At 65.3% G+C, this 55,233-nt stretch carries 53 protein-coding genes (2 of these 53 cut by a window edge); 25 read left to right on the plus strand and 28 right to left on the minus strand.

Annotated elements, in window-relative coordinates:
- A protein-coding gene (locus AC1Q5S_RS08245) for a DUF1178 family protein (RefSeq protein WP_303833431.1) crosses the window boundary here: on the plus strand, window positions 1–159 show its 3' portion. Its footprint begins 312 nt before the window's first position; the window shows 159 of its 471 coding nt (coding positions 313–471); its start codon lies beyond the left edge, outside the window; it ends in the stop codon at window positions 157–159.
- 47 nt (window positions 160–206) lie between these two features.
- Here AC1Q5S_RS08245 and AC1Q5S_RS08250 read toward each other — a convergent pair whose 3' ends face one another.
- A complete protein-coding gene (locus AC1Q5S_RS08250; RefSeq protein ID WP_492238615.1) occupies window positions 207–2,021 on the minus strand; it encodes an ABC transporter transmembrane domain-containing protein in 1,815 nt (604 codons plus the stop codon).
- Between the two features lie 258 nt (window positions 2,022–2,279).
- Here AC1Q5S_RS08250 and AC1Q5S_RS08255 point away from each other — a divergent pair, with 258 nt between their 5' ends.
- The 6 genes from AC1Q5S_RS08255 (at window position 2,280) to AC1Q5S_RS08280 (ending at window position 8,288) form a co-directional block, all read left to right on the plus strand.
- Entirely contained in the window at window positions 2,280–3,050 is a 771-nt protein-coding gene (locus AC1Q5S_RS08255; protein WP_024814489.1) for an ABC transporter ATP-binding protein, read from the plus strand.
- A gap of 1 nt (window position 3,051) precedes the next feature.
- The gene (locus AC1Q5S_RS08260) at window positions 3,052–3,777 is read left to right on the plus strand and encodes an ABC transporter ATP-binding protein (RefSeq protein WP_492238616.1); all 726 of its coding nucleotides are present in this window, start codon (window positions 3,052–3,054) and stop codon (window positions 3,775–3,777) included.
- Between the two features lie 55 nt (window positions 3,778–3,832).
- Window positions 3,833–5,029 carry an ABC transporter substrate-binding protein gene (locus tag AC1Q5S_RS08265; protein WP_422204925.1) on the plus strand — a complete coding sequence of 399 codons (1,197 nt, stop codon included), beginning with the start codon at window positions 3,833–3,835 and terminating at the stop codon, window positions 5,027–5,029.
- 129 nt (window positions 5,030–5,158) lie between these two features.
- Window positions 5,159–6,358: an ABC transporter substrate-binding protein gene (locus AC1Q5S_RS08270; RefSeq protein ID WP_422204923.1), complete on the plus strand. Its 1,200-nt coding sequence runs from the start codon at window positions 5,159–5,161 to the stop codon at window positions 6,356–6,358.
- A 37-nt stretch (window positions 6,359–6,395) separates the two neighbouring features.
- Window positions 6,396–7,280: a branched-chain amino acid ABC transporter permease gene (locus tag AC1Q5S_RS08275; protein ID WP_422204921.1), complete on the plus strand. Its 885-nt coding sequence runs from the start codon at window positions 6,396–6,398 to the stop codon at window positions 7,278–7,280.
- 12 nt (window positions 7,281–7,292) lie between these two features.
- A complete protein-coding gene (locus AC1Q5S_RS08280; RefSeq protein WP_303833426.1) occupies window positions 7,293–8,288 on the plus strand; it encodes a branched-chain amino acid ABC transporter permease in 996 nt (331 codons plus the stop codon).
- A 45-nt stretch (window positions 8,289–8,333) separates the two neighbouring features.
- On the opposite strand, the gene AC1Q5S_RS08285 is transcribed toward AC1Q5S_RS08280, so the two are convergent.
- On the minus strand, window positions 8,334–9,506 hold the full coding sequence (locus AC1Q5S_RS08285) for a lipocalin-like domain-containing protein (RefSeq protein WP_303833425.1): 1,173 nt from the start codon (window positions 9,504–9,506) through the stop codon (window positions 8,334–8,336).
- A 159-nt stretch (window positions 9,507–9,665) separates the two neighbouring features.
- A complete protein-coding gene (locus AC1Q5S_RS08290; protein WP_303833424.1) occupies window positions 9,666–12,284 on the minus strand; it encodes an FtsX-like permease family protein in 2,619 nt (872 codons plus the stop codon).
- A gap of 329 nt (window positions 12,285–12,613) precedes the next feature.
- Here AC1Q5S_RS08290 and AC1Q5S_RS08295 point away from each other — a divergent pair, with 329 nt between their 5' ends.
- Window positions 12,614–13,042 (plus strand): Hsp20/alpha crystallin family protein, encoded by a 429-nt coding sequence (locus tag AC1Q5S_RS08295; protein WP_303833423.1) that lies wholly within the window; start codon window positions 12,614–12,616, stop codon window positions 13,040–13,042.
- On the opposite strand, the gene AC1Q5S_RS08300 is transcribed toward AC1Q5S_RS08295, so the two are convergent.
- The 5 genes from AC1Q5S_RS08300 to gdhA form a co-directional block, all read right to left on the minus strand.
- A complete protein-coding gene (locus tag AC1Q5S_RS08300; RefSeq protein ID WP_303833422.1) occupies window positions 13,029–13,712 on the minus strand; it encodes an ABC transporter ATP-binding protein in 684 nt (227 codons plus the stop codon). The genes AC1Q5S_RS08295 and AC1Q5S_RS08300 overlap by 14 nt on opposite strands.
- On the minus strand, window positions 13,709–14,701 hold the full coding sequence (gene miaA, locus AC1Q5S_RS08305) for a tRNA (adenosine(37)-N6)-dimethylallyltransferase MiaA (protein ID WP_492238617.1): 993 nt from the start codon (window positions 14,699–14,701) through the stop codon (window positions 13,709–13,711). The genes AC1Q5S_RS08300 and miaA overlap by 4 nt, the downstream gene beginning before the upstream one ends.
- Window positions 14,698–15,933 carry a multidrug effflux MFS transporter gene (locus AC1Q5S_RS08310; RefSeq protein ID WP_303833420.1) on the minus strand — a complete coding sequence of 412 codons (1,236 nt, stop codon included), beginning with the start codon at window positions 15,931–15,933 and terminating at the stop codon, window positions 14,698–14,700. Before AC1Q5S_RS08310 ends, miaA begins: the two co-directional genes overlap by 4 nt.
- Window positions 15,934–16,005: 72 nt before the next feature.
- Window positions 16,006–17,139 carry a PilT/PilU family type 4a pilus ATPase gene (locus tag AC1Q5S_RS08315; RefSeq protein WP_303833419.1) on the minus strand — a complete coding sequence of 378 codons (1,134 nt, stop codon included), beginning with the start codon at window positions 17,137–17,139 and terminating at the stop codon, window positions 16,006–16,008.
- A gap of 119 nt (window positions 17,140–17,258) precedes the next feature.
- Entirely contained in the window at window positions 17,259–18,602 is a 1,344-nt protein-coding gene (gdhA, locus tag AC1Q5S_RS08320) for an NADP-specific glutamate dehydrogenase (RefSeq protein ID WP_303833418.1), read from the minus strand.
- Window positions 18,603–18,833: 231 nt separating this feature from the next.
- Between gdhA and AC1Q5S_RS08325 the strand changes: the two genes are divergently transcribed.
- Entirely contained in the window at window positions 18,834–20,006 is a 1,173-nt protein-coding gene (locus AC1Q5S_RS08325) for a glycerophosphodiester phosphodiesterase (protein WP_303833417.1), read from the plus strand.
- Between the two features lie 181 nt (window positions 20,007–20,187).
- Here the strand turns inward: AC1Q5S_RS08325 and mutL are convergent, their stop codons facing one another.
- A complete protein-coding gene (gene mutL / locus AC1Q5S_RS08330) occupies window positions 20,188–22,134 on the minus strand; it encodes a DNA mismatch repair endonuclease MutL (RefSeq protein ID WP_303833416.1) in 1,947 nt (648 codons plus the stop codon).
- A gap of 96 nt (window positions 22,135–22,230) precedes the next feature.
- Here mutL and AC1Q5S_RS08335 point away from each other — a divergent pair, with 96 nt between their 5' ends.
- Entirely contained in the window at window positions 22,231–22,878 is a 648-nt protein-coding gene (locus AC1Q5S_RS08335; RefSeq protein WP_303833415.1) for a DedA family protein, read from the plus strand.
- Between the two features lie 33 nt (window positions 22,879–22,911).
- On the opposite strand, the gene AC1Q5S_RS08340 is transcribed toward AC1Q5S_RS08335, so the two are convergent.
- The 4 genes from AC1Q5S_RS08340 to tsaE form a co-directional block, all read right to left on the minus strand.
- Window positions 22,912–23,148, minus strand: a complete 237-nt coding sequence (locus AC1Q5S_RS08340) for a YMGG-like glycine zipper-containing protein (protein ID WP_303833414.1) — start codon at window positions 23,146–23,148, stop codon at window positions 22,912–22,914.
- A gap of 190 nt (window positions 23,149–23,338) precedes the next feature.
- Window positions 23,339–23,671, minus strand: coding sequence for a cupin domain-containing protein (locus AC1Q5S_RS08345; protein ID WP_303833413.1), 333 nt, complete (start codon window positions 23,669–23,671; stop codon window positions 23,339–23,341).
- Between the two features lie 122 nt (window positions 23,672–23,793).
- On the minus strand, window positions 23,794–25,263 hold the full coding sequence (locus AC1Q5S_RS08350) for an N-acetylmuramoyl-L-alanine amidase (protein ID WP_303833411.1): 1,470 nt from the start codon (window positions 25,261–25,263) through the stop codon (window positions 23,794–23,796).
- Complete coding sequence (gene tsaE / locus AC1Q5S_RS08355) at window positions 25,260–25,787, minus strand: tRNA (adenosine(37)-N6)-threonylcarbamoyltransferase complex ATPase subunit type 1 TsaE (RefSeq protein ID WP_303833410.1); 528 nt, start codon at window positions 25,785–25,787, stop codon at window positions 25,260–25,262. Before tsaE ends, AC1Q5S_RS08350 begins: the two co-directional genes overlap by 4 nt.
- Between tsaE and queG the strand changes: the two genes are divergently transcribed.
- The gene (queG, locus tag AC1Q5S_RS08360; RefSeq protein WP_492238618.1) at window positions 25,770–26,849 is read left to right on the plus strand and encodes a tRNA epoxyqueuosine(34) reductase QueG; all 1,080 of its coding nucleotides are present in this window, start codon (window positions 25,770–25,772) and stop codon (window positions 26,847–26,849) included. The genes tsaE and queG overlap by 18 nt on opposite strands.
- A gap of 142 nt (window positions 26,850–26,991) precedes the next feature.
- Here queG and AC1Q5S_RS08365 read toward each other — a convergent pair whose 3' ends face one another.
- Window positions 26,992–27,897 carry an AEC family transporter gene (locus AC1Q5S_RS08365; protein ID WP_303833408.1) on the minus strand — a complete coding sequence of 302 codons (906 nt, stop codon included), beginning with the start codon at window positions 27,895–27,897 and terminating at the stop codon, window positions 26,992–26,994.
- 124 nt (window positions 27,898–28,021) lie between these two features.
- Here AC1Q5S_RS08365 and AC1Q5S_RS08370 point away from each other — a divergent pair, with 124 nt between their 5' ends.
- The 3 genes from AC1Q5S_RS08370 to AC1Q5S_RS08380 all read left to right on the plus strand — a co-directional run bounded on the left by AC1Q5S_RS08370 (window position 28,022) and on the right by AC1Q5S_RS08380 (window position 31,006).
- Window positions 28,022–28,984, plus strand: coding sequence for a tripartite tricarboxylate transporter substrate binding protein BugE (locus AC1Q5S_RS08370; RefSeq protein WP_492238619.1), 963 nt, complete (start codon window positions 28,022–28,024; stop codon window positions 28,982–28,984).
- 66 nt (window positions 28,985–29,050) lie between these two features.
- Window positions 29,051–29,950 (plus strand): site-specific tyrosine recombinase XerD, encoded by a 900-nt coding sequence (gene xerD, locus AC1Q5S_RS08375; protein WP_303833404.1) that lies wholly within the window; start codon window positions 29,051–29,053, stop codon window positions 29,948–29,950.
- A 69-nt stretch (window positions 29,951–30,019) separates the two neighbouring features.
- Window positions 30,020–31,006 carry a Bug family tripartite tricarboxylate transporter substrate binding protein gene (locus AC1Q5S_RS08380; RefSeq protein WP_492238620.1) on the plus strand — a complete coding sequence of 329 codons (987 nt, stop codon included), beginning with the start codon at window positions 30,020–30,022 and terminating at the stop codon, window positions 31,004–31,006.
- A 75-nt stretch (window positions 31,007–31,081) separates the two neighbouring features.
- Here AC1Q5S_RS08380 and AC1Q5S_RS08385 read toward each other — a convergent pair whose 3' ends face one another.
- Window positions 31,082–32,365, minus strand: a complete 1,284-nt coding sequence (locus AC1Q5S_RS08385; RefSeq protein WP_492238621.1) for an EAL and HDOD domain-containing protein — start codon at window positions 32,363–32,365, stop codon at window positions 31,082–31,084.
- A gap of 443 nt (window positions 32,366–32,808) precedes the next feature.
- On the minus strand, window positions 32,809–33,612 hold the full coding sequence (locus tag AC1Q5S_RS08390) for a ferritin-like domain-containing protein (protein WP_492238622.1): 804 nt from the start codon (window positions 33,610–33,612) through the stop codon (window positions 32,809–32,811).
- 84 nt (window positions 33,613–33,696) lie between these two features.
- Between AC1Q5S_RS08390 and AC1Q5S_RS08395 the strand changes: the two genes are divergently transcribed.
- Complete coding sequence (locus AC1Q5S_RS08395) at window positions 33,697–34,221, plus strand: gamma carbonic anhydrase family protein (RefSeq protein ID WP_303833397.1); 525 nt, start codon at window positions 33,697–33,699, stop codon at window positions 34,219–34,221.
- Window positions 34,222–34,257: 36 nt separating this feature from the next.
- Entirely contained in the window at window positions 34,258–35,250 is a 993-nt protein-coding gene (hslO, locus tag AC1Q5S_RS08400) for an Hsp33 family molecular chaperone HslO (protein ID WP_303833395.1), read from the plus strand.
- Here the strand turns inward: hslO and AC1Q5S_RS08405 are convergent.
- The 5 genes from AC1Q5S_RS08405 to pyrG all read right to left on the minus strand — a co-directional run bounded on the left by AC1Q5S_RS08405 (window position 35,216) and on the right by pyrG (window position 40,086).
- Window positions 35,216–35,755 carry a hypothetical protein gene (locus tag AC1Q5S_RS08405; protein WP_492238623.1) on the minus strand — a complete coding sequence of 180 codons (540 nt, stop codon included), beginning with the start codon at window positions 35,753–35,755 and terminating at the stop codon, window positions 35,216–35,218. The two genes, hslO and AC1Q5S_RS08405, sit on opposite strands and share 35 nt — an antisense overlap.
- 17 nt (window positions 35,756–35,772) lie before the next feature.
- Entirely contained in the window at window positions 35,773–36,051 is a 279-nt protein-coding gene (locus AC1Q5S_RS08410) for a septum formation initiator family protein (protein WP_303833392.1), read from the minus strand.
- A 123-nt stretch (window positions 36,052–36,174) separates the two neighbouring features.
- Window positions 36,175–37,461 carry a phosphopyruvate hydratase gene (gene eno / locus AC1Q5S_RS08415; RefSeq protein ID WP_303833391.1) on the minus strand — a complete coding sequence of 429 codons (1,287 nt, stop codon included), beginning with the start codon at window positions 37,459–37,461 and terminating at the stop codon, window positions 36,175–36,177.
- Between the two features lie 97 nt (window positions 37,462–37,558).
- Entirely contained in the window at window positions 37,559–38,416 is an 858-nt protein-coding gene (kdsA, locus tag AC1Q5S_RS08420; RefSeq protein ID WP_492238625.1) for a 3-deoxy-8-phosphooctulonate synthase, read from the minus strand.
- An 11-nt stretch (window positions 38,417–38,427) separates the two neighbouring features.
- A complete protein-coding gene (gene pyrG, locus AC1Q5S_RS08425; RefSeq protein ID WP_303833388.1) occupies window positions 38,428–40,086 on the minus strand; it encodes a CTP synthase in 1,659 nt (552 codons plus the stop codon).
- Window positions 40,087–40,177: 91 nt separating this feature from the next.
- On the opposite strand from pyrG, the gene coaBC reads away from it, so the two are divergent.
- The 3 genes from coaBC (at window position 40,178) to AC1Q5S_RS08440 (ending at window position 42,724) form a co-directional block, all read left to right on the plus strand.
- The gene (gene coaBC, locus AC1Q5S_RS08430) at window positions 40,178–41,395 is read left to right on the plus strand and encodes a bifunctional phosphopantothenoylcysteine decarboxylase/phosphopantothenate--cysteine ligase CoaBC (RefSeq protein WP_303833387.1); all 1,218 of its coding nucleotides are present in this window, start codon (window positions 40,178–40,180) and stop codon (window positions 41,393–41,395) included.
- 144 nt (window positions 41,396–41,539) lie between these two features.
- Window positions 41,540–41,986: a dUTP diphosphatase gene (gene dut, locus AC1Q5S_RS08435; RefSeq protein ID WP_303833386.1), complete on the plus strand. Its 447-nt coding sequence runs from the start codon at window positions 41,540–41,542 to the stop codon at window positions 41,984–41,986.
- A gap of 207 nt (window positions 41,987–42,193) precedes the next feature.
- Window positions 42,194–42,724 carry an outer membrane lipoprotein gene (locus AC1Q5S_RS08440; RefSeq protein WP_303833385.1) on the plus strand — a complete coding sequence of 177 codons (531 nt, stop codon included), beginning with the start codon at window positions 42,194–42,196 and terminating at the stop codon, window positions 42,722–42,724.
- Window positions 42,725–42,767: 43 nt separating this feature from the next.
- Here AC1Q5S_RS08440 and AC1Q5S_RS08445 read toward each other — a convergent pair whose 3' ends face one another.
- Window positions 42,768–43,292, minus strand: a complete 525-nt coding sequence (locus AC1Q5S_RS08445; protein WP_303833384.1) for an FKBP-type peptidyl-prolyl cis-trans isomerase — start codon at window positions 43,290–43,292, stop codon at window positions 42,768–42,770.
- A gap of 54 nt (window positions 43,293–43,346) precedes the next feature.
- On the opposite strand from AC1Q5S_RS08445, the gene AC1Q5S_RS08450 reads away from it, so the two are divergent.
- From AC1Q5S_RS08450 to AC1Q5S_RS08460, 3 genes are all read left to right on the plus strand, one after another.
- Window positions 43,347–44,486: a JmjC domain-containing protein gene (locus AC1Q5S_RS08450; RefSeq protein WP_492238627.1), complete on the plus strand. Its 1,140-nt coding sequence runs from the start codon at window positions 43,347–43,349 to the stop codon at window positions 44,484–44,486.
- The gene (locus AC1Q5S_RS08455) at window positions 44,483–45,001 is read left to right on the plus strand and encodes a hypothetical protein (protein WP_303833380.1); all 519 of its coding nucleotides are present in this window, start codon (window positions 44,483–44,485) and stop codon (window positions 44,999–45,001) included. Before AC1Q5S_RS08450 ends, AC1Q5S_RS08455 begins: the two co-directional genes overlap by 4 nt.
- A gap of 199 nt (window positions 45,002–45,200) precedes the next feature.
- Window positions 45,201–45,494, plus strand: a complete 294-nt coding sequence (locus AC1Q5S_RS08460; RefSeq protein WP_303833379.1) for a hypothetical protein — start codon at window positions 45,201–45,203, stop codon at window positions 45,492–45,494.
- A 174-nt stretch (window positions 45,495–45,668) separates the two neighbouring features.
- On the opposite strand, the gene AC1Q5S_RS08465 is transcribed toward AC1Q5S_RS08460, so the two are convergent.
- The 6 genes from AC1Q5S_RS08465 to AC1Q5S_RS08490 all read right to left on the minus strand — a co-directional run bounded on the left by AC1Q5S_RS08465 (window position 45,669) and on the right by AC1Q5S_RS08490 (window position 50,564).
- Window positions 45,669–46,457: an MBL fold metallo-hydrolase gene (locus tag AC1Q5S_RS08465; RefSeq protein WP_303833377.1), complete on the minus strand. Its 789-nt coding sequence runs from the start codon at window positions 46,455–46,457 to the stop codon at window positions 45,669–45,671.
- Window positions 46,458–46,469: 12 nt separating this feature from the next.
- Entirely contained in the window at window positions 46,470–47,561 is a 1,092-nt protein-coding gene (gene bamC / locus AC1Q5S_RS08470; RefSeq protein WP_303833375.1) for an NlpB/DapX family lipoprotein, read from the minus strand.
- A gap of 43 nt (window positions 47,562–47,604) precedes the next feature.
- Entirely contained in the window at window positions 47,605–48,501 is an 897-nt protein-coding gene (gene dapA / locus AC1Q5S_RS08475; RefSeq protein ID WP_303833373.1) for a 4-hydroxy-tetrahydrodipicolinate synthase, read from the minus strand.
- 34 nt (window positions 48,502–48,535) lie between these two features.
- On the minus strand, window positions 48,536–49,087 hold the full coding sequence (locus tag AC1Q5S_RS08480; protein ID WP_492238630.1) for a class I SAM-dependent methyltransferase: 552 nt from the start codon (window positions 49,085–49,087) through the stop codon (window positions 48,536–48,538).
- 77 nt (window positions 49,088–49,164) lie between these two features.
- Complete coding sequence (locus tag AC1Q5S_RS08485; protein ID WP_422202910.1) at window positions 49,165–49,320, minus strand: hypothetical protein; 156 nt, start codon at window positions 49,318–49,320, stop codon at window positions 49,165–49,167.
- Between the two features lie 26 nt (window positions 49,321–49,346).
- A complete protein-coding gene (locus AC1Q5S_RS08490) occupies window positions 49,347–50,564 on the minus strand; it encodes an MFS transporter (RefSeq protein WP_303833368.1) in 1,218 nt (405 codons plus the stop codon).
- A 122-nt stretch (window positions 50,565–50,686) separates the two neighbouring features.
- On the opposite strand from AC1Q5S_RS08490, the gene AC1Q5S_RS08495 reads away from it, so the two are divergent.
- The 3 genes in view from AC1Q5S_RS08495 to parC are tightly spaced (at most 27 nt apart) and all read left to right on the plus strand, a layout consistent with a single transcriptional unit that may run on beyond the window.
- Window positions 50,687–52,669, plus strand: coding sequence for a DNA topoisomerase IV subunit B (locus AC1Q5S_RS08495; protein ID WP_492238632.1), 1,983 nt, complete (start codon window positions 50,687–50,689; stop codon window positions 52,667–52,669).
- Between the two features lie 27 nt (window positions 52,670–52,696).
- Window positions 52,697–53,506: a lytic transglycosylase domain-containing protein gene (locus tag AC1Q5S_RS08500; RefSeq protein WP_492238654.1), complete on the plus strand. Its 810-nt coding sequence runs from the start codon at window positions 52,697–52,699 to the stop codon at window positions 53,504–53,506.
- A 15-nt stretch (window positions 53,507–53,521) separates the two neighbouring features.
- Window positions 53,522–55,233, plus strand: the 5' portion of a protein-coding gene (gene parC, locus AC1Q5S_RS08505; protein ID WP_492238634.1) for a DNA topoisomerase IV subunit A. Its footprint extends 643 nt past the window's final position; only the first 1,712 of its 2,355 coding nucleotides appear in the window; the start codon lies at window positions 53,522–53,524; its stop codon lies off the right edge, out of view.

A 55,233-nucleotide genomic window follows, 5' to 3' on the forward strand; every position in this document is an offset into this window, starting at 1 on the left:
CAGTTCGCGCAAGAGGCCCGGCGCATCCACCGCGGCGAGGTCGAGGAGCGGGCCATACGAGGCCAGGCTTCACACAAAGAGACATTGCAGTTGCTCGATGAGGGCATTGCGGTGCTGCCGTTGCTGTTGCCCGAAGCGGTCAAGGAAACCTTGCAATAAGGCGCTGGTTCGGGTGAATCGACATTGCCGTTGTCGATGCTGATCGATCACGCCGTGAATTGCATTGCTGCCAGGCGGGCATAGACGCCGCCCTGGGTGAGCAGCACGGCATGGGTTCCCTGTTCGACGATGCGGCCGTTTTCCAGCACCGCGATCCGGTCGGCGTTTTGCACCGTGGCCAGGCGGTGTGCAATGACCAGGGTGGTCCGCTGGCCAGTGTGCCGCTGCATCGCAGAGTCGAGGGCGGCCTGCACCATACGCTCGCTTTCCGCATCCAGTGCGCTGGTGGCTTCGTCCAGCAGCAGCAAGGGTGGATTCTTCAGCAGCGCACGTGCAATCGAGATCCGTTGGCGCTGCCCGCCGGAAAGGCGAACGCCGCGCTCTCCGAGAAAGGTGGAATACCCCTCGGGCAGTGCTTCAATGAAGTCGTGGGCAAAGGCCGCCCGTGCCGCGGCGATCACCTCATCCGTTGAAGCATCGGGGCGACCGTACCGGATATTGTCAAAGGCCGACGCCGAGAAGATCACCGCGTCCTGGGGCACCGTGCCAATGTGGGCACGCAATTCGTTGAGCCCCAGTTGCCGGATGTCCACGCCATTGACCGCAATGCGCCCAGGCGAAGCTTCGTCCGGATGCTGGTCGATGTCGTAGAAGCGCTGGAGCAACTGAAACACCGTGGTTTTCCCGGCACCGCTGGCGCCTACCAGGGCGACGGTTTCACCCGGTTCGAGGTGAAGTGTGAAGGCCTGCAGGGCCGGCTGATCGGGCCGGGAAGGGTAGTGGAAATTCACCGCTTCAAAATCCACGCTCAGTCCCCGGACTCCCGTTGGCAGTGGCTGGGGCAGCAAGGGCTCCGCGACAGGAGATTTGCTGGCGATCAGTTCCATCAAGCGCTCCGTGGCTCCTGCGGCGCGCAGCAGGTCGCCGTAGACCTCTCCCAGTACCGCCACGGCCCCCGCCAGCAAGATGACATACACCACCGTCTGCCCCAGGTGGCCCGCTGTCATGTGCCCCTCCAGCACCGCCTGCGTACCCCGGTAGAGACCCCACAGCAGCAGTCCTGCGTTGGCAATGATGATGAATGCCACGAGGAAAGCGCGCGCACGCGTTCGGCGCACGGCAGCCTGAAAGGCATTTTCGGTCGCCTCGGCGAAACGCGAGGATTCCAGCGCTTCGGCCGTGTAGCTTTGCACCACTGGCACGGCATTCAGCACCTCGGCCGCGATGGCGCTGGAGTCGGCCACGCGGTCCTGGCTGTCGCGCGAGAGGCGTCGCACGCGCCGTCCTATCCACATGCTGGGCAAGACCACCAGCACCAAGAGCAGAAGCACCACTGACATCACGTAGGGATTGGTCCACACCAGCATCACCAGTGCGCCGGCGCCCATGACGGCATTGCGCAGCCCCATCGAAAGCGACGAACCCACCACGGTCTGGACCAGGGTGGTGTCGGTCGTTAGCCGCGACAGCACCTCGCCAGTCTGCGTGGTTTCAAAGAATTGCGGGCTTTGCTGAAGCACATGGCTGTACACGGCATTGCGCAGATCCGCGGTCACCCGTTCGCCCAGCCAGCTCACCATGTAAAAGCGTGCGGCTGAAAAAATGCCCAGGGCAATGGCGACGGCAAACAGCGCCTGAAAATGCCCGCGCAACGCCATCGTCTGGTTGCCGTGGTCCGACGCCAGCAGGCCACCATCGATCAGGTTGCGCAATGCCAGGGGAAAGGCCAGCGTGGCAACGGCTGCCAGCACCAGAAAGACCAGCGAAAGGCCAATGCGGGCACGGTAGGGCCGTAGAAAAGGAAGCAGGCCCGACAGGGAGCGCGGAGCGCCCCGCGCATGCAGGGGGGAGGGTGTTGCCATCGGGCCAGTGTAGGCGGCGCTGAGGGGCGTTGCACCCGGGGTATGCATCCCTTTTGACGGGCGTGAATGGAACACGCCGTGCGCTGCGGGCCTCGCGAGACGGGGGGGGCATGCAGAACGTAGGCATTTATACATAGGCATTTGTCCCAGTATCTGCGCCCCCATGTCGGGACTTACGATGCGATGCAACATAAGAACCCACGGAGACCTTGTGGCAAGGCTCTTTTCTCAGCATCCCCATGGAGCGATCAAGGCGCAATGAGCGACGTCATTCTTGAAACCCAAAGCCTGACCAAAGAGTTCAAGGGCTTCACCGCGGTCAGCAATGTGACCCTGTCGGTGCGCCGCGGCTCCATCCACGCCCTGATCGGGCCCAATGGTGCCGGCAAGACCACCTGCTTCAACTTGCTGACCAAATTTCTGGAGCCAACCTCGGGGTTGATCCGGTTCAACGGTCAGGACATCACCCGTGAAAAGCCCGCAGAGATCGCACGCCGTGGCGTGATCCGCTCGTTCCAGATCTCGGCGGTGTTCCCGCACCTGACGCTGCTGGAAAACGTGCGCATCGGGCTGCAGCGCAAGCTGGGTACGGCCTTTCACTTCTGGCGCAGCGAGCGCAGCCTGCGCCAGCTCGATGCCCGCGCCATGGAGCTGCTCACCGAAGTGGGTCTGGAAGATCTGGCCGATGAGCTCACGGTGAATCTGCCCTATGGCCGCAAGCGCGCCCTGGAAATCGCCACCACGCTGGCCATGGAGCCCGAGCTCATGCTGCTCGACGAGCCCACGCAGGGCATGGGCCATGAGGACGTGGACCGTGTGACGCAGCTCATCAAGAAAGTGTCGGCTGGCCGGACCATCCTGATGGTCGAGCACAACATGAAGGTGGTGTCCACCATTGCCGACTGCATCACGGTGCTGCAGCGTGGCGCCGTGCTGGCCGAGGGGCCTTACGCCGAAGTATCGAACAACCCCCAAGTGATGGAAGCCTACATGGGCACGACCGACGGCCAACTGCAGGGAGCCCACTGAAATGGCGACCACTGCCTCCAATACCCCCGCGCTCGAAATCCGCCACCTCGAAGCCTGGTACGGCGAGTCGCATGTGCTGCACGGCGTGGACATCGTGGTGCAGCCCGGCGAAGTGGTGACCTTGCTCGGGCGCAATGGCGCCGGGCGCACCACCACCATGCGGGCCGTCATGGGCCTCACCGGGGCGCGCAAGGGCTCCGTGAAGATCAATGGTGTGGAGACCATCCACATGTCAACGCACCGCATCGCGCATCTGGGTGTGGGCTATTGCCCCGAAGAGCGGGGCATTTTCTCCAGCCTGTCGTGCGAAGAAAATCTGCTGCTGCCGCCCGTCCTCAAGACGGGCACGCCGGGCATGTCGATCGACGAAATTTACGCCATGTTTCCCAACCTGGCCGAACGCCGCAACAGCCAGGGCACCCGCCTGTCGGGCGGCGAGCAGCAGATGCTGGCGGTAGCACGCATTTTGCGCACCGGTGCCAAGCTGCTGCTGCTGGACGAAATCTCCGAAGGCCTGGCCCCCGTCATCGTGCAGGCGCTGGCCCGCATGATCATCACGCTGCGCGAGCGCGGTTACACCGTGGTCATGGTCGAGCAGAACTTCCGCTTTGCCGCGCCACTGGCCGACCGCTTCTATGTCATGGAGCACGGCCGCATCGTCGAGAAATTCGGTGCCAGCGAGCTGGAAGAAAAAATGCCGGTGCTCAACGACCTTCTCGGCGTCTGACCCCCGGGGTCGGGTTGCAGTCTTTCCATTGAATGCCATTTTCCGAGGACAAAGAATGAAGAAATCGTTGAAGACCCTGGTTCTGTGGCTGGGTGTCGCTGGCTTGGCAGCCTCTGCGGCGCACGCGCAAGACAAGGTCAGGATTGGGTTCATCACCGACATGTCGAGCAACTATGCCGATGTGGAGGGCAAGAATGGCGCGCTCGCCATTCAGATGGCCATCGACGACTTCGGTGGCAAGGTCAACGGCATGCCGATTGAGTTGCTCACGCTGGACCACCAGCACAAGCCTGATATTGCAGCGACCAAAGCGCGTGAATGGATCGATACCCAGGGCCTGACCATGCTGTTCGGTGGCACCAACTCGGGCGTTGGTCTGGCGTTGGCCAAGGTGGCACAAGAGAAGAAGCGCGTGTATTTCGTCAATGGCGCGGGTGCCTCGGCATTGACCAACGAGCAGTGCAGTCCCTACACCGTGCACTATGCCTACGACACCGTGGCTCTGGCCAAGGGAACCGGCGGCGCCATCGTCGAGCAGGGCGGCAAGAGCTGGTACTTCCTGACAGCCGACTATGCCTTCGGTGCGTCGCTCGAAGCCGATACGTCTAAGGTCGTCAAAGAAAAAGGCGGCACGGTCGTGGGTGGCGTGCGCCATCCGCTCAATGCGTCCGACTTCTCCTCCTTCCTGCTGCAGGCGCAAAACTCCAAAGCCCAGATCCTGGGGCTGGCCAACGCCGGCGGCGACACCATCAATGCCATCAAGGCTGCCAAGGAATTCGGCATCAACAAGACCATGAAGATGGCCGGCCTGCTGGTATTCGTGACCGATATCCATAGCCTGGGGCTGAAAAACACCGAGGGCCTGCTGCTCACCACCAGCTGGGACTGGAACCTGAACGACCAGACCCGCGCCTTTGGCCGTAAATTCTTTGCCAAGACCAAACGCATGCCCACGGACATCCAGGCGGCGGACTATTCGGCCACGATGACCTATCTCAAGGCTGTGCAGGCGGTCAAGACCGTGGACGCGGACCAGGTGATGGCAAAACTGAAATCGACGCCCATCGACGATTTCTATGCCAAGGGCCGCATCCGTGCGGATGGACGCTTTGTGCACGACATGTATCTGGTGCAGGTCAAGTCACCGGCCGAATCCAAGGAGCCTTGGGACTATTACAAGGTCGTGAAAAAGTTACCTGGCGATCAGGTTTACACCACCAAGGCGGAGAGCAAGTGCGCTCTCTGGAAGTAAACCCCGGTGGGGCTGCCGGGACCGGCGGCTCTTCGCAGGGGCGGGCCTTGATGTCTGAGGACTGAAGGTTCCGTTCAGCAAGGCGACAGCCCAGTTTTGTAGTCAAACGCAAACTCACAGGAGAGATTCATGAAAAACAAACTCAAGGCACTGGCACTGATGCTGGGCGCAGCCGGCTTGGCCACTTCGGCCGTCCAGGCGCAGGAAAAAGTCAAGATCGGTTTCATCACCGACATGTCCAGCCTGTATTCGGACGTGGAAGGCAAGGGCGGCGCAACCGCCATTCAGATGGCCATTGATGACTTCGGCGGCAAAGTGCTGGGTCAGCCGATCGAGCTGCTCACCGCCGACCACCAGAACAAGGCCGACATTGCCGCCTCCAAAGCCCGTGAGTGGATCGACACGCAAGGCGTCACCATGGTCTTCGGCGGCACCAACTCCGGTACCGCCCTGGCCACTGCCAAGGTGGCCCAGGAGAAAAAACGCGTTTACTTCAACAACGGCGCCGGCAGCTCCGCATTGACCAACGAGCAATGCACCCCCTACACCGTGCACTATGCCTACGACACCGTGGCACTGGCCAAGGGTACGGGCGGTGCAGTGGTGGACAGTGGCGGCAAGAGCTGGTTCTTTCTGACGGCTGACTACGCGTTCGGCCATTCGCTGGAAAACGACACCACGGCTGTTGTCAAGGCCAAGGGCGGCACGGTTGCAGGTGCAGTGCGCCATCCCCTGAATGCGTCCGACTTCTCCTCCTTCCTGCTGCAGGCGCAAAACTCCAAGGCCCAGATCCTGGGGCTGGCCAATGCGGGTGGTGACACCATCAATGCCATCAAGGCCGCCAAGGAATTCGGTATCAACAAGACCATGAAGACCGCCGGTCTGCTGGTTTTCCTGAGCGACATCCACAGCCTGGGTCTGAAGAACACCGAAGGCCTGCTGCACACCACGAGCTGGTACTGGAACAAGGACGACGAGTCGCGCAAGTTTGCTGACCGCTACTTTGCCAAGATGAAGCGCATGCCCACCGACGTTCAGGCCGCTGACTACTCTGCCACCACCACCTACCTGAAGGCCGTGGCAGCCGTCAAGAGCACCGATGCCGACAAGGTCATGGAATACATGAAGAAAACGCCCATCAACGACTTCTTCGCCAAAGGTGGTGTGATTCGTCCTGACGGCCGCATGGTTCATGAGATGTACCTGGTGCAGGTGAAGTCTCTGGCCGACTCCAAGAAGCCCTGGGACTACTTGAACATCATCAAGAAAATCCCGGGTGACCAGGTGTTCACCACCAAGGCCGAGAGCAAGTGCGCGCTCTGGAAATAACCCGTTAACCTGAACCTCTCCCCACCTGCCGCCTGCCATGGAAATTTTTGGTGTCTCATTGCCGGGTCTCTTGAGCCAGCTCCTTTTGGGGTTGGTCAATGGCTCGTTTTACGCAATCCTCAGCCTCGGGTTGGCCGTGATTTTCGGCCTGCTCAACGTCATCAACTTTGCGCATGGTGCGCTGTTCATGCTGGGGGCCGTGATTACCTGGATGGCCATGAACTACTTCGGCATCAACTACTGGTTGATGCTGGTGCTGGCGCCACTGGTGGTGGGGTTATTCGGGGTGGTGATCGAGCGGCTGCTGCTGCGCTGGATCTACAAGCTGGACCATCTGTATGGCCTGCTGCTCACACTGGGCCTGACGCTGCTGATCGAGGGTGTCTTTCGCTCGATCTATGGCGTCTCGGGCCTGGGCTACGACACGCCCGAGTTGCTCGAAGGCGCCACCAACCTGGGCTTCATGATCCTGCCCAACTACCGGGCCTGGGTGGTGGTGGCTTCCATCACGGTGTGCATTGCCACCTGGTACGTGATCGAGAAGACCAAGCTGGGCGCCTACCTGCGTGCCGGCACTGAAAACCCGCGCCTGGTGGAAGCGTTCGGCGTCAACGTGCCGCTGATGATCACGCTGACCTATGCCTTTGGTGCCGCGTTGGCCGCCTTTGCCGGTGTGCTGGCCGCGCCGGTGTACCAGGTGTCGCCACTGATGGGGCAGAACCTCATCATCGTGGTGTTCGCCGTGGTGGTGATCGGTGGCATGGGTTCCATCATGGGCTCCATCCTCACCGGCCTGGGTCTTGGCATCGTCGAGGGATTCACCAAGGTGTTCTATCCCGAAGCATCCTCGACCGTGGTGTTCGTCATCATGGTCATCGTTCTCCTGATTCGCCCCGCCGGCCTGTTCGGCAAAGAAAAATAAGGGGCTGCACACATGAATTCCAAGAACCTTTCCGCTGTCGGCTACGGCCTGTTGTTTGTCGGCCTGCTGGCGGCGCCGTTGCTCGGCGCCTACCCGGTGTTCGTGATGAAGCTGATGTGCTTTGCGCTGTTTGCCTCGGCCTTCAACTTGCTGCTTGGCTACACCGGCATGCTGTCCTTCGGCCATGCCGCCTTTCTGGGGGGCTCGGCCTATGTGGCGGGCCAGTCCATGAAAGTGTGGGGCTTTACCCCCGAAGTCGGCCTGCTGCTGGGCACGGCCAGCGGCGCGCTGCTGGGTCTGATCGTTGGCTTCTTCGCCATCCGCCGCGCAGGCATCTATTCCACGATGATCACGCTGGCGCTGGCGCAGATGCTGTTCTTCATCTGCCTGCAGATGCCCTTCACCGGTGGTGAGGATGGCCTGCAGGGCGTGCCACGCGGCAAGCTGTTTGGCCTGATCGATCTGCAGAACGACATGACCATGTACTACGTGGTGCTGGTGGTGGTGGCGGCGGCATTCCTGCTGATCGTGCGCACGGTGCATTCGCCCTATGGCCAGGTGCTCAAGGCGATCAAGGAGAACGAGCCACGCGCCATTTCGCTGGGCTATGACACCAACCGCTTCAAGCTGCTGGCGTTTGTGCTGTCGGCCGCGCTGTCCGGGCTGGCCGGCTCGCTCAAGACCCTGGTGCTGGGCTTTGCCACCCTGAGCGATGTGCACTGGACGGCATCGGGCCACGTCGTGCTGATGACGCTGGTCGGCGGCCTGGGCACCCTGTCCGGCCCGCTGGTGGGCTCGGCGGTGGTGGTGTTGCTGGAGAACAAGCTGGGCGAAATCGGCCATTTCCTGGCCACGCTGACCAGCGTGGAGTGGTTCAACACCCTGGGTGAATCGGTCACCATGGTGACGGGCCTGATTTTTGTGATCTGCGTGCTGTCGTTCCGCCGCGGCATCATGGGTGAAATCATTGCCTGGCTGGGCCGCCGCAAGGCCGGCAGCAAGGGCTGAGTCTCCCGGCTCCCTTTTCGTGCGGGCTTTGCGAAAGCCGCTGCGTCACAGGCGCAGCGGCTTTTTGTATCCCGTCATCTCCAGATAGCCCCGGCCGATCACCGCGCCCGCCGCATTGCGCAACTCGGACAGACCCTCCCAGTAAACCGCGCCGGTCGAACCGCTGCTGTCGAGTTCCTGGTTGTCCAGCAGCGCCCGCACGCCAAATGGGCCGGCAGGGGTATCGACCCGCCACTGCACCGGGTAGCGGGCGCCGCTGTGCGGGCTGTTCCAGTGGCGTTGCGCCACAAAGGCCACGCTGTTGTCGGCAAACACCTGGGTGGGCTGCCCGGCCGGGCGCAGTGAGCCGCCCGACCACAGCGCTGAACCATCGGCACGCCGCAGGCGAAACGCGGTGAGCGCGCTGCCATCGAAGAGGTTCATGCCGATCCAGTCCCAGCCCACGGCGTCGGGGTGCATCAGGGCGTCGCTCCATTCATGGTCCAGCCAGGCGCGGTGGGTGGCGCTGTCGGTGGTGCTGTTTTCAATGGCCATGCGCCGACCGTTCAGCACGATGGCGCCGCTCACCGCCAGCTGCGGCTGGCTGTAGTAATAGCTGGCCTGGCTGGCCTCGGGGCCTTTGCGCGACAGGCCTTGCCGGCCCTGCAGCAGCGGTGGCTGCACGCTATCGCACTGCAGGTCCAGACCAAAACCATCGCCCTCGACCCGTGCGGCATACCGGCTGCCGGTGGTGGCCGGGCCTGGCCCGGCGCCGCTCGCCTGGGTTGCAAGCGGGGCGCTGGTGGGCAGGGCAGTTCGCGCCAGCGACCAGCCGTGCAGCCTGATGGCCGTGTCGGCCTCGCTGGCCTGCGCCACGCCAAAGCCGGTACGGGCAATGCGCTGGTCGTGGTGCAGGCGCTGGCCTTGCACATCGGTCAGCGCCGCGTGGGCGAACAGCAGCTGCTTGGCTGCAAAGGCCGAATTCAGGCCCTGCGTGGCATCCACGCGCGAGCGAAAGAACGTCACCTGAAACCCCCACAGCCGGCCTGCGGCCCGCGCATGGCCCGTGAGGTACCACCATTCGGTGTGCAGGTCCGGGTGGCTGCCATGGTCACGGGGAAACTGCAGGGCCCGCATGGGCAGAGCCTGAGTGCTTGCTGCACCCGCCGCCAGGGTCAGCGCCAGCCACTGGCGGCGCGTGTACAGGGCTGTGTGGAAGGGCGCTGCGGTGAAAGTCATGGGCAAGTGCGATGGGTGTTTCAGGGCAGCGGGGCATCCAGACGCTGGTGGACGGCGGTGCGGGTTCCCCCGGTGGCTTCGATAGCCCAGTCTTGCGCAGGCATGGTGTGGATTGTGTCCCAACGACTGCACCGCATACGCGGCAACCCCGCGCTGCGGCTACCAGTCTTCCTTGACCGCCAGCACCGCATCCTGCCCCGCTGCCGCCCGGCCCGCCAGCCAGGCGGTGAGGGTGCCCGAGGCCACCACGGCGGCGCACAGGGCCAGCAAGCGGACTGCGGGAACGCGCAGCTCCATCGTCCAGTGAAAGCTCTGGGGGTTGACCACATGCACCAGCACCAAGGCCACGGCCAGGCCCAGCAGCAGGCCCACGGCCGCGCCGATGCCAGTCCACGCCGCGCCCTCGCCGGCCACCACGGCCAGGATCTGCCGGCGGGTCAGGCCCAGGTGGGTCAGCAGACCGAACTCCTTGCGCCGCGCCAGCACCTGCGCGCTGAAGCTGGCCGCCACGCCGAACAGGCCGATGCCAATGGCCACGGCCTGCAGCCAGTAGGTGACGGCGAAGCTGCGGTCGAAAATGCGCAGCGAACGCTCGCGGAGGGCCCCGGCCGAGACAAACTCCAGCCCTGCTGCACCCGCACCTTTTTCTGCGCCGGAATCGGCCAGCAGCGCACGGATCGCCTGCTGCAGCTGCGCCAGGTCGGTGCCATCGCGCGGCCACAGCGCCAGGTCGCTGGCGCGTGCGTCGCCCGTCAGGCGCAGGTAGTCGGTGCGGTCGATGGCCACGGCGCCCGACTGGCGGGCGTAGTCGCGCCAGACGCCAGCTATGAAAAACATAGTTGCTTGCGCTTTTCCATCCAGCGCCAGAGGGCTGAAAGCCTTTGAAAGTGCGGGCCACTCCATGCCGGGCTGCAGGCCATACAGGTCCACCACCGCCTCGCTGATGTAAACCCCCATCCGGCCCTCGGGCACGGGCAGCGCCGCGCCCACCAGCGGCAGCGTGCGCGCCGGGTCGCTGCCCAGCGGGCGGCTCAGCAGCGTGAGGGCGGGGCGTGCGGCGTCCAGCTGCAGCGGGCTGGCGCGCTGGGGTTGCACGCGGGCCACACCAGGCAGCTGCGCCACGGCCTGGTCGAATCCGGGCGGCAGCAGGGCCGCCTCGCCCCCCGCCGCGCTCAGGATCGAGCGCACATACAGCGGCGAGGGCAGCACCGCATCGAGCCATTCGGTGACCGATCCGCGAAAGCTGGCCACCATCACCGTCAGCGCCACGGCCAGGCTCAGGCTGGCCACCACCCCTCCCACGGCGATGGCGGCCGAGCCGCGCATGCGGCGCGCGCGCTCCAGGGGCAGCACCAGCAACAGGTGGCCGGCCACCCACGGGCGCAGGCGCTGCAGCAGCCAGGCCATGCCCCAGGGCAGCAGCGCAATGCCGCCCACCAGCAGCAGGCCAATGGCGATGTAGGCGGCCAATGGAATGCCATGAATGGGTGGAGCGCTTGCCAGTAAAGCGCCTAAAGCTACCAAAACAATACCGACCGTGGCGCCCGAGCCCGGACCGGCCGCGGCGCCCAGGCCCTTGAGGGTTTGGGCCGGCGGCAGGTGGCGGGCCGCCTGGGCGGGCCACCAGCCACCCACCAGCGCGGCGACCACGCCCAGTGCGCCATACAGCAGCGCGGCCGGGCCGCTCCATTGCAGTGCCGGCTGCACCCCGGCAAAGTAGCCACCGCCGAGGTCACCCCCCAGCAGTTGCAGCGCAGTGGCCGCCAGCGCCGTGCCCAGCCCAATGCCGGCGGCACTGCCCACCAGCCCCAGCAGGGCCGACTCGGCCAGCACCAGGGCCATGCGCTGGCGCGGCGTGGCGCCCAGCACCGCCAGCAAGGCCAACTGCGGAGCACGCTGCGCCACGCTGAGGGCCAGCACCGAAAACACCAGAAATGCCCCCGTGAACAGCGCCACCAGCGCCAGCACCGTGAGGTTGACGCGGTAGGCGCGTGACAGGTTGCCGATGCGCTGCACCGCGTCGCCAGGCTCGGCCAGCATGGCGTTGGCGGGCCAGCCGGGCAGTGATTGCAGCCGCTGCCGGAAGGCCGTGCGGTCGGTGCCTGGTTGCAGCTGCAGATCGATGCGGGTGAGGTGGCCCGCCTGGCCCCACAGGTCTTGCGCGGCACCGATGTCCATCACGGCCAGGGGCGCGCCGCCCGCAGCCACCGTACCGGCCACGCGCACCATGTGCGATCCCTGCGTGCCGGCCTGCAGCCGCAGCGGTGCCGCGCCACTGCCATCGCTCGCCAGGCCCAGCGCCTGCAAGGCCGCCGCGTTGAGAAACACCGTGGCCGGCGCCAGCATGGCCAGCCGTTCGCTGCCGGTCGAGGCGCGGGGCATGAGCGCCGGCGCCACGGCCGGTAGCAGCAGCGCATCCACGCCCAGCACCCGCAGCACCACGCGGGCCGGTGCAGGCGCGGGTGCGGCGACAGGTCCATCCACCTGGGCCAGTGTGGAAAGTTCCAGCCACGGGCTGGCGCGCACCACCTGCGGGAGGGCGGCGACCTCCCCGTAGAGTGCTTCGGGCAGCGGGCCCTGCATGGCGCGCAGCTCCAGATCGGGCTGGCCGTTGACGGCGCGCACGGCCTGCGCGAACTCGTCGAGGGCCGAGCTGTTGATCACATGCACGGCAAAGGCCAGCGCCACGCCCAGCATCACGGCCGCCACCGCTGCGGCGCTGCGCCAGGGGTGGTGGCGCAGCTCCTGCCAGGAGAAGGTGCGAAGCAGTGCAAGCATGACCCGATTGTGACGGCGCAGCGCCGGCAGGGCAGGTCATTGAGGCAGATCAAACCCGACTGCCGCAGCCCTTGAAATGGGGCTGGGCGGTTCGTATCTTGGTATTAGGAGCCTGCGCGGCAGAAGGGGCGTCGGCTGTAAATGTGCCGCAGCGGTCCATTTTTCACCGGCTTCTTGACCCATGACGGGGCCATGGACCTGCGAATCCGGCAAAAACTGTCATCGCCGGGGCCCATTTTCGCTATCGACGCCTTCTGCCGCGCAGACTCCCAGGGCTGGTGCTCCCTTGCCGGCCCGGTTGTCCAACCCTTACGTTCAGGAGCTTCACCATGAATTCTCTGGTTACCCGTGGCAATTTGTTCGATGACTTTTTCAAGGACATCGCCCCCGGTTTCTATGTGCGCCCATTGCATGGCGACGGCATACCCTCGCCGGCGCAGATCAAGGTGGACGTGAAGGAAACCGATGGCGGCTACACCGTGCAGGCCGAGGTGCCGGGTGTGCCCAAGGAGGATATCCACGTCGCGATCGATGGCAATATGGTCAGCCTGCGCGCCGAGGTGCGCCAGCACGACCAGAAGACCGAGGGCGAGAAGGTGCTGCGGTCCGAGCGCTATTTTGGTTCGGTGGCGCGCAGCTTCCAGCTGCCTGTGGATGTGGATGCCGCCCAGGCCAAGGCCAAATACGACAACGGCGTGCTGACGCTCACGCTGCCCAAGAAGCAGGGCGGCAGCGCACAGCGGCTCAATATCGAATAAGCCCGGCGGGGCCGGCCCAGCCAGCGATGCCGTCCGCCATGAGCCGCAGTACCCGGTCGGCGCGCGCTGCGGCGGCATCCGAGTGCGTGACCAGCACCAGCGAGGCGCCATGTTCGCGCGTCTGTGCGAGCAGCAGGTCCATGACGCGCGCGGCGGTGCCGGGGTCGAGGTTGCCAGTGGGCTCGTCGGCCAGCAGCAGGGCCGGGCGGTGCACCAGGGCGCGGGCAATGGCCACGCGCTGCAGTTGGCCGCCGCTCAGTTGCTGCGGCAGGCGCTCACCCAGGCCCGCCAGTCCCACGGCCGCCAGCATGTGCTGCACCCGCGCCGGGTCGGCGCGGCCCAGCAACAGGAGCGGCAAGGCCACGTTCTGCGCCACATCCAGGTGCGGCAGCACATGGAAGGCCTGGAACACAAACCCCACATGGGCGCGCCGCCAGAGGGCGCGCTCGGTTTCATCCAGCGGTGCCAGGTCGGTGCCGCCATGCACGACGCGCCCCGCGTCCCACCGGTCCAGCCCCGCCAGGCAGTTGAGCAGGGTGGACTTGCCCACCCCCGAGTCGCCCACGATGGCCACGAATTCGCCCGGCTGCACGGTGAACTGCACGTTGGCAAACACCGGTGTGCCGCCGTAGTGTTTGGCCAGGGCTTCGACCTGCAGCGGACCGCTCATGGCGCAGGGATCTCCAGGCGCTGCAGCACGGCCTGCACCAGGCGCGCGGTGGCGTCGGGCTGGTCGCAGGCAATGGCCTGGCGCCAGGGCATGCTGCGCAGCCAGGTGATCTGGCGCTTGGCCAGCTGGCGGGTGGCGGCAATGCCGCGTTCGCGCAGGTCGGCCAGGTCGAGCGGTGCCCCGGGGCCGGCTGCGGCCTGGGCATCGAGCGCTTCCCAGGCCTGGCGGTAGCCCACGCAGCGCATCGAGGGCAGGTCGGGGTGCAGGTCGCCGCGGGCACGCAACTGGTGTACTTCTTCCACGAAACCTTCCGCCAGCATGGCGTCAAAACGCAGTGCGATGCGCTTGTGCAGCCAGACGCGGTCGTCGGGTTCCAAGGAAAAAAGGGCTGTCGCGCTTGTGGGTTGTGCGCTGTCAGCTCTCTTTTTTGTCGTATGAAAGTGCGAGAGGGGCTGGCCGGAAACATGCCACACCTCCAGCGCGCGCTGGATGCGCTGGCTGTCGGCGGGCGCCAGGCGGGCGGCGGTGGCGGGGTCCACGCGGGCCAGTTCGGCGTGCAGGGCCGGCCAACCTTGTTCGGCGGCCTGGGCCTCCAGCCGGGCGCGCACAGTGGGGTCGGCGGGGGGCATGTCGTCGATGCCATCGAACAGCGCCTTGAAATACAGCATGGTGCCGCCCACCAGCAGCGGCAGGGCGCCGCGCGCGCGGATTTCGGCGGTCAAACGCTGGGCGTCCTGCACGAACTCGGCGGCGCTGTAGGCCTGCAGCGGGTCGCGGATGTCGATCAGGTGGTGCGGCACGGCGGCCAGCTCGGCGCGCGTGGGTTTGGCCGTGCCGATGTCCATGCCCCGGTACACCAGGGCCGAATCCACGCTGATGATCTCGACCGGCAGGCGTGGCGCCAGCACGGCGGCCAGGGCCAGGGCGCCGGCCGTCTTGCCAGAGGCCGTGGGGCCGGCGATGGCGATGGCGGGCAGTGGGTTGCTCATGGCTTGGCCGGCTCCCCGAATTTCTGTACCAGCGTCCAGGCCGCGAGGGCGGCACACAGACCCCAGAACCACACGCCCAGGGCGAGCGGCAGCACCGTGCCGTCCATGCGCTGGCCCAGCCAGTAGCCCACGCCAAACGCCACCAGCATCATGGCAAAGCCGTTCAGTGCAGCGGCCGTGCCGGCGGCTTGTGGAAAGGGGCCCACGGCGCCGCTCTGGCTGCAGGGCATGTGGATGCCATGCGCGATCTGGTACAGCAGGAAGGGCAGGGCATAGGCCCAGCCGCTTTGCACGCCGGCGAGCGCAAAGATGCCCATCAGCGTGCCGCCCGTGGCGCTCAGCAGGCCGGCCAGCGCCATGCTGCGGCGCAGCCCCCAGCGCACCAGCAGGCGCCGGCACAGCACCGTGCCGCTGATGTACATCGCCGCATTGCATGACAGCAGCAGGCCGTAGGCGGTGGGGCTCCAGCCCAGCACCTGGATGAAGGTGAACGACGAGGCGGCCAGGTAGGTGAACAGGCCCGCGTAGGTGAAGGTGGTGGTCGCCGAAAAAGCCAGGAAAGTGGGGTGGCGCAGGATCTGCCCCCAGGTGCGCAGCAGGTGCGCGGGGTGCAGCGCCAGCGGGTTGGGGCGGGGCAGAGTTTCCTCAAAGCGCAGCAGGACCAGCAGCAGCGCCAGGCCACCAAAGCAGCCCAGCGCGGCCATCGTGGCGCGCCAGCCCAGGTGGCCCGCCAGCAGACCGCCGAGTGGCGGGCTCAGGCAGGCAATGATGCCCAGACCCGTGAGCGCGCGGGACATGGCGTGCGCGCCTTGCACCGGTGCATACAGGTCGCGCACCACGGCGCGCGCACCCATCACGCCGGCGCCCATGGCGGCGCCCTGCACGGTGCGCCAGAAGATCAGCGTTGCCATCGATTGCGACAGGGCGCAGCCCAGCGCGGCCAGCACATAGGCCGCCAGCCCCGCCAGCAGAATGGGGCGGCGCCCCCAGCGGTCCGACAGCGGCCCCCATGCCAGCTGAGAGCAGCCAAATGCCAGCAGCAGGGCCGTGAGCGTGAGCTGGGATTGGGCCATGCTGGCCAGGAGCTGCGCCTGGAGCGTGGGCAGCGCGGGCAGATACAGATCGGTGGTGACCGGCTGCAGGCCCAGCAGCAGCGCCAGCAGGCCAATGACCAGCCCGGCCGGCATGGTCGCAGTGCCCGTGCGAACCGGGGCGGTGGAAGCGTCAGACATGCGCTGGAGGGTAGCAGATGCAGGGCCGCAAAATGCCTGATCAGCCCCTGGCACAACCGCGTGTGAAGGTGCTCAGGACAGCCTGGACGCCGACTGCATGGGCGACGATGTGTCGATCGAGAGATCGCCGGCATCCACCGTGCGGACGCCGGCGGCCAGCCGCACGCGCAGCGCCAGGTCGGTGCGCGAATCGGCATTGTGCAGCGCTTCCTCCAGCGAAATCCGGCCCTCGGTGTAGAGCGCGTAAAGCGCCTGGTCAAAGGTGCACATGCCGATTTCGGTGCTGCGCCCCATGGTCTCCTTGATGCCCGCGAATTCACCCTTGGCGATCAGGTCGGCGATGTAGGGTGAGTTGAGCATCACCTCGACCGCCGGCACCAGCTTTTCGTGCAGGCCCGGAATCAGCCGCTGCGACACCACGCCCGCCAGGTTCAGGCTCAGGTCGATGAGCAACTGGTGGTGCGCGTCTTCGGGGAAGAAGTTGATGACCCGTTCCATCGCCTGGTTGGCATTGTTGGCGTGCAGCGTGGACAGGCACAGGTGGCCGGTTTCTGCATAGGCAATGGCCTGCTTCATGGTGTTTCGGTCGCGGATCTCGCCGATCATGATCACATCGGGAGCCTCGCGCAGCGCATTCTTGAGCGCCTCTTCGTACGACAGGGTGTCGATGCCCACCTCGCGCTGGTCCACCACCGAGCGCTTGTGGACATGCAGAAACTCCAGCGGGTCCTCGATGGTGAGGATGTGGCCGGTCACGTTCTCGTTGCGGTAGTTGATCATCGACGCCAGCGTGGTCGATTTGCCCGAGCCCGTGGCGCCGGTCACCAGCACCAGGCCGCGCTTGCGCAGCACCAGCTTTTCAAGGGTAGGCGGCAGTCCCAGCGCCGCCAGGGGCGGGATCTTGCTCTTGATGTAGCGAATCACCATGCCGGTCTCGCCGCGCTGCACGAACACGTTCACCCGAAAGCGCCCCAGGTTTTCGGCCGAGATGGACAGGTTCATTTCCATCCTGGCCTCGAACTCGCTGATCTGCTTTTCGTTCATCACCGAATAGGCCAGCTGCTTGACCTGCCCCGGCAGCAGGGCGGGCATCGTCAGCGGATGGGTGATGCCTTCGACCTTGAGGTTGACGGGCGCGCCCACGCTGAAGAAGAGGTCAGAGCCGCCGTTCTCGACCAGAGCGTTCAGGAAGCTGAAGATTTCCACGGTGAATCCCGCTAAATGTGACGATTTGTATGCCTCTGCGAGCATATCCGCTGGAGCGCGCGGCGCAAAAAAAGGGGGCGAATGCCCCCCGGTTCCGGTGTGCGAATCCGCGTTGCGGATTACACCACTCCCTGTGCCAGCATGGCGTCGGCCACCTTCACAAAGCCGGCGATGTTGGCACCGTCGATGTAGCTGACCGAGCCATCGGCGCGCCGCCCGTATTTCAGGCAGGCGGCATGGATGCCCTGCATGATCTGCAGCAGGCGGGCGTCCACTTCTTCGGCGGGCCAGCTCAGGCGGGCCGCATTCTGGCTCATCTCCAGGCCCGACGTGGCCACGCCACCGGCGTTCGATGCCTTGCCTGGTGCATACAGCACGCCAGCGGCTTCAAACGCCTTGGCTGCTTCGATGGTGGAAGGCATGTTGGCGCCTTCGGCCACGCACAGCACGCCGTTCCTGATCAAGGTGGCGGCATCGTCGGCGTTGAGCTCGTTTTGCGTGGCGCAGGGCAGGGCCACGTCCACGGCGATATGCCATGGCGTCTTGCCGGCCTGGAACTCGGCGCCCACCAGCTGGGCGTAGTCGTTGACGCGGCCGTATTTGTGGTTCTTCACTTCCATCAGGATGGCCAGCTTTTCGGCCGTGAAACCATCCTTGTCGTACACCGTGCCGCTGGAATCGGACACCGTCAGCACCTTGGCGCCCAGGGCCATGGCCTTTTCCACTGCATATTGCGCCACATTGCCCGAGCCGGACACCGACACGGTCTTGCCGTCAAACGATTGGCCGCGGGTCTTGAGCATCTCTTGCGCAAAGTACACCGTGCCGTAGCCGGTGGCTTCGGGGCGGATCAGCGAGCCGCCGAACGACAGGCCCTTGCCCGTGAACACGCAGTCCGCACGGTTGCTGAGCTTCTTGTACATGCCGGCCATGTAGCCCACTTCGCGGCCGCCCACGCCGATGTCACCGGCCGGCACGTCGGTGTCGGCGCCGACATGGCGGAACAGTTCCGACACAAAGGCCTGGCAAAAGCGCATCACTTCGCCAGGGCTCTTGCCCTTGGGGTCGAAATCGGAGCCGCCCTTGCCGCCGCCCATGGGCAGCGTGGTCAACGCGTTCTTGAAGGTCTGCTCGAACCCCAGGAACTTGAGCACCGACAGGTTCACCGAGGGATGGAAGCGCAGGCCGCCCTTGTAGGGGCCAATCGCCATGCTGTGCTGGATGCGGTAGCCGCGGTTGACCTGCACGCTGCCATGGTCGTCCACCCACGACACGCGGAACATCACCACCCGCTCGGGTTCCACCAGCCGTTCCAACAGGCCGTGCTCGGCGTAGCGGGGGTGCTTTTCGATGAAGGGCCACAGGCTTTCCATGACCTCTGTGACAGCTTGCAGAAATTCAGGTTGGCCAGGGTTGCGCTGTGCGACCTGCGCGAGGAAGCTGTCTACGGACTCGTACTTCATGGAAAGGGCTTTCTGTGCAAAAAACGAAATATGCGGCGTTGCAGCACCGAATTATGTCAAAAAGACATGCGCTCATGCATGATCCTGCACCGTGGTGGGGCATTTCTGGCGGGGTTTGCCGGTTTTTGGTGCGTTCCGGTGACCGCTTTTGGTGCGTTTGCGTGTCATGCGTTTGTCACCCTTTCGCACCACAGTGGACCGTTTCCAATACACACCAGAGGGACGGAAGAGATGCGCCAACAACCAATTGCAAAAGTCGGACTGCTTGTCCTGGCAACGGCCACTGCGCTGGTGGCATGCGGCGGCAGCGATGGGCCGAACTACCCGACGCCCCGCGGCGAGCGGCCCCTGGTGATCGGGCACCGCGGCGCCAGCGGCTACCTGCCTGACCACACGCTCGAAGGCTACAGGAAGGCCATCGAGATGGGTGCCGATTTCATCGAGCCCGATCTGGTGGCTACGAAGGATGGTGTGCTCATCGCCCGCCATGAGCCCAACATCACCGGCACCACCGATGTGTCCACCCGCACCGAATTTGCCAGCCGCAAGACCAGGAAAGTGGTCGACGGCGTGGAAGAAGAGGGCTGGTTTGCCTCGGACTTCACCCTGGCTGAAATCAAGACCCTGCGCGCCATCCAGCCCATGGCCGACCGCGACCAGTCGTTGAACGGCAAATACCAGATCCCCACGCTCGATGAAGTGCTGGACCTCGCCAGGAGCGAAGGCACCAAGGCCGGCCGCACGGTGGGCGTGTACCCTGAAACCAAGCACCCCACCTACCACGTCAACCTGGGCCTGAAGCTCGAAGACCGCCTGCTGGCCACACTGGCCAGGTACGGCTACACCACCAAGGCGTCGCCCGTGATCGTGCAGTCGTTCGAGGTGTCCAACCTCCAATACCTGCGCACCAAGACGCAGGTCCGCCTGGTGCAACTGGTGGATGCCAACGACGTCAACGCCAACGGCAGCATGGATCTGACAGCTCCCTATGACAAGCCTTACGACTTTGCCGTGGCGGGTGATGCACGCACCTTCGCCAGCCTGCTCACCCCCGCGGGGCTGAAGGAAGTGAAGACCTATGCCGACGGCGTGGGCCCCTGGAAACCTTATCTCATTCCTTCCAGGCAGGTGGACGCCAACAGCGACGGCAAGCCGGACGACCTCAACGGCGACGGCAAGATCGACGACCGCGACCGCGTGATGATGGCGCCCACCAGCGTGGTGAAGGACGCCCACGCCGCCGGCCTGTTCGTGCACGCCTACACCTTCCGCAGCGAGGCCAAGCGCCTGGCATCGGACTTCAAGGGCGACCCCAAGGCCGAATACAAGCTGTTCTTCGATCTGGGCGTGGATGGCGTGTTCAGCGACTTCCCGGACCACGCCAAGGCCGCGCGGGAGAATTGAAGCCCCCTGAGGCGCTGCGCGCCATCCCCCAAAGGGGGACGCTCCCAGCGCGGCGGGGCGGCCCTTGCGCGGGAGCGCTGGCGTTCGGCCGTGCCGGCGCGATGGCAGCGCTTCGCTTGATCGCTCTGTTGGCCCTTCGGGGCCGATTTTCTTTTCTGACCTTTGCCGGCCCGTGGAGCGGTTATCGGCCGCGCAGGAACAGCGCGTCCAGTTCCTTCATGCTCAGCTGGCGCCAGGTGGGGCGGCCATGGTTGCACTGGTCCGACCGGTCGGTGGTTTCCATCTGCCGCAGCAGCGCGTTCATCTCGTCGATGGTGAGCTTGCGGTTGGCGCGCACGGCGCCGTGGCAGGCCATGGTGCCCAGGATTTCATTGCGCGCGCGTTGCACCACGGTGCTGGCGTCGTGGGTGGCCAGTTCGGCCAGCACGCTGCGGGCCAGCTCCACCGGGTCGCCAAACCCTGACGCTGTGGCCAGCGTGGTGGGCACGGCGCGCACGGCCAGGGTCTTGGGAGAGAAGGGCACCACCTCCAGTCCCAGCGTGACCAGCACCTCGGCCGACGCCTCGGCGGTGGCCACCTCTTCGGGGGTGGCGGCAAACGTGGCTGGAATCAGCAGGGGCTGGCTGGCAATGCGGGCGCCGCTGTCCACCTGGGCCTTGAGGCGCTCGTAGACGATGCGCTCGTGGGCGGCATGCATGTCCACCACCACCATGCCCTGCGCGTTCTCGGCCAGAATGTACACGCCGTGAAGCTGGGCCACCGCGCGGCCCAGCGGCCAGATGGCTTCGTCGCTGTTGCGGGGGTTGAGGGGAATGGGCGCCGGGGACGGGGGCAGGGTGTCCGTCTGCTCACTGCTGCGGGCGGCCATCCAGTCCGACTGCGGCGCGGTGGTCCCGGCAGGCACGCTGTCCTTTTTCGGTCCCCACAGGGCCTGCAGGTCGGCTACATGGTGGCCGCGTTCTTCAAATTGGATAGCTGCTTGCGCTTGCCAAATCTGCGCTAACGGCTGTTTTGGCGTGAAGTCCTCGGCGCCGCCGGGGGCGGCAGCCGTTTCGGGGGGGGGCGATGCCCCGGCGGCCAGTGCGGCGGCGCGCGGGGCGGCCAGCGCGTTTTCGACCGCGTGGCGCACGGCCTGGTGCACCTCGCGGCTGTCACGAAAGCGCACCTCGATCTTGGTGGGGTGCACGTTCACATCCACGCGGGCCGGGTCGATCTCCACATACAGCGCATACACCGGCTGCTTGTGGCCATGCAGCACGTCTTCGTAGGCGCTGCGCGCGGCGTGCGTGAGCACCTTGTCGCGCACGAAGCGGCCGTTGACATAGCAGTACTGCTGGTCGGCGCGCGAGCGGGCGGCGTCGGGCAGGCCTGCGCGGCCGGTCACGGTGATGGGCCCCGCGCGGTGCTGCACGGCCACCGACTGCGCCACAAAGTCGTCGCCCAGCACATCGGCCAGGCGGCGCGCCAGGGCGTCCTGCAGGTGGGCGTCGCCCGGCACGAAGGTGGCGCGCCACTGCTCCACCAGCTTGCCCTCGTGCCAGATGGCAAAGCCCACATCGGGCCGCGCCAGCGCGTGGCGGCGCACCGATTCGATGCAGTGGGCCAGCTCGGTGGCGTCGGTCTTCAAGAACTTGCGGCGCGCGGGGGTGGAGAAAAAAAGCTCTTTCACCTCGACCGTGGTGCCAGTGCCGCGCGCCGTCGGGCGCAGCTCGCCGCTGCGGGCATCGAGCATGAAGGCGCCCGGCTGGTATGCGGGGCGCGACAGCAGCGCCATTTCGGACACCGAGCCGATGGCGGCCAGCGCCTCGCCCCGAAAGCCCATGGTGGCCACGGTTTCGAGGTCGCTCAGGCTGGTGATCTTGCTGGTGGCGTGGCGGCGCAGGGCAATGGGCAGCTCTTCCTGCGGAATGCCGCAACCGTCGTCTTCCACGGCGATCAGCCGCACGCCGCCAGCCAGCAGGCGCACGGTGATCTGCGTGGCACCCGAGTCGAGCGCGTTGTCCACCAGTTCGCGCACCACGGAGGCCGGGCGCTCCACCACCTCGCCAGCAGCGATCTGGCTGATGAGTTCGTCGGGCAGGTCGCGGATGGGGCGGCGGGGCGGTGGGGAGAGGGTGGTGTCGTTCACCGGGCGATTTTAGGGTGGGGCCGCGCAGGGACATCGGGCGGGGCGGCACGGGCCGATGGGGATAATGCGCGCTGCCTTTGTGTTGCCGGAACCTCCATGGAATTAGTGACTTTTCTGATCGACTTCATCCTGCATGTCGACAAATACCTCGAAGCCTTTGTCGCCAGCTATGGGGCCTGGGTGTATGCCCTGCTGTTCCTGATCGTGTTTGTGGAAACCGGCGTGGTGGTCATGCCGTTTCTGCCGGGCGACTCGCTGCTGTTCATCGTGGGCGCGCTGTGCGGTGCAGGGATGATGAGTTTTCCGCTCGCCTGCGCCGTGCTGATCGCCGCGGCCATCCTGGGCGACCAGTGCAACTATTCGATTGGCCGCTACTTTGGCCCCAAGGTGTTCCAGTGGGAGGACTCGCGCTGGTTCAACCGGCGGGCGTTCAACCAGGCCCATGATTTTTACGAACGCTATGGCGGCATCACCATCGTGATTGCACGCTTCATGCCGTTCATTCGTACGTTCGCACCGTTCGTGGCCGGCGTGGCACAGATGGGGCGGGCCAAGTTCACCGCCTTCAATGTCGGTGGCGCCCTGCTCTGGGTGTTGGGGATCTGCTCTGCTGGCTATTTCTTTGGCAACTTCGCCTGGGTGAAGGACAACCTGGACAAGATCATCTGGGCCATGATCTTCATTCCTGGCTTGATGGCCATCTTTGGTGCCTGGCGTGCGGGCCGCAAGGCCAACGCGGTCTGAGGGCGCCAGGCCCTTGTTTTTTGTGGCACTGAATCAGCGGCGGGGCTTGGACTGATCGCGGTCCTTGCCGAGTTCGTTGCCAATCAGTGCGCCAGCGGCGGCACCGCCCACGGTGCCCAGTGTGCCGCCCAGCACGGCGTTGCCGGCAACGCCCCCGACCACGGCGCCTACGCCGGTACCGATCTGGGCATTGGTGGGGTTGGCGGCGCATCCACCCAGGGCCAGGGTGGCAGCGCAGACAGAGGTGGCAAGAGCGAGACGGATATTCATGGCGAGAATCCTTTGAAAGTGCTGTGGAAAGACCGTGGCGGCAAGGCCATCAGGGCCACCGCAGGGCCACGGCCCCACTATCGCGCGCCAGTGGATGCAGCGCTGTAAGCAGCACCGACCGGACGGTGTAGGACAGGGGCGCCACTGTGGGCTGGAGGGCAGACCCGGGGTGCCGGGCGCGTGCCGGTGCTCAGCCCGGTGCCAGGCAGAGGGTGACCAGCAGCGAGGCATCTTCGACGGCCGTCAGGGCATGCAGCGCCCGTGGCTGCAGGTGCACCAGATCGCCCGCGCGCAGCATGTGCGTGTCGCCGCCGGCCTTGAACTCCACCGTGCCTTCGAGGCACTGCACGGTCGCTTCACCGGGGGTGTGGTGCTCGCGCATGCTCTTGCCGGAACGCAGCACCACGCGCATGACTTCCAGCTGGCCGGCCTTGAGGATGGCGCTGGAGGTGGCCTGTGCCAGGCGGTCGCCGAGCGGAAGGACACTGACGACCTGGCCGGAAGGGGTGTGGGGAAGTGCCATGGGGTGTCTCCTGTGCAGCCGGATGAATGGACCCGCCCCCAGGCGACGCTGAACAAGTCCCCGCGATGGCGCGCGCCCAAAACAGGGATGCGCGGCACGTGAGGGACTTGTTCATCGTTGCCCTAAACCGACCGGCTGCGCGCCAGCGGCGGGTTCTTGGCGAAATAGCGCGTGATGCCGCGCATCAGCGCGTCCGCCAGCTGCACCTGGTAGGCGCTGCTGCGCAGGCGCGCTTCTTCCTCGGGGTTGCTGATGAAGGCGGTTTCGACCAGCACGCTCGGAATGTCGGGAGCCTTGAGCACGGCAAAGCCGGCCTGTTCCACGCGCGGCTTGTGCAGCTTGCCCACGTTGCCGATTTCGCCCAGCAGCACGGTGCCCAGCTTGAGGCTGTCGTTGATCTGCGCCGTGGTGCTCATGTCCAGCAGGGCGCGCTGCACATGCCGGTCTTTCGACTGCACGTTCAGGCCACCGACCAGGTCGGCCTGGTTTTCCTTGTTCGCCAGCCAGCGCGCGGCGGTGCTGGAGGCGCCGCCCTGGCTCAGTGCAAACACGCTGGCACCGCGCGCTGCGGGCGTGGTGAAGGCGTCGGCGTGGATGCTGACAAACAGGTCGGCCTGCACGCGCCGTGCCTTCTCGACGCGGGTGCCCAGCGGCACGAAGTAGTCGCCATCGCGCGTGAGGTAGGCGCGCATGGGGTTGCCGCCCACGGTGGTGGCGTTGATGCGGTCGCGCAGCAGGTGGGCCACGCGCAGCACCACGTCTTTCTCGCGGGTGCCGGCCGGGCCGATGGCGCCCGGGTCTTCGCCGCCATGGCCGGGGTCCAGCGCCACGATGATGATGCGGTCGGTCTGCGTGGTGCTGGCCCCTGGGCTGGCGGTATGGCGGGACGGCGGCGTGGTGGGCTGCGCTGGGGCTGCGGCTACGGCCGGGGTCGGTGGCGCTTCGGGTGGCAGCGCGCGCGTGGCGCGCTGGGTCATCAGCTCGCCCAGGGGGTCTTTTTCGGCGGAGGGCGAGGCTGTGGCCACGGTATGCTGCGCCGCGCCGGCCCGGGTGCCGGCGGGCGCTGTGGCCACAGCCGGGGCCGCAGGTGCATCCCGCAGGCGCTCGGCAATCAGGGCTTCCAGCGGGTCCACGGGCTGTGCGGGGTACAGGTCCAGCACCAGCCGGTGGCCGTAGGCGGCCACGGGCGTCAGCGTGAAGACCTGGGGCATGGCGGCTTGCTTGAGATCGATCACCAGGCGCACCACCCCTGGCGTGTTCTGGCCCACGCGGATGCCGGCAATGTTGGGGTCGTCGGCCTTGACCTTGGCCACCAGTTCGCGCAGTTCGGGGCTGAGGTCGATGCCATCGATGTCCACTGCCAGACGGGGCGGGGTGGTGACGAACACTTGCTTGGTGGTCAGTTGTCCGTCGGATTCGATGGTGACGCGCGAATACTCGGGTGCGGGCCATACGCGCACCGCCACGATCGTGGCGCCCCGCGCTATCTGCTGCGCGCCCAGCAGCAGCACCAGGCTGCCGGCCTGCAGCAGGGTGCGGCGCGATGGGACGGAAGGCGTTGCAGGCCGTGGCTGGTCGGGGGCAGGGGTCATGCGGTCATTCCTTGCAGCAGGCTGCGGCCCAGGGGTGTGGGGGCATGCAGCGTGACTTTCCTCTCGGTGTCGTCAATTGCTTCAATGTGTATAGCAAGGTCCGCAAGCGGGGTAAGCGCCGCAGCCTTTTCTGGCCATTCTGCCAGCTTGAGGCCCGGGCTGGCAAAAATATCTCGGAAACCTGCATCTTCCCATTCGCGCGGGTCGTCAAAGCGGTAGAAGTCAAAGTGCCAGATCGCCAGGCCCGGGGCTTCGTGCGGTTCAACCACGGCGTAGGTGGGGCTTTTGATGCGCCCCTGCACGCCCAGGGCGCGCAGCAGGTGGCGCACGAGGGTGGTCTTGCCGGCGCCCAGGTCGCCATGCAGCGTGATGAAGGCATTGGCCAGCAGGGGCTGCGCGGCCAGGGCACGGGCAAACACCGCCGTGTCGTCCTCGCCATGCCAGGTCAGCACGCGCGGGGTATTGGCGGGGGCCTCGGCGGTGGCAGTTTCTACAATCCGGCCGATATGTGGTGCAACAGTCAACTCGTTCCTCAATTGCGGGATTGGGCCCGCGAACTGGGATTTTCCCAAATTGGCGTGGCGGGGGTGGATTTGTCTGCGTCCGAGCCCGGGTTGATGCAATGGCTGGCGCAAGGGTTCCATGGCGACATGCATTACATGGCCGCGCACGGCCTCAAGCGCGCCCGCCCGGCCGAGCTGGTGCCGGGCACCGTGAGCGTGATCACCGCGCGCATGGATTACCTGCCGCGCGACACGCCAGTGCAGACGTCCGAGGGCTGGCAGGCCGTCGAGCTGGCGCGCCTTTCGCGCCCCGAGGAGGGCATTGTGTCGGTGTATGCCCGGGGGCGCGACTACCACAAGGTGCTGCGCGCGCGCCTGCAAAAGCTCAGCGACCGCATTGCCGAGGCCATAGGCCCTTTTGGCCACCGCGTGTTCACCGATTCGGCGCCGGTGCTGGAGGCCGAACTGGCCTCGCGCAGCGGCCAGGGCTGGCGCGGCAAGCACACGCTGGTGCTCAACCGCGAGGCGGGTTCGATGTTTTTCCTGGGCGAGATCTATGTGGACATGGCCCTGCCGCCGAGCGAGCCCGTCAGCGCGCACTGCGGCAGCTGCAGCGCCTGCATGGATGTGTGCCCCACGCAGGCCATCATTGCGCCGCACCGGCTGGATGCGCGGCGCTGCATCTCCTACCTCACCATCGAGCACGCGGGGCCGATACCTGTGGAGCTGCGCCCGCTGATGGGCAACCGCATCTATGGTTGCGACGACTGCCAGCTGATCTGCCCCTGGAACAAGTTCGCGCAGGTCAGCCGCCTGCCGGATTTTGACGAGCGCAAGGGGCTGGCCGGCCAGCAGCTGGTGCACCTGTTTGCCTGGGACGAAGCCACCTTTTTGCGCATGACCGAGGGCGGCCCCATCCGCCGCATCGGCCATGAGCGCTGGCTGCGCAACCTGGCCGTGGCGCTGGGCAACGCTCTGCACGCCACGGGCGATGAGGCCCTGCGTGCGGCGCTGCAGTCGCGGGCCGAGGACGCCAGCGCGCTGGTGCGCGAGCATGTGGCCTGGGCGCTGGATCTTGAATGATACGTGTCGCTAGCGCTTTCAGGGTAAGCGCTGGCGGCTATCAAAACGGGGGGGCCATTCCGGGGCCATTCATAAAGTGGTTAACAGCGTGCCGGCGTGCGGGGGCTGGGGCCGCGTGCGTCGGGGGTGCATGCCTGGGCATTCATCGCAAAAACCCCAGCGCAAAGGGCAGGCTGACCATGCCCAGCAGGGTTGAAAGCGTCACCAGCCCGGCCACATAGGGCCCGTTGTAGCCCATGCGCGCCGCCAGCACGTAGCAGGTGGATGCGGTGGGCAGGGCCGAAAAAGCCAGCAGCACGGTGGTCTGCACCGGGTTAAGGTCGAACAGGCGCGCCATGCCGAAGGCAATGAGCGGCTGCGCCAGGTGGCGGATGGACAGCACGGCGGTGCTCAGCATCTTGCTGCGCGTGAGCAGGCCGAACTGCATGCCCGCGCCCGCCGCCATCAGCCCCAACGCCAGCGAGGCGGCGCTGATGCGGCTCACGGTGGGTTCCAGCCATATGGGGATGCGAAAGCCCAGCAGGTTGGCCACCAGCCCCGATGCGGTGGCAATGATGAGCGGGTTGCGCAGCAGCTCGCGCGCAAAGCCGTGCTGGCCGTGGCGTGCCATGGGCCACACGGCGGCCACGTTGAACAGGGGCACGCAGACACCGATCAGCACGGCAATCATCAGCAGGCCTTGCGCGCCGGCCAGCCGCTCGGCCAGCGCCAGGCCGATGAAGGAGTTGAAGCGGAATGCCACCTGGGCGCTGGCCGCATGGTCACGGGCGTCCAGCCGCTTGCCGAGCCAGGGCCAGTGCGGCAGGCTGTAGGCGAGTGCAATGCCGGCCAGGCCCGAGAGCAGGCCCGCGCCAATCAGACCCGAAGCGGCGCCGATGTCCACCGGGCTTCTCACGATGGACTGGAACAACAGCACGGGAAACAGCAGGTAATACACCAGGCTCTCCACCGGCTGCCAGACCGAACGGTTCAGGGCGGTGTAGCGGCAGACCAAGTAGCCAAAGAGGATGAGGGTGAAGTCGGGGAGAAGGAGCTGGGCGTAATTCACGGCGCCGAGAATACCTGATGCTGCCGTGGGCTGAGGGTTAGCCCCGATGGGGAATCCATGGGCGAGGTATACGCGTATTGCGCATACCATTGGCCGGTCTGTCACCCTCACAAAGGAGAACTGAATGCATCGTCGTCAATGGCTCGCTCTCACCCTCGCGGCCGCTGCTGGCACCGCCGCGGCCCAGGGCTATCCCACCAAGATCATCAAGCTGCAGGTGCCCTTTGCACCCGGCGGCACCACCGACATCATCGCCCGCGTCATTGCCGACCCGCTGGGCCGTGCGCTGGGCCAGAGCGTGATCGTGGAAAACAAGTCGGGCGGCGGCGGCATCGTGGGCGCCAACGAAACGGCCAAGTCGGCCCCCGATGGCTACACGCTCGGTGTGGCCACGGTGTCCACCACGGCGGCCAACCCGGCCATCAACCCCAAGACGCCGTACAACCCGCTGACCGATTTCACGCCCATCATCAACATCGCGGCCACGCCCAACATCATTGCGGTGCACCCCAGCTTCTCAGCCAAGGACTACAAGTCGTTCGTGGCCGAGGTCAAGAAGTCGCCCGGCAAATACTCGTATGCCTCGTCGGGCACGGGCGGCATCGGCCACCTGCAGATGGAGCTGTACAAGAACCTCTCGGGCACCTTCGTGACCCACATCCCCTACCGCGGTGCAGGCCCCGCACTGAACGACACCGTGGCTGGCCAGGTGCCCATGATCTTTGACAATCTGCCCTCGGCGCTGCCTTTCATCAAGGAAAACCGCCTGGTGCCCATCGTGGTGGCAGCACCCCAGCGCGTGGCGGCCCTGCCCAATGTGCCCACCTTCAAGGAGCTGGGCCTGGAGCCGGTGAACCGCATGGCCTACTACGGCATCGTGGGCCCCAAGGGGCTGCCCAAGGATATCGTCGACAAGATCCATGCCGCCGTGCGCCAGGTGCTGGATGACCCGGCCGTGAAAAAGCGCATTGAAGACACGGGCTCGCTCATCGTAGGCAACACGCCGGAGCAGTTCAGCGCGCAGATCAAGGCCGAGTACGCGGTGTACAAGGATGTGGTGGCCAAGCAGAAACTCACGCTGGAATAATCCCCCATCGTGTCCCCTGCAGCCGCCCGCACCCCGGGCGGCTTTTTTACGTGCTATGGTTTTTACATGCTTGCAGCCAGCCTGACCGCCATTGATACTTTTGTGGATGCCTTGTGGCTGGAAGACGGCCTGGCGCGCAACACGCTGGCGGCCTACCGGCGCGACCTCACGCTGTATGCCACCTGGCTGGCGCAGCAGCAGCCCGCACTGGCGCTGGATGGCACGGCCGAGCACCATCTGCAGGCCTATTTTGCCGAGCGCCATGCCCAGACGCGGGCCACGTCGGCCAACCGGCGCCTGACGGTGCTGCGGCGTTATTTTCACTGGGCGCTGCGCGAGCGGCGCATCGGCGCCGATCCCACGGTGCGGCTGGAGGCGGCGCGCCAGCCGCTGCGGGTGCCCAAAACCCTGTCGCAGGCGCAGGTCGAGGCCTTGCTGAACGCCCCCGACGTGGGCACCCCGCTGGGCCTGCGCGACCGCACCATGCTGGAGCTGATGTATGCCAGCGGCCTGCGCGTGACCGAGCTGGTCACGCTCAAGACCTTTCAACTCGGCCTGAATGAAGGCGTGCTGCGGGTGATGGGCAAGGGCAGCAAGGAACGCCTGGTGCCGTTTGGCGAGGAGGCCCGGCTATGGATCGAGCGCTACCTGCAGGAATCGCGCGGCGTGATCCTGGGCGGGCAACAGACCGAGGACCTGTTTGTCACCCAGCGCGGCTGCGGCATGACGCGCGTGAGTTTCTGGATGATCGTCAAGAAATGGGCGGCGGTGGCGGGCATCACGGTGCCACTGTCGCCGCACACGCTGCGCCATGCCTTCGCCACCCATCTGCTCAACCATGGCGCAGATCTGCGGGTGGTGCAACTGCTGCTGGGCCATGTCGATATCTCCACCACCACCATCTACACCCATGTGGCACGCGAGCGCCTGAAGGCGCTGCACGAACGCCACCATCCTCGGGGGTGAAGCGTACGCGGGCGCAGCCCCGTGACCTGCGCGAAAATCGACCGCTTCCCGATTCCTGAAAGCCCCGCAATGCCATTCCAAAGCCGTCGCCGCCTGCTGACTTCCCTGTGCCTGAGTGCCCTGGCGCCCCTGGGCCATGCCCAATCGCAACCGGCAGCCTGGCCCGCCAAACCCATCCGCATCGTGGTGGCCTACCCCGCAGGAGGGGTGAGCGACACGGTGGCGCGCGCGCTGGCGGACAAGCTGGCGGTGCAGCTGGGCACCGCGGTGGTGATTGAAAACAAGGCGGGCGCCAGCGGCAGCATTGGCGTGGATGCGGTGGCCAAGGCCGCCCCTGATGGCTACACCCTGGGTTTTGCCTCCATCAGTCCGCTGGCGCTCAACCCGCACCTGGGCAAGTCGCCCTTTGATCCGCAAAAAGACATTGCCCCCGTGATCAGCGTGATGTATTCGCCGGTGCTGCTGCTGGGCACACCCGCCAGCAAGGCGCGCGACTTCCGCGATCTGCTGGCCACCGCGCGCGCCAAACCTGGCGAGATTCGCTGGACCACGTCGGGCCCGGCCTCGCTGGGCCACATCATGCTGGAGCAAATCATGGCCAGCGCCCAGGTGCAAATCACCCACGTGCCCTACAAGGGCGGTGGCCAGCAGATGAACGACGCGCTCGGCGGGCAGTTCGAGGTGCTTTCCACCAATGCCGGCCCGGCCGTGCTGCAGCATGTGAAGTCGGGCAAGCTCAAGGCCCTGGCGGTGGGCGCGCCCGCGCGGCTCGACAGCCTGCCTGATGTGCCCACGTTGGCGGAGCTGGGGCTGCCTGCCGCGAACATGTCATCGCTGTTCGGCGTCTATGCGCCGGCTCAGACCCCTGCCGCCGTGCTGGCCCGGCTCAATGCCGAATTCAACAAGGCGCTGGCGCAGCCCGACATCCGCAACAAGCTTGATGCCACCGACAACGTGCCAACGGGTGGAACGGCGGCCGCGTTTGCCCGCCAGATTGCGCTGGAATCCGAGAACAACGCCCGCATCATCCGCAGTGCCGGTATCCAGGGCAACTGAGCCCAGGGCTCAGGGCGCAATCCGCTGCGGCTCCGTCCGGGCGGTGCGCATCGGGGCGGCGGCGCCGCCGCCGGATTACTCTTCGCCCAGGCTCTCGGCCCAGGTCAGGGCCTGCAGGTGGGCCCAGTTGACTTGGCGGTTGGACAGGTGCAGGGCCTCCGCTGCCTTGGCGAATGCCACTTCGTCGCCGCTTTCGCAGGCCTTCGTGAGTTCAAGAAACGGCGCAAACACGCCAGTGCCATGCAGCAGCGCATCCGTCACGGTCTCTGGCAAGGCCACCGATGCGAGGGCTTTTTCGAGCGGCACGCCCAGCATCACATCGAGCAGCGAGAAAACGCCCACGACGAAGGCGTTGTCGCATTCCTCGGGGGCCAGCAGTTCGGCCGCCAGCAGTTCCATGATCCGGCCCCGCACCACCGCCGTGGTTCCTATGGCCAGCGGTGCGCCGCCAGCGCGCGAGGTGGTCATGAGCAAGGCGGCCCAGCGGAACAGTTTTTTGAGCCCCAGGATCATTACCGCATGGCGGAACGAGGTGACCTCGCACGACAGGCCAAAGCCCGAGGAGTTGATGAAGCGCAGCAGGTTGAAAGACAGCGTGGGGTCTTTCTTGAGCAGGTCTTCAATTTCAGCGGTGCTGGCCTGTTTGTGCACCAGGTTGATCAACTGGATGATGGTCGCCCGGGAAGGGCGGATGGTGGTGGCCTTGACCAGCGAGGGTTTGGCGAACCAGTAGCCCTGGAACAGCTGGACACCCAGGTCCGCCATCAGCTGGTACTGCTCGGAGGTTTCCACTTTCTCCGCCACCAGCGTGGCCTGGCTGTGGATACTGGCAAATTTGACCAGCAGGCCCGCCAGTTCGGGCTTGAAGGCCTGCATGTCCAGCTTGATGAAGCCTGCCAGCGGCAACCACGATACGTAGCTGCGCTTGAGCACGTTCTGGTCGAATGCCAGCCGGAAACCGCGGGTGCGCAGGGCGTCCAGCGTGGCAACCCGGGCTTCGATGTCCTTGGCCGTGGCGCTATCGGCAAGCGGGGGAACCTCCAGCACCACCTTGTCGGGGTGGATGAGCTCCAGATGACCGCCTGCCAGGCTTTCGTGCGTGCAGTTGATGAACACCGTTTTCTTGCCGACCAGGGCTTCGGTGCCGGCATGCGACAGGGCATTGAACAGCAGCGCGGCATCGCTGGCGGCGGTGTGGGAGTTCGATGCCGTGGTGCGGTCGAACAGCTCGTAGCCATAGACCGCACGGTTGGCATCCACGATGGCCTGGCGCGCGATGATGACCAGATTTTCGTTCTCTGTGCCATCGGATGCGGCGACTGCGGCTTCCGGGATGTCGTGTTCGTGGATGCTCGACATGGGTACGCTGGTAAGGGGTTGCGGGAGAGGTTCCGGGGCATTCTAGACCGGGGCCGCTGCCAGGGAGATCAAGCCGTGCGCTGGTCCACCCAGGCCAGTGCCTGCAGATGGGCCAGGTTGCTTTGCCGGCCTGCTTGTGCACCAGGTGGATGCGATGGATGATGCTGGCCTGCGAGGCCGGGAGCCGTTTGGCGCTCGATGAGCGCGGGGCGGGCGAACCAGTATCCCTGGAACAGACGGCCACCTCGGCGCCAGCGGTGTGGCCCAGGGGGATTTCGAGCACGACCTTGTCGGGGTCCACCCGTTCGAGGTGGCCCCGTCAGGCTTTCGTGGGTGCCATGGACAAAATGAGTTTCCTGCCCACCAGGTCTTCGGTGCCCGCGCAGGAGAACAGACGTGGCCTCTGGTGATGGTGGAAAAAATCGGTGATCGGGGTGTCTCGATCAGCCCTGCTGCAACCACAGCAATTCGGCTTCGGTAAAGCCCGCTCTGCGGCGCGCGGCCTCGTTGAACGGTGGCTTGAGCCGCGGCGCCTCGTACTGGCGCACCAGCTCGCCGTACAGGGTTTCGGGGTCCAGCCCCTGGCGCGCGCACAGCCAGCGGTACCAGTGGTTGCCAATGGCTACGTGGCCCACCTCATCGTGCAGGATGGTGTCGAGAATGCCTGCGGCTGCCAGGGCATCGGGCGTGCCCACCTGGCGCAGCTTGCGCTGTATTTGCGGCGTGGCATCGAGCCCGCGCGCTTCCATGGTGCGCGGCACCAGGGCCATGCGGGCCACGATGTCGTGCTGGGTCTTCTCGCACATGGTCCACAGGCCCTGGTGGGCCGGGAAATCGCCGTAGTCATGGCCCTGGCGGCGCAGGTGGTCGCGCAGCAGCAGAAAATGCCGGGCCTCTTCGGCCGCCACGCGCAACCAGTCGAGGTAATAGGCCCGCGGCATGCCGTCAAAGCGCCAGACCGCATCGAGGGCCAGGTTGATGGCGTTGAACTCGATGTGCGCGATGGCGTGGATGAGAACGGCGCGGCCTTCGGCCGTGGCCGGGGAGCGGCGTGCGACCTCGGTGTGACGCAGCAATGCCGGGCGCTCGGGATGGCCGGGGAGGGCGCTGGCATCCACCGGGGCAGTGGGGGTTTGTTCTGCTATTGAAAAAGTAGCTTCTCGCGCATGAAGATCAAGCGCTGCGGCCGTTTTTTGTTCTGGGTCTGAGAGGCACAAAACCTGCAGTGCACGTTGGCGAAGCTCCATCCTTACAATTCTAGGCCCTGCACTGCGGGCCAGAGCACATGCTCTGTAACCAACAGGCAGATCCCTTTTTACGGAGTGTGGTGCATGGCGATTTACGAACTCGATGGCGCGGTTCCCCGCGTGGCGGACTCGGCCTGGGTGGCCGACAGCGCGCAGGTGATCGGCAACGTCACGCTGGGCGAGGACGCCAGCGTGTGGTTTGGCACCGTGGTGCGCGGCGATACGGAGGCCATCACCATCGGTGCGGGCTCCAACATCCAGGACGCGAGCGTGCTGCATGCCGATTTCGGCAAGCCGCTGGTGGTGGGCGAGCGCGTGACCGTGGGCCACCAGGTCATGCTGCACGGTTGCACCATTGGCGACGAAACGCTGATCGGCATCGGCGCCATCGTGCTCAATGGTGCCAGGATCGGCAAGAACTGCCTGGTGGGCGCGGGCGCGCTGGTGACCGAGGGCAAGGAGTTTGCGGATGGTTCCATGATCATCGGCAGCCCCGCCCGAGCCGTGCGCGAACTCAGCCCCGAGCAGATCGAGGGCCTGCGCCAGAGTGCCCGGCACTACATGGACAACGCACGCCGCTTTCAAAACGGCCTGCACAAAATCGGCTGAATGCCGCTGCCGATTATTTCTCCGGGAATTCCCTGCGTGTCTGAACTCCACAAGTTTCTTTTCGATGGCATGCCCGTGCGCGGCATGCTGGTGCGCCTGACCGAGGCCTGGACCGACATCCTGCAGCGCCGCGCCAGCAACACCGCCACCGGCCCCTATCCCGCACCTGTGCGCGAACTGCTGGGCGAAATGGCCGCCGCTGGCGTGCTGATGCAGTCGAACATCAAGTTCAACGGTGCACTGGTGCTGCAGGTGTTTGGCGACGGCCCCGTCAAGCTGGCCGTGGCCGAGGTGCAGTCCGACCTGAGCCTGCGTGCCACCGCCACGGTCAACGGCCCCGTGGCCGACGGCGCTCGCCTGAGCCAGATGCTCAATGTGGCGGGCGGCGGGCGCTGCGCCATCACGCTCGACCCCAAGGACCGCCATCCGGGCCAGCAACCCTACCAGGGCGTGGTGCCATTGCATGGCGATCAGCATGAAAAGCTGGAGCGCCTGTCGGATGTGCTGCAGCACTACATGCTGCAGTCCGAGCAGCTCGATACGGTGCTGGTGCTGGCTGCCAACGACACCGTGGCGGCCGGCCTGCTGATCCAGCGCATGCCCCTCAAGGGTGAGGGCAACTTGGCGGCAGGCCTGACGCACCGCGAGAATGAAGACCAGATCGGCCGCAACGAGGACTACAACCGCATTGCCCACCTGGCATCGAGTCTGACCCGCGAGGAACTGCTGACCCTGGATGTGGACACCATCCTGCGCCGCCTCTTCTGGGAAGAAACGCTGCTGCGTTTCGAGCCGCAGCAGGGCAGTACCGGCCCTCGCTTTGCGTGCAGTTGCAGCCGCGAACGCGTGGGCAACATGCTGCGCAACCTGGGCCGGGACGAGATCGAGAGCATTCTGGCCGAGCGCGACGATGTCGAGGTGGGCTGCGAATTCTGTGGGCAGCAGTACCGCTTCGACGCGGTGGATGCGGCGCAGATCTTTGTCTCGCCGGCCGTCAGCCAGCCTCCGGTGTCTCCCGGAATCCAGTAAGCCCTGCGACGCGTTGGGCCGTGTCCCGGCCGGCGAGGGCACTGAACAGGCGGTGCTCGCAGTCGGGGTCGCTGCATTTCTCGCAATCCCAGGCGCGCAGGCGCATCGGTTTGTCATCAAGCTGGTTTCTTGCGCTTGTTGATCGCACTTTTGTTGCTACTGATTCAATAGCGTTCAAGGCATTGTCGATGCGTCTTCTCCCCCGGCCGTACACCACCTGGTAGCGCACAGCGGCATCTGCCAACAGGAGGCGAAGGCGTGCGTCGAAGGCCTCGCGCCGCGCTTGTTCGGGTGCGGGGCAGGGGGCGTCCAGGCCCATCAGCAAGGTGATGGCGGCGCTGTGCAGGGTGCGGTGCATCGCGTCGGGCAGATACGGGGCGTCTGCCAGTGCAATGGCCCGAACCGTGAGCGCAGAATCGGCGAGACGGAGCTTGAGGGTTTCGGCCAGTTCGGCCGCGCCGGTGCCAGGGGCTCCCAGCAGGGCAATGGTCTGCGGCACAGGCACTGGGGATGCGCAGCGGTTCAGCGGGGCGTGTATTGCACGTAGACCTCGTTGGGCTTGACCATGCCCAGCTCGCTGCGTGCCTTTTCTTCCACCATGTCCAGCCCCTCCTTGAGGTCGTGCACCTCGGAGTTCAGGCGTTCATTCGCCTGGCGGGCCTGGTCGTTGGCGGCCGTCTGCGTGGCCAGCTGGCGCTGCATCTCCTGCACGCGCGGAATGCTGCCCCGCCCCAGCCAGAGCTGGGCGTGCAGGGCTGCCAGCAGGGCCAGCAGGACAATGGGAACGAGACGGGACACCATGGCTTAAATGGTACGCCCGGAAAGGGGGGGCATGCCATTCGTTTCACCCAGCCGCTGCCCTGCCGCCCCAGGGCGCACGGGGGCCGTGGGGCGAGCGCAGCGGAGCCAGGCGGTTGGCACGGTTCAACGCAGGTTGTAGAACGCGGTGCGGCCAGGGTAGTGGGCGATTTCACCCAGGTCTTCTTCGATGCGCAGCAGCTGGTTGTACTTGGCGATGCGGTCCGAGCGCGACAGCGAGCCGGTCTTGATCTGGCCGGCATTGGTGCCTACGGCGATGTCGGCGATGGTGCTGTCTTCGGTTTCACCCGAGCGGTGCGAGATCACGGCGGTGTAGCCGGCGCGCTTGGCCATCTCGATGGCGGCAAAGGTTTCGGTCAGGGTGCCGATCTGGTTGATCTTGATGAGGATCGAATTGCCGATGCCCTTGTCGATGCCTTCGTTCAGGATCCTGGTGTTGGTAACGAACAGGTCGTCGCCCACCAGCTGCACGTTCTTGCCCAGGCGCTCGGTCAGGATCTTCCAGCCGTCCCAGTCGCCTTCATGCATGCCGTCTTCGATGCTGATGATGGGGTACTTGTCGCACCACGATGCCAGCATGTCGGTCCATTGCTGGGCGGTGAGCTTCAGGCCGCCCTCACCTTCGAGCACATACATGCCGTCCTGGTAGAACTCGCTGGCCGCGCAATCGAGGCCCAGGGCGATCTGCTCGCCTGCCGTGTAGCCGGCGGCTTCGATGGCCTGCAGAATGAGCTGGATCGCCGCTTCGTGGTTTTCCACCGATGGCGCAAAGCCACCTTCGTCGCCCACGGCGGTGCTCATGCCCTTGTCGTGGATGATCTTTTTCAGCGCATGGAACACCTCGGCACCCCAGCGCACGGCCTCGCGAAAGCTCGGTGCACCCACGGGGATGATCATGAACTCCTGCAGATCAAGGCTGTTGTTGGCGTGCGCACCACCGTTGATGACGTTCATCATGGGCACGGGCAGTTGCATGCTGCCCATGCCGCCCAGGTAGCGGTACAGCGGCAGGCCGGATTCTTCGGCCGCAGCGCGGGCCACGGCCATCGACACGGCCAGCATGGCGTTGGCACCCAGGCGGCTCTTGTTCTCGGTGCCATCGAGGTCGATCAGGGTCTTGTCCAGAAAGCCTTGTTCCGAAGCGTCCAGGCCCAGCACGGCCTCGGAGATTTCGGTGTTGATGTGCTCCACGGCCTTGAGCACGCCCTTGCCCAGGTAGCGGCTCTTGTCGCCGTCGCGCAGCTCGATGGCTTCGCGCGAACCGGTGGATGCGCCCGAGGGCACGGCCGCACGGCCCATCACGCCCGATTCGAGCAGCACGTCGCATTCGACGGTGGGATTGCCGCGGCTGTCCAGCACTTCGCGGCCTACGATGTCAACAATGGCACTCATGGTTTTCCTTGGATGGGAAGTTTCAAATTTTTCAGGCCATCTTGGCCTGTAGCGCTTATGGAGTAATCGCTTTTAGCTATCAAAAATATACTGCCAATCAGGCGTCGAATTGGTTTTCAAGGAACCCGCTCTTCTTGGTCACGTCGTCCAGCGCCACCAGGGTTTCCAGCAGGGCTCTCATGTGCTGGAGTGGCACGGCGTTCGGTCCGTCCGACCAGGCCTCGGCGGGCTTGGGGTGGGTTTCCATGAACAGACCCGCCACGCCCACAGCCACGCCGGCACGGGCCAGCACCGGCACCATGTCGCGGGCGCCGCCGCTCACGGCGCCCAGGCCGCCGGGCTTTTGCACCGAGTGGGTCACGTCAAACACCACCGGCGCGCCGGACTTGCGCATTTCAGCCAGGCTGGTCATGTCGGCCACGAGGTTGTTGTAGCCAAAGCTCACGCCACGCTCGCAGGCCAGAAAGCGGTCTGGGGGCAGGCCCACTTCCGCCGCGGCCGCGCGGGCCTTGTCGATGACGTTCGTCATGTCCCAGGGCGCGAGGAACTGGCCCTTCTTGATGTTCACCGGCTTGCCGCTTTGTGCCACGGCGCGGATGAAATCCGTCTGGCGGCACAGAAAGGCGGGCGTTTGCAGCACATCGACCACGCTGGCCACTTCGGCCACCTGGGATGCGTCGTGCACATCGGTCAGGATGGGCAGCTGCAACTGGCGGCGTACCTCGTCCAGGATCTTCAGGCCCGCCTCCAGCCCCACGCCGCGCTGGCTGGTGCCAGACGAGCGGTTGGCCTTGTCGAACGAGCCCTTGTAGATCAGGGGAATGCCCAGCGCAGTGCAGGCCTCCTTGAGCTGGCCGGCAACGTCCAGCGACATCTGCAGGCCTTCAATGGAGCAGGTGCCCGCGATCAGGAAAAAGCGCTGATCGAGGCCGACGTCGAATCCGCACAGTTGCATGGTAGTTTCCCTCAGGCTTTCGCCGCTTGCTTCTGGTGTTCCACGGCCGCCTCGATGAAGGCATTGAACAGCGGGTGGCCGTTCCAGGGCGTCGATTTGAACTCGGGGTGGAACTGCACGCCGATGAACCAGGGGTGCACAGCGCTGGGCAACTCGACGATTTCGGTGAGCTGCTCGCGCTGCGTCAGGGCCGAAATCACCAGGCCCGCCTTGCGCAGCTGGTCCAGGTAGTTCACGTTGGCTTCGTAGCGGTGGCGGTGGCGTTCGGTCACCACGTCGCCGTAGATGCTGTGGGCCAGCGAGCCCTTTTGCACATCCGAGCTTTGTGCGCCCAGGCGCATGGTGCCACCCAGGTCCGAGTTCTCGTCGCGTTTTTTGATGGTGCCGTCCGCGTCCTTCCACTCGGTGATCAGGGCGATCACGGGGTGGGGCGTTGCGGGGTCGAACTCGGTGCTGTTGGCGTTGGCCAGGCCCGCCACATGGCGCGCGTATTCGATGGTGGCCACTTGCATCCCCAGGCAGATGCCCAGGTAGGGCACTTGGTGCTCGCGGGCAAACTGGGCGGTGCTGATCTTGCCTTCCACCCCGCGGCTGCCGAAGCCGCCGGGGACCAGAATCGCGTCGTACCGGGCCAGTTTTGCAGCGGCGTTCGCGTGGTCGATGGTTTCGGAGTCCAGGTGCTCGATCTTCACGCGCACATGGTTCTTCATGCCCGCGTGGCGCAGCGCCTCGTTGACGGACTTGTAGCTGTCCGACAGATCCACGTACTTGCCCACCATGGCGATGGTGACTTCGCCCCGGGGGTGCTCGGTTTCATACACCAGCTCGTCCCAGCGCTTGAGGCTGGTGGGCGGGGTGTTCAGGCGCAGCTTGTCGCAGATCAGGCCATCGAGGCCCTGCTCGTGCAGCATGCGGGGCACCTTGTAGATGGTGTCCACATCCCACATGCTGATCACGCCCCATTCGGGCACGTTGGTGAACAGCGAAATCTTCTCGCGTTCTTCTTCAGGCACCGGCTTTTGTGCACGGCACAGCAGGGCGTCGGGCTGAATGCCGATCTTGCGCAGCTCCTGCACGGTGTGCTGCGTAGGCTTGGTCTTGAGTTCGCCGGCCGTGGCAATCCAGGGCAGGTAGGTGAGGTGCACAAAAGCCGAGTTGTTGGGGCCCAGCTTGAGGCTGAGCTGGCGCACGGCCTCAAGGAACGGCAGCGATTCGATATCGCCCACGGTGCCGCCCACTTCGCAAATGGCCACATCCACCGCATCGTCGGTGCCAATGCCCGCACCCCGCTTGATGTATTCCTGAATTTCGTTGGTGACATGCGGGATGACCTGCACGGTCTTGCCCAGGTAGTCGCCACGGCGTTCTTTTTCGAGCACCGACTGGTAAATCTTGCCGGTGGTGAAGTTGTTGGACTTCTTCATGCGCGTTTCAATGAAACGCTCGTAGTGGCCCAGGTCGAGATCGGTTTCCGCGCCGTCGTCGGTCACGAAAACCTCGCCGTGCTGGAACGGCGACATGGTGCCCGGATCTACGTTGATGTAGGGGTCAAGCTTGATGAGGGTGACTTTGAGTCCCCGCGATTCGAGGATCGCGGCAAGGGAGGCTGAGGCGATTCCCTTACCGAGGGAAGACACCACACCGCCGGTGACGAAGACAAATTTGGTCATGTCTTTTTTGGTGGTGGGAAATCGGGATTATAGATGGGCCCCCGGCAAGTGGCGGCGGCGGGGCCTTCTGCCGTCTGCTAAATTCGCGTCCATGAATGAGCTTGCTGGCAAACACATTGTTCTGGGTCTGAGCGGGGGCGTGGCTTGCTACAAGGCGGCTGACTTGTGCCGCCAGCTCATCAAGGAGGGTGCCACCGTGCAGGTGGTGATGACCGAGGCGGCGGAACAATTCATCACGCCGGTGACCATGCAGGCCTTGTCGGGGCGGCCGGTCTATGGATCGCAGTGGGACACGCGCGAGGCCAACAACATGCCCCACATCAACCTGAGCCGCGAGGCCGATGCCATTGTGATTGCGCCGTGCAGCGCCGACTTCGTGGCGCGCCTGGCACAGGGGCGGGCCGATGAATTGCTGAGCCTGCTGTGCCTGGCGCGGCCCACGGGGCGCGTGCCGCTGCTGCTGGCGCCCGCCATGAACCGCGAGATGTGGGCCCACCCGGCCACCCAGCGCAACCTGGCCCAGGTGGCGCAGGATGGCGCCGTGGTGCTGGGCGTGGGCAATGGCGACCAGGCCTGTGGCGAGACGGGCGACGGGCGCATGCTCGAACCCCTGGAGCTGCTGGACGAGCTGGTGGCCTTTTTTTCGCCCAAGCTGCTGTCTGGCCGCAAGGTGCTGATCACGGCGGGCCCGACCTTTGAGGCGATCGACCCGGTGCGCGGCATCACCAATCTGTCGAGCGGCAAGATGGGCTTTGCCATTGCGCGTGCCGCCCGGGAGGCGGGCGCCGAGGTCGTTTTGATCGCGGGGCCCGTGCATCTGCCAACGCCCCGCGGCGTGCACCGCGTGGATGTGCAATCGGCACAGGAAATGCTTGCAGCGGTTGAGCAGCGAGCGCAGACAGCTTCTGTTTTCATCGCAACGGCGGCAGTGGCCGACTGGCGGCCTGCCATGCCCTCCACCCAGAAGATCAAGAAGGATGGTTCAGGCCAGATGCCGGTGCTGGGTTTTGTCGAAAACGCCGACATCCTGGCGACCGTGGCCCAGTCGCAGCATGCGCTGGTGGGCGACCTGTATTGCGTCGGGTTCGCGGCCGAAAGCCACGATCTGCTGCAGCACGCCACGGCCAAGCGCCAGCGCAAGGGCGTGCCGCTGCTGGTGGGCAATATCGGCCCCGCCACCTTCGGGCAGGACGACAACGCCCTGCTGCTGGTGGATGCACAGGGGCATTGCGAAATGCCACGGGCTTCCAAGCGTGTACTGGCCCAACAGCTGATTGCCGAGATCGCCCGGCGCCTGCCTTCCCCGTGAATGCGCAAGCGCATGCCGTGGGTGTCCATCCGGTGCACGGCAGTGGCGCGCACCGCCGGCATTGCGACTCTCATGCGGTGCGAGCGCTCACGGGCGGGCGCCGAATGTTCCCGCACTCCACCACTACGCATCAGAAAGCAAGAAGTGAAGATTGACGTCAAGATTCTCGATTCGCGCATGGCCGAACAGTTGCCGGCCTATGCCACGCCGGGCAGTGCGGGCCTGGACCTGCGGGCCTGCCTGGATGCGCCCCTGGTGCTGGCCCCCAATGCCTGGCATCTGGTGCCCACGGGCATCGCCGTGTTCATCCGAGATCCTGGTTACGCTGCGCTGATCCTGCCCCGCTCGGGGCTGGGACACAAGCACGGCATCGTCCTGGGCAATCTGGTGGGGCTGATCGACAGCGATTACCAGGGGCAGCTCATGGTCAGTGCCTGGAACCGCAGCACGGTGCCCTTCACGCTGGAGCCCATGGAGCGGTTGGCCCAGCTGGTGATGGTTCCTGTGGTGCAGGCGCAGTTCAATGTGGTGACCGAGTTCGAGGCCACCACGCGTGGCGAGGGCGGCTACGGCTCCACCGGCAAGGGGTGAGCGGCAACGGGTGGCCCTGGGGCGGTTTTTGTGCCATCGGTGTGTCGGCGCATTCCTACGCGGTGCAGCGCCCCAGGCCGACCTTTGCGTTCGTACTTCACCGTCCCGGGGAACCTCGGGTCCATGCTTCAATCGATTCACCGGGTGGTCAAGGGTAATGGCTTCGCCACGGCCTGCCACCACTGGAATATTTCAAGGAGAACCCCTATGCGCAAGATCACACGTTTCGCCACGCTGGCAAGCTCTGCCCTTTTGCTGGGAGCACTGGCCGCCTGTGCGCCGCAGCAGCCTTATCCGTCGCAATATCCAGCCCAATACCCTTCGGGCGGATATTCCTCCGGGGGGTACCAGAGCAATGCGCCGGTCTATTCGAACCAGCCCATGGGCACTGAATATGGACGTGTGGCCAACATTGAGGTGCTGCAAACGCGCAGCCAGGGGCAGACCACCGGTGTCGGTGCCGTGCTGGGCGCCGTGGTGGGCGGGGTGCTGGGCAACCAAGTGGGTGGGGGCTCGGGCCGCACTGCCGCCACAGCGGTGGGCGCGGTCGGTGGCGCATTGGCAGGAAATGCCATCGAAGGGCGCAACCGCGATGCCGGTGGCGGTGAGGTACGGGGCTACCGCATCTCGATTCAGCTCGACCAGGGGGGGTATCGTTCCTACGACGTGAGCCATCCGGGCGACCTGCGCCCTGGCGACCGGGTACGTCTGTACAACGGCCAGATCTCCCGGCTGTAAATGGCAGGCACACCATGGCGGCCGCAGCCGGCCGCCATGGCATTCAATGCAGCAGCGAGTTGCCAGGCGCTTGGGGCTGAATGCGAAAGAAGCCCGTGCCTGCAGTGCCTTTGCCAATCTCGTCTTCGGTGGCTTCGCGCACCCCCTGCACCGTGAGTTGCAGCCGCAGTGCAATGCCGGCAAGCGGGTGGTTTCCGTCCAGTACCACATGGTCTGGATAGATTTCCGTCACGGTGTAGAGCCCGCTGCGGGGCGCGGAAGGGTGGACGCCCTCCGGCAGCGCGCTTCCGTCGAACGTCATGCCTTCTTCGATTTCGGGGGGGAAGAGGTTGCGGGGTTCCAGAAACAGCAATTGATCGTTGAAGTCGCCAAAGGCATCCTCGGGTTCGAGGTGGAGCGCAAGTGTGGCGCCAGGGCCGTGGCCTTGCAGGGCTTCCTCTATCCGGTGCAGCAGGTCCTCGCCGCCCACCAGGAATTCGACCGGGTCATCGAGCACATCGAGTTCTTCGCCGAGGGTGTCTTTCAGGGTCCAGGTCAGTGCGACCACGCATTGTTGGGTAATTTCCATAGGAGAATTGTCGCAGTTTGATCAATGGCCCTGTCATGGGGCGGACAGGTATTCATGGATATCCAGCAACCCCTCCCCCTCCTTGGCGGCCTGACCCCTGCGCAATTCATGCACCGGCACTGGCAGAAAAAACCCTTGCTGGTACGCCAGGCCATCCCCGGGTTCGAACCGCCGGTGTTGCGCGCCGGTCTCTTTGCACTGGCTGCACAGGAGGTGGTGGAATCCCGGCTGGTGCAAAAGGCCAAGGATGTCTGGAAGCTGCGCCACGGACCGTTTTCGCGCCGGGCATTGCCTGCCCTCCAGCAGCCTGACTGGACCTTGCTGGTGCAGGGTGTCGATCTGCACAACGACCAGGTGCATGCCCTCATGCAGCAATTCCGTTTTGTGCCCGATGCGCGCCTGGATGACCTCATGATCAGCTATGCCAGCGATGGCGGGGGCGTGGGCCCGCATTTCGACAGCTACGATGTATTTCTCCTGCAAGCCCATGGCCGCCGCCGCTGGCGCATTGGGCGCCAGAAAGACTTGAGCTTGCGAGACGATATTCCGCTGAAAGTGCTGGCGCAGTTCGAGCCCGAACAGGAGTTCGTGCTGGAGCCCGGGGACATGCTGTACCTTCCGCCCCGGTATGCCCATGACGGTATCGCCGAAGGGGAGTGCATGACCTACTCGATCGGTTTCAGGGTTCCAGCACGGGCGGAACTGGCCCAGGAGCTCTTGACGCGGGTGGCAGAGGATGCGGGCGAAGAGGATGCACCCGTGCTGTACCGCGATGCGGGCCAGGAAGCGGTGGAGCAGCCGGCAGCGATCCCGGATCGGCTGCACGCATTTGCCCGCGAGGCCCTGCAACGCGCGTTGAGCGAGCCCCTGGTGCTGGAGCGCGCGCTGGGGGAATACCTGACCGAGCCCAAGCCCAGCGTGTGGTTCGAGGCGAATGACGCGGGGGTGATGCTGGAGGGCGTTGCGCTGGACCGGCGCACCCGCATGATGTATGACGCGCACCACGTGTTCATCAATGGCGAAAGCTATCGTGCGGCAGGCCGCGATGCCACATTGATGCGGCGCCTGGCGGATCAGCGCCGGCTGCAAAGCCGCGATCTGGCGCGTGCGAGCGACGCTGCCCTGCAGCTGTTGTCTGCCTGGTGCGACGCCGGCTGGGCCCATGCCTGTCAAGAGGCCCAGGAAACCCCATGACCAATGCGGTGCCCTCAGCCCCTCCGCTGCCGGACTTGCCTTCGGGGCGGTTCAGCGGTCGGGACGCCTTCATGCAGCTGGTGCGCAATGGCCTGGCTACCGCTGCCCGCGACGGCTGGGCAGAGATCGTGGTGAGTGATGCCAATTTTCACGACTGGCCGTTGGGTGAACTCGCCGTGATCGAGTCATTGCAGCAGTGGGCGCGCAGTGGCCGGCGATTCACCATGCTGGCCTGCACGTTTGATGAGGTGATTCGGCGGCATGCGCGCTTTGTGCGCTGGCGCGGCACCTGGGATCACATCATTACCTGCCGGCGCAGTCCGTCGGCAGATCCGCTGGACCTTCCCAGTGCTTTGTGGTCTCCCGCCTGGGTGCTGCACCGGGTTGATCCCTTGCACTGTGTGGGGGTCAGCGGGTTCGAGCCGGATCGGCGCGTTTTGCTGCGTGAATCGCTCCATGAGTGGCTGCGGAGTAAAAGTTCTCCCGGCTTCCCGTCAACCACTTTGGGTTTGTAGCGTTAATACAAATGTGTATCTGAAAGATGGAATGCACTGCTTGCGCTCAGTCAGTGTTAGTCAGTATTGACGAATCCCCAATATAATTTCTGACTGCGCTGAAACGCATGCAAATGCATTCCGCCAACGCGTCAACGGCTGTCGAAGCTGATCGTGGTGGCAATTCCAGTTCTTTGTCTGTCTATTTAGGAAAATTGAAATGAAGAAATCCCTCGTTCTGGCTACCCTGATCGCTGCTGCTGCTCTGGCCGCTTGTGGCAAGAAAGAAGAGCCCGCTGCTGCTCCTGCCCCAGCTCCCGTGGAAGCGCCGGCTCCCGCCACTGACGCATCTGCTCCGGTAGACGCTGCCAAGGCTGCTGCTGACGCCGCCGCCACGGCCGCCACTGGCGCCCAGACCGCTGTGGACGCAGCCGCCACTGCCGCATCCGATGCCAAGGCCGCTGTGGATGCTGCTGCGACTGCCGCCACCAACGCCGCTTCTGCTGCCAAGTAAAGCCAGAAACGATTTCAGAGGCTTCCAGCTTGGCTGGAGTGTCTGAAGCCGAAAGCCCCGACCTCTGCAGGTGCGGGGCTTTTTTGTGGGTGGCCTTCGTGTTCAGGGGGACTATTCCCGTGACAGTGGTGTGTGTATTGCCCGCCAACCGCCTGCTGGGTGTGCATCCATCGCTTAGCGGGACAGCGTTACGTCGATCCATTCAGTGCCTGCGACGGCCGAGGCAATGTCCACACCCTGAGCAGGCCAGTCCAGCGCCTGCGCCAGCGCCTGTTGTGCCAGCCAGGGCTGGTTGTTCTGAGCGCTGAGGTGGGCCGCCACCACCCGATTCAGGCCTGCGTGCTGAACGGCCGTCAGGATACTGGCGGCCGCATGGTTGGCCAGATGTCCGTGCTCGCCGCCGATGCGCCGCTTGAGAAAGGCGGGGTAGCCGGACGCCGCGAGCATGTCCGGATCATGGTTGGTTTCCAGCAAAAGTGCGTGGCAACCCTGCAGTTGCTGCAGCACATGGCTGCTGGCGTGGCCCAGGTCGGTGAGCAGACCCAGGTGAGAGGCACCATCGGTACAGCGCAATTGCAGCGGTTCCCGTGCATCGTGTGGCACGGTGAAGGGCAATGCGCACAGGGTACCGAGGTCGATCGGCGCCATGTCGTGGGCCACCCGCAGCAGCCCATCCAGATCGGGAAAACCCAGTGCCGCGTGGGTGCCGGCGCTCATCCATACGGGAACACGGTGTCGCAACGCCAGGGCTTTGGCGCAACCCACATGGTCGGCATGTTCGTGCGTGATGAAAATGGCATCGATCTGGTCGATGCCCAGGCCTGCAGCGCCAAGCCGCGTGGCCAGCTGCCGGATGCCGAAGCCGCAATCCACCAGCAGGCGGCGAATCTGCGATCCGTCGCCGGCCTCCACCACGGTGGCGTTGCCTGAGCTGCCGCTACCCAAGCTGCGAAAGCGCAGCATTGGCAGTCCGGCTTATTTCAGATCGTCTGCCAGCACGCGCAGGATGCGCTCGGCGTTGGCAGACGATTCGGGAGCGCCGGCCTCGTTCAGCACGGAAACCGTGGTGGCGTCACCCTGGCTGCGCACCACCACCTGGTACTTGAGCGGTGGCGTTGCGGCAGAGCCACCGCCCAGCAGCTTGCTGAAGAAGCCGGGCTCTTTTTTGTCGGTTCCTGGTGCGACATAACGCACAAAGTACAGGCCGTCATTGCGGTTGCGGTCTTCCACGGTGAAACCAGTGCGATCCAGGGCCAGGCCCACCCGGCGCCATGCGCGATCAAAACCCTCGTCCATCTGCACCACGGGAACGTTGTTCACCGAGGCCATGCGCACCGTGGCGGCCTTCAGTGCGGGCGCTGCCGCCACCGCCTGGGATTGCTCCTGGCTCACACCGAGCTTGACCATGAGACGGCGCAGGAATTCGGTTTCGAGCTCGGGATCGGCGGCGCGGGGCTGCCAGACGGTGCTGTCCTTGGCGGTGCTGGTGTACACCTCCACCATGCCGCGGTGGGTGACATAGATTTCGGTGCCGCCTGCGGCATTGCGCTCCAGACGCGTGCGGAACTTGTCACGTTCGCCGGTGGAATACAGCGAATCAAAAACCTTGCCGAGGGTGGCGCGGATCACGTCCTGCGGCAGCTTGGCGCGGTTTTCTGCCCAGTCGGTTTCCAGGATGCCCAGGTCGGCCTGATCGACAACCAGGTTGAAACCATTCTCCAGCCAGTATTCACGCACGGGTTCCCACAGTTGGTCGGCCGGTCGGTCGATCACCAGCCAGCGCTGGCTGCCATTGCGTTCGATGCGCACATCGCCAATTTTGCTGGCCGCTGCGGTGGATGTGTTTGATGTTTTCGCGCTCTGGCCTGCCTGGAATGCTGCTGCAGAAACGGTCGTGCCGGGCACCGCGTAGCGGTTGTCTCGCGACAGTTGCGTCAGATCGGGCGGCACTTCCAGCGTGGCCCCCTGGGTGGCGCTTTTGTAGTCGATCTTGTCGCTTTCCAGGACGGAGCAGGCGGACAGGGCCATGGCAAGGCCCAGCAGGCCCAATCGTGCGGTGTGATTCACGCGGAAATCCTCAGAGTGTCTCAAGTGTCGGGGGACGGGCGGCTTACAGAAGGCCGCTGGCGCGCAGGGCTGCTTCGACCGTGGATTCGCAGCCCTGGCTCAGGGGGGTCATGGGCAGGCGCATGGTGCCTGCGCACAGACCCATGCGGGCCATGGCCCATTTCACGGGGATGGGGTTGGCTTCGATGAACAGGTTTTTGTGCACCGGCATCAGCTGGAACTGGATTTCCATGGCGCGCCGCGCATTGCCGGCCAGTGCTGCAACGCACAGCTCGTGCATCAGGCGGGGCGCCACGTTGGCGGTCACGCTGATGTTGCCGTGGCCACCGCACAGCATCAAGGCGACAGCGGTGGGGTCATCGCCCGAATACACGGCAAATCCCTGGGGGACGTCGCGGATGAGCCACTGGGCGCGTTCGATGTTGCCCGTGGCTTCCTTGATGCCGATGATGCCGGGCACCTGGGCCAGGCGCAGCACGGTGTCGTGCTGCATGTCTGCCACCGAGCGGCCGGGCACGTTGTAGAGCACGATGGGCAGGTCGCCCGTGGCCTCGGCTATTGATCGGAAATGCTGGTACTGGCCTTCTTGCGTGGGCTTGTTGTAGTAGGGCACGACCTGCAGCTGGCTGTCGGCCCCTACGCCACGGGCAAACTTGGCCAGCTCGATGGCTTCAGCGGTGGAGTTGGCGCCGCAGCCGGCCATGATGGGCACGCGCCTGGCCGCTTGCTCCACAGACACGCGGATGATTTCGCAATGTTCTTCGACGTTGACCGTGGGCGATTCGCCCGTGGTACCCACCACGCCGATGCAGTCGGTGCCCTCGGCGATGTGCCAGTCGATCAGTTTGCGCAGGGCGGGGTAGTCCACGCTACCGTCCTCGTGCATGGGGGTGACGAGGGCGACGATGCTGCCGGTAAGGGGGACGGAAGAAGAGGTCATGTCCGCAGTGGTAAACGGTAAAAGGGCATTCTAACTAGACCGCAAGGTCCAGACGGTATCGAACGGGCTGGCTTGGATGCGCGGTTTCGCGCACCGCGGCAATGCGCTGCACGAAATGTGCGGGTGCGTCCAGAAAACCGTCTTCGTAGGCCACGGTGCGCAGGGCCGCGCAGGCGGCCAGCAGTTCGCCGGGTTGCAGCAGAAAGTCGGCTCGCGCGGGGCGTCCCACGGTTTCGTTGCCGCTGGCGAAGGTTTCATAGATCAGCACGCCGCCGGGGGCCACGCTGTCCACCAGAAGGGGCAGCAGCGGGCGCCAGAGGTAGTGGGTGACGATCACCGCACCAAACTGCCGGCCGGCAAAGGGCCAGGGGCCCGCTTCGATGTCGGCGCAGTGGATTTCGCCCCAGGTGGTGCAGGCCGCCACGGCGTCGGCGGAGCGGTCCACGCCCACGGTGGGGTGGCCATGTTCGTGCATCCAGCGCAGGTGGCGGCCCGCGCCGCAGGCCACGTCCAGCACCGTGCTGCCCGGCGGTGCCAGGGGAGACCAGCGGCGCACCCAGTCTGAAGGGGCTTCAGTGCCGTGCATGGGAAATGTTTGCTATTGCAATAAGAGCTGCTGGCGGTTGATTCATGAGCGCTCGTGGCCTAGAAGGCTTGAAATCCTCAGAAACATGCCCAAAGCTGGTCTGACAGCATGACCATGAAGCCTGGCGCGGTGTACAGCGCAAACACCGCCAGCAAGGCCAGCACAGCGGCCACCCAGCCCAGCAGCCGGGCGGGGCGGAATACAGGGCGTGGAGTGGGGTTGTGCAGGGCCATGGACGGATTGTTCGGAACGGGTGTGGTCAGGCGGGCAGCGGCGCGGCGCGCCGGATGGGGGCTTCCTTGACGGGAAGATTCACCAGTCCCGCAAAAATTCCCAACCCGATCGCGATGTACCAGACCACATCGTAGCTGCCCGTGCGGTCATACAGGTAGCCGCCCAGCCACACGCCCATGAAGCTGCCGACCTGGTGGCTGAAAAAGACAAAGCCGCCCAGCATGGACAGATGCTGCACGCCAAAAATCTGCGCAATGGCGGCATTGGTGGGAGGCACGGTGGACAGCCACAGTGCCCCCATCACGGCGGAAAACACATACACCGACAGCGGCGACAGGGGCACCAGCAGAAAAACGGTGATGACCACGGCCCGCGCAAAGTAGATGAAGGCCAAAATCCTGCGCTTGGGCATGCGCTGGCCCAGTGTGCCCGCAATGTAGGTGCCGAACACATTGAACAGCCCGATCAGCGCCAGTGAATAGCTGGCCACCTGGGGCGAGAGCCCATGGTCGCGCAGGTAGCTGGGCATGTGCACGCCAATGAAGACCACCTGGAAGCCACATACGAAATACCCCGCCGTCAGCAGCAGGAAGCTGGGGTAGCGGAACGCCTCGCCCAGCGCCTGCGCAATGGTCTGGTCGCGTCGGGCGGGGGCCGATCCGTGAAATCCAGGTTCGCGCAGACCGAAAGCCAGCGGAACGATGAGCAGCACCATCAGCGCCAGTGCCAGCAGCGCCTGCTGCCAGCCCAGGCTGGCAATCAGCCAGCCCTCCACCGGAACCATCAGAAACTGCCCGAACGAGCCGGCCGCCGCTGCCACGCCCATGGCCCATGAGCGTTTTTCGGGTGCGATCTGGCGGCCCAGCACGCCGTAGATCACGGCATAGGTGGTGCCTGCCTGGGCTGCGCCGATGAGCACACCCGCAGTCAGCGCAAACAGGGTGGGCGTGGGTGACAGCGCCATGCCGGCCAGGCCCAGGCCATAGAGCACGGCGCCGCCCATCAGCACGCGAAAGGCACCAAACCGGTCGGCCACCATGCCCACAAAAATGCCGATCAGGCCCCAGGACAGGTTCTGGATGGCAATGGCCAGCGCGAACGACTGCCGCGTCCAGCCCATTTCCTGGGTGACGGGCTGCAGCCACAGCCCGAAGCCGTGGCGGATGCCCATGGACAGCGTCACGATGGCGGCCCCGCACGCGAGCACCTGGAGCATGGACAGTTTGGGGGGATTCGTAGGCATGTGGGGAATGTAGCGAATACCGCACGCATTTGCCTGACACCTGCATGACCCTCAACGGCAAGGGTTGGAACGGCTGGGTATTCATCCAGTTCGCATGGTGCTGCGGCACTACAATCCGCCCCATGTCTGTCAAACCGTCTTCTGTGTCCGCCAGCGAATATTCCGAGGGTTCGATCCGTGTGCTCAAGGGGCTGGAGCCTGTCAAGCAACGCCCGGGCATGTACACCCGCACCGACAACCCCCTGCACATCATCCAGGAGGTGCTCGACAACGCCGCCGACGAGGCGCTGGCCGGCTACGGCAGGAAGATCAAGGTCACGCTGCATGCCGATGGCTCGGTGGGCATCGAAGACGACGGGCGCGGCATTCCGTTTGGCATGCATCCAGAAGAAAAGGCCCCGGTGATCGAGCTGGTCTTCACCCGCCTGCACGCGGGCGGCAAGTTTGACAAGGGCAAGGGCGGCGCGTACAGCTTCTCGGGCGGTTTGCATGGCGTGGGCGTGAGCGTCACCAACGCCCTGGCCACGCGCCTGGAAGCCAGCAGCCACCGCGAAGGGCAGGTGGCGCGCCTGGTGTTCTCGGCGGGTGACGTGATCGAGCCGCTGGTGGCCCGCCCCCTGGAGGCCGGCGAGCGCAAGCAGGGCACCACGGTGCGCGTGTGGCCCGATGCCAAATACTTTGAATCGAGCACCCTGCCGCTGGGCGAGCTCACCCACCTGCTGCGCAGCAAGGCGGTGCTGATGCCGGGCGTGTCGGTCTCGCTTGCCAACGAGAAGACGCGGGACACGCAAACCTGGCAATACAAGGGCGGTCTGCGCGACTACCTGCAGCAGACGCTCAACGGCGACCCGGTGATCCCGCTGTTCGAGGGCGAGGGCTTTGCCGACAGTGGCCATGACAACTTTGCCGAGGGCGAGGGTGCCTCGTGGTGCGTGGCCTTCACCGAAGACGGCCAGCCCGTGCGCGAAAGCTATGTCAATCTGATCCCCACCAGCGCTGGCGGCACGCACGAGAGCGGCTTGCGCGATGGCCTGTTCAACGCCGTCAAGAGCTTCATCGAGCTGCACAGTCTTTTGCCCAAGGGCGTGAAGCTGATGCCCGAAGACGTGTTTGCGCGCGCCAGCTATGTGCTCAGTGCCAAGGTGCTGGACCCCCAATTCCAGGGCCAGATCAAGGAGCGCCTGAACTCGCGCGATGCCGTGCGGCTGGTGAGCGGCTTTGTGCGTCCGGCGCTTGAACTCTGGCTCAACCAGCATGTCGAATACGGCAAGAAGCTGGCCGAACTCGCCATCAAGGCCGCGCAAACCCGCCAGAAGGCCGGCCAGAAAGTCGAAAAACGCAAGGGCTCGGGCGTGGCCGTGCTGCCCGGCAAGCTCACCGATTGCGAAAGCCGCGACATTGCCTACAACGAGGTGTTCCTGGTTGAGGGCGATTCGGCCGGCGGCAGTGCCAAGATGGGCCGCGACAAGGAGAACCAGGCCGTGCTGCCGCTGCGCGGCAAGGTGCTCAACACCTGGGAGGTGGACCGCGACCGGCTGTTTGCCAACAACGAGATCCACGACATCTCGGTGGCCATGGGGGTGGACCCGCACGGCCCCAACGATTCGCCCGACCTGTCGGGCCTGCGCTACGGCAAGGTGTGCATCCTCAGTGATGCGGACGTGGACGGCTCGCACATCCAGGTGTTGCTGCTCACGCTGTTTTTCCGGCATTTCCCCAAGCTCATCGAGGCCGGCCATATCTACGTGGCGCGCCCGCCGCTGTTTCGCGTGGACGTGCCCGCGCGCGGCAAGAAGCCCGCGGCCAAGATGTATGCGCTCGATGAGGGCGAGCTCACCGCCATCCTCGACAAATGCGCGAAAGACGGCGTGCCGCGCGAAAAATGCCAGATCAGCCGCTTCAAGGGCCTGGGCGAAATGAATGCCGAGCAGCTGTGGGAAACCACGCTCAACCCCGACACGCGCCGCCTGCTGCCCGTGCAGCTGGGGGGCACGGATTTCTCTGCCACGGAAGGGCTCATCACCAAGCTCATGGGCAAGGGCGAGGCCGCTTCGCGGCGCGAGCTGATGGAGCTGCATGGTGACGCGGTGGAAGTGGATATCTGACCGCGCATTGCCGGTATTGCCATGTCCATGATTCATCGTTCTTCAGGCCTTTTGCGTTGGCTGGCTGTGCTGCTGCTATGGATAACGCAGCAACCGGCGCATGCAGATCTGTGGGCCTTTGTGGACGAACGCGGCGTGACCCACTTCGCCGCAGAGCAGACGGATGCGCGTTACCAGCTGTTCTTTCGTGGCACGCAATTCGATTCATCGAGCGATGGGCCGCAGGGTGCATTGCGGCCTGTGCCGGGGGCGCTGCCCGCGGCCAGTGCGCGTTTGCTGGCGTTTTTTGACATCTCGCCCGACTACCAGCGCGTGAGGCACCACCTGCGCGCATCGGCCAGCCACCAGGGGGTGGACTATGCATTGCTGCAGGCCCTGATTGCCACCGAATCGGGGTTTGACGCCGATGCCGTCTCGCCCAAGGGTGCCATTGGCCTGATGCAGGTGATGCCGGCCACGGCGGGACGCTTCGGCGTGGCGGCGGACGCCCGCCGGACCGTGGCGCAGAAGCTCGTGGATCCGGCCGTGAATGTATCTGCCGGCACCCACTACCTGCGCTATCTGCTTGACCTGTTTCCCGGCCGCCTGGACCTGGCCCTGGCAGCCTACAACGCGGGCGAGGGCGCGGTGAAAAAGGCGGGCAACCAGATTCCGGCCTTCAAGGAAACCCAGAACTATGTGCGTACCGTGCTCGGCCTGTATGCCCAGCTCAAGCCGCCAACGACCGTGCTGGCCCAGCGCGCCGCTCCGGGCCGCGTGCGCATGGAGCTCCCGGGCGGCGCCCTGGGCCGGGACAAGCTTGCAGACACGCGTGACTTCGCACCAGAACGTGATTGAACCGAACCCGAACGAATGAGCGATCAACCCACTCTCGATTTCACCACCGCTGGCGATGGGGGTGACTCCCTGGATCTGGCGGGCTATGCCCAGCGCGCCTATCTGGAATATGCGTTGTCCGTCGTCAAGGGCCGCGCGCTGCCCGATGTGTGCGACGGCCTCAAGCCCGTGCAGCGGCGCATCCTGTACTCGATGGACCGCATGGGCCTGGGCTACAGCGGCCCCACGCGCAGCACGGCGGCCAAGCCCGTCAAGAGTGCCCGCGTGGTGGGCGATGTGCTGGGCCGTTTTCATCCGCACGGCGACCAGTCGGCCTACGACGCACTGGTGCGCATGGCGCAGGACTTTGCCCAGCGCTACCCGCTGATCGACGGCCAGGGCAACTTCGGCAGCCGCGACGGCGATGGCGCCGCCGCCATGCGCTACACCGAGGCGCGCCTGTCGCGCATCACCAGCTTGCTGCTCGACGAGATCGATGAAGGCACGGTCGATTTCATGCCCAACTACGACGGCAGCACGGAAGAACCCCGCCAGTTGCCCGCGCGTCTGCCGTTTGCACTGCTCAACGGCGCCAGCGGCATTGCCGTGGGCCTGGCCACCGAAATCCCCAGCCATAACCTGCGCGAGATCGCCGATGCCTGCATTGCACTCATCAAGACGCCGTCGTTGAGTCCAGAGGATTTGCTCGCGCTGGTGCCCGGGCCGGACTACCCCGGTGGCGGCCAGATCATCAGCAGCGCGGGCGATATTGCCGACGCCTACCGCACGGGCCGGGGCAGCCTCAAGGTGCGTGCGCGCTGGAAGATCGAAGAACTGGCCCGTGGCCAATGGCAGCTGGTGGTCAATGAGCTGCCGCCCGGCGTGAGCACGCAGCGCGTGCTCGAAGAGATCGAAGAAATCACCAACCCCAAGGTCAAGGCCGGCAAGAAGGCGCTGAGCCAGGACCAGACGCAGCTCAAGGCCAGCATGCTGGCCGTGCTGGACGTGGTGCGCGACGAATCCAGCAAGGACGCGCCCGTGCGCCTGGTGTTCGAGCCCAAGACGGGCAAGACCCTGCAGCAGGAGTTGATCACGGCCCTGTTGGCCCACACCAGCCTGGAGACCTCGGCCCCCATCAACCTCACCATGGTGGGGCTCGACGGCAAGCCCGTGCAGAAGTCGCTGCGGCTGATGCTGCAAGAGTGGATCGCCTTCCGTCAGACCACCATCACCCGCCGCAGCCAGCACCGGCTGGCCAAGGTGCTGGACCGTATCCACATCCTCGAAGGGCGGCAGACCGTGCTGCTCAACATCGACGAGGTGATCGCCATCATCCGTGCGGCCGAGGAACCCAAGGCCGCACTGATCGCACGCTTCAACCTGAGCGACCGGCAGGCCGAGGACATCCTCGAAATCCGCCTGCGCCAGCTGGCGCGCCTCGAAGCCATCAAGATCGAGCAGGAGCTGAAAGAACTGCGCGAAAGCCAGGGCAAGCTCGAAGACATCCTGAACAACCCCGGTTCGCTGCGCCGCACCATGGTCAAGGAGATCGAGGCCGACGCCAAGACCTTTGCCGACCCGCGCCGCACGCTGATCCAGGCCGAGAAGAAGGCCGTGGCCGAGGTCAAGGTGGTGGACGAGCCGGTGACGGTGGTGGTGTCGCAAAAAGGCTGGGTGCGTGCCCGCAATGGCCATGGCCACGAGGCGGCCAGCTTTGCCTTCAAGGCAGGCGACGGGCTCTATACCAC

The sequence above is a fragment of the Acidovorax sp. GW835-FHT14B10 genome, from assembly GCF_058793725.1.

What these genes read in the sequence shown, in the direction of transcription:
- coaBC (WP_303833387.1), top strand. Translation starts at nt 40,178, where the DNA reads ATGAATGAGCTTGCTGGCAAACACATTGTTCTGGGTCTGAGCGGGGGC.
- AC1Q5S_RS08255 (WP_024814489.1), top strand. Translation starts at nt 2,280, where the DNA reads ATGAGCGACGTCATTCTTGAAACCCAAAGCCTGACCAAAGAGTTCAAG.
- AC1Q5S_RS08250 (WP_492238615.1), bottom strand. Translation starts at nt 2,021, where the DNA reads ATGGCAACACCCTCCCCCCTGCATGCGCGGGGCGCTCCGCGCTCCCTG.
- AC1Q5S_RS08345 (WP_303833413.1), bottom strand. Translation starts at nt 23,671, where the DNA reads ATGGCACTTCCCCACACCCCTTCCGGCCAGGTCGTCAGTGTCCTTCCG.
- AC1Q5S_RS08265 (WP_422204925.1), top strand. Translation starts at nt 3,833, where the DNA reads ATGAAGAAATCGTTGAAGACCCTGGTTCTGTGGCTGGGTGTCGCTGGC.
- AC1Q5S_RS08380 (WP_492238620.1), top strand. Translation starts at nt 30,020, where the DNA reads ATGCCATTCCAAAGCCGTCGCCGCCTGCTGACTTCCCTGTGCCTGAGT.
- AC1Q5S_RS08485 (WP_422202910.1), bottom strand. Translation starts at nt 49,320, where the DNA reads ATGGCCCTGCACAACCCCACTCCACGCCCTGTATTCCGCCCCGCCCGG.
- AC1Q5S_RS08385 (WP_492238621.1), bottom strand. Translation starts at nt 32,365, where the DNA reads ATGTCGAGCATCCACGAACACGACATCCCGGAAGCCGCAGTCGCCGCA.
- AC1Q5S_RS08350 (WP_303833411.1), bottom strand. Translation starts at nt 25,263, where the DNA reads ATGACCCCTGCCCCCGACCAGCCACGGCCTGCAACGCCTTCCGTCCCA.
- kdsA (WP_492238625.1), bottom strand. Translation starts at nt 38,416, where the DNA reads ATGCAACTGTGCGGATTCGACGTCGGCCTCGATCAGCGCTTTTTCCTG.
- AC1Q5S_RS08490 (WP_303833368.1), bottom strand. Translation starts at nt 50,564, where the DNA reads ATGCCTACGAATCCCCCCAAACTGTCCATGCTCCAGGTGCTCGCGTGC.
- AC1Q5S_RS08290 (WP_303833424.1), bottom strand. Translation starts at nt 12,284, where the DNA reads ATGCTTGCACTGCTTCGCACCTTCTCCTGGCAGGAGCTGCGCCACCAC.
- AC1Q5S_RS08335 (WP_303833415.1), top strand. Translation starts at nt 22,231, where the DNA reads ATGGAATTAGTGACTTTTCTGATCGACTTCATCCTGCATGTCGACAAA.
- AC1Q5S_RS08480 (WP_492238630.1), bottom strand. Translation starts at nt 49,087, where the DNA reads ATGCACGGCACTGAAGCCCCTTCAGACTGGGTGCGCCGCTGGTCTCCC.
- AC1Q5S_RS08300 (WP_303833422.1), bottom strand. Translation starts at nt 13,712, where the DNA reads ATGAGCGGTCCGCTGCAGGTCGAAGCCCTGGCCAAACACTACGGCGGC.
- AC1Q5S_RS08445 (WP_303833384.1), bottom strand. Translation starts at nt 43,292, where the DNA reads ATGGAAATTACCCAACAATGCGTGGTCGCACTGACCTGGACCCTGAAA.
- dapA (WP_303833373.1), bottom strand. Translation starts at nt 48,501, where the DNA reads ATGACCTCTTCTTCCGTCCCCCTTACCGGCAGCATCGTCGCCCTCGTC.
- AC1Q5S_RS08390 (WP_492238622.1), bottom strand. Translation starts at nt 33,612, where the DNA reads ATGGAGCTTCGCCAACGTGCACTGCAGGTTTTGTGCCTCTCAGACCCA.
- AC1Q5S_RS08455 (WP_303833380.1), top strand. Translation starts at nt 44,483, where the DNA reads ATGACCAATGCGGTGCCCTCAGCCCCTCCGCTGCCGGACTTGCCTTCG.
- AC1Q5S_RS08450 (WP_492238627.1), top strand. Translation starts at nt 43,347, where the DNA reads ATGGATATCCAGCAACCCCTCCCCCTCCTTGGCGGCCTGACCCCTGCG.
- AC1Q5S_RS08460 (WP_303833379.1), top strand. Translation starts at nt 45,201, where the DNA reads ATGAAGAAATCCCTCGTTCTGGCTACCCTGATCGCTGCTGCTGCTCTG.
- AC1Q5S_RS08270 (WP_422204923.1), top strand. Translation starts at nt 5,159, where the DNA reads ATGAAAAACAAACTCAAGGCACTGGCACTGATGCTGGGCGCAGCCGGC.
- xerD (WP_303833404.1), top strand. Translation starts at nt 29,051, where the DNA reads ATGCTTGCAGCCAGCCTGACCGCCATTGATACTTTTGTGGATGCCTTG.
- AC1Q5S_RS08370 (WP_492238619.1), top strand. Translation starts at nt 28,022, where the DNA reads ATGCATCGTCGTCAATGGCTCGCTCTCACCCTCGCGGCCGCTGCTGGC.
- pyrG (WP_303833388.1), bottom strand. Translation starts at nt 40,086, where the DNA reads ATGACCAAATTTGTCTTCGTCACCGGCGGTGTGGTGTCTTCCCTCGGT.
- AC1Q5S_RS08500 (WP_492238654.1), top strand. Translation starts at nt 52,697, where the DNA reads ATGATTCATCGTTCTTCAGGCCTTTTGCGTTGGCTGGCTGTGCTGCTG.
- AC1Q5S_RS08340 (WP_303833414.1), bottom strand. Translation starts at nt 23,148, where the DNA reads ATGAATATCCGTCTCGCTCTTGCCACCTCTGTCTGCGCTGCCACCCTG.
- AC1Q5S_RS08325 (WP_303833417.1), top strand. Translation starts at nt 18,834, where the DNA reads ATGCGCCAACAACCAATTGCAAAAGTCGGACTGCTTGTCCTGGCAACG.
- miaA (WP_492238617.1), bottom strand. Translation starts at nt 14,701, where the DNA reads ATGAGCAACCCACTGCCCGCCATCGCCATCGCCGGCCCCACGGCCTCT.
- AC1Q5S_RS08285 (WP_303833425.1), bottom strand. Translation starts at nt 9,506, where the DNA reads ATGACTTTCACCGCAGCGCCCTTCCACACAGCCCTGTACACGCGCCGC.
- gdhA (WP_303833418.1), bottom strand. Translation starts at nt 18,602, where the DNA reads ATGAAGTACGAGTCCGTAGACAGCTTCCTCGCGCAGGTCGCACAGCGC.
- eno (WP_303833391.1), bottom strand. Translation starts at nt 37,461, where the DNA reads ATGAGTGCCATTGTTGACATCGTAGGCCGCGAAGTGCTGGACAGCCGC.
- AC1Q5S_RS08495 (WP_492238632.1), top strand. Translation starts at nt 50,687, where the DNA reads ATGTCTGTCAAACCGTCTTCTGTGTCCGCCAGCGAATATTCCGAGGGT.
- AC1Q5S_RS08280 (WP_303833426.1), top strand. Translation starts at nt 7,293, where the DNA reads ATGAATTCCAAGAACCTTTCCGCTGTCGGCTACGGCCTGTTGTTTGTC.
- AC1Q5S_RS08410 (WP_303833392.1), bottom strand. Translation starts at nt 36,051, where the DNA reads ATGGTGTCCCGTCTCGTTCCCATTGTCCTGCTGGCCCTGCTGGCAGCC.
- AC1Q5S_RS08260 (WP_492238616.1), top strand. Translation starts at nt 3,052, where the DNA reads ATGGCGACCACTGCCTCCAATACCCCCGCGCTCGAAATCCGCCACCTC.
- AC1Q5S_RS08310 (WP_303833420.1), bottom strand. Translation starts at nt 15,933, where the DNA reads ATGTCTGACGCTTCCACCGCCCCGGTTCGCACGGGCACTGCGACCATG.
- AC1Q5S_RS08465 (WP_303833377.1), bottom strand. Translation starts at nt 46,457, where the DNA reads ATGCTGCGCTTTCGCAGCTTGGGTAGCGGCAGCTCAGGCAACGCCACC.
- queG (WP_492238618.1), top strand. Translation starts at nt 25,770, where the DNA reads ATGTGGTGCAACAGTCAACTCGTTCCTCAATTGCGGGATTGGGCCCGC.
- AC1Q5S_RS08275 (WP_422204921.1), top strand. Translation starts at nt 6,396, where the DNA reads ATGGAAATTTTTGGTGTCTCATTGCCGGGTCTCTTGAGCCAGCTCCTT.
- AC1Q5S_RS08440 (WP_303833385.1), top strand. Translation starts at nt 42,194, where the DNA reads ATGCGCAAGATCACACGTTTCGCCACGCTGGCAAGCTCTGCCCTTTTG.
- AC1Q5S_RS08395 (WP_303833397.1), top strand. Translation starts at nt 33,697, where the DNA reads ATGGCGATTTACGAACTCGATGGCGCGGTTCCCCGCGTGGCGGACTCG.
- AC1Q5S_RS08295 (WP_303833423.1), top strand. Translation starts at nt 12,614, where the DNA reads ATGAATTCTCTGGTTACCCGTGGCAATTTGTTCGATGACTTTTTCAAG.